Here is a 57,671-nt window from a genome sequence, read left to right on the forward strand (position 1 = left end):
TCAAAAAATTATCTTCAACGGCGATTGGACCGAAAAAACACCTTTAGGAAAAGCCGAATGGATTAAATTCTTTGGTGCTCTGTATGATTTAGACGAAAAAGCAACTGAAATCTTCAACTCAATTGAGAAAGAATACAATTCCGTATTAGCTTTAGCGAAAAATGCCAAAACCCAACCCACCATTTTTGCTGGCGCTATCTACGAAGACCAATGGTTTTTACCACAAGGCGATAGTTGGGCAGCCTATTTCTTAAAAGAAGCCAACGGAAATTATCTATGGAAAGATTCCAAAGGAACGGGAAGTTTAGCTTTATCCTTCGAAAGTGTTTTAGACAAAGCCAAAGACGCCGATTTTTGGATTGGTCCAGGACAATTTGGCTCTATCAAACAAATTTTAGAAAGCAACCCAAATTACATTCACTTTAAAGCGGTTGCAACTAAGAACGTGTATTCGTTTAGTACCAAAAAAGGAAAAACAGGTGGCGTGATTTATTACGAATTAGCACAAAATCGTCCTGATTTGGTTTTAAAAGACATCGTAAAAATTTTACATCCTGAAGTGTTGCCAAATTATGAGTTGTTCTTTTTTGAAAAGTTGAAATAGACACGAATTTCACGAATTAACAGGAATTACATTTCTTTAAATTTCTCACATTTCTTTAATCTGTGTTCCCAAAATAGATTCTAAAAATGTAATTTAGCCAAAAATTCAACGCATGCCATTAACAAAAAAACAAAACTTTCTTTTTATCATCTTACTTTTAGTAATGGTGTTTTTGTTTTTGGTGAATATCAGTCTAGGTTCGGTTTCTATTCCTTTGAAAGAAGTAGTTAACGGACTTTTATCGCAAGAAATGAGTAAGGAAAGTTGGGAAATTATTCTGTGGAATTTCCGCTTTCCAAAAGCTGTAACCGCAATTTTAGTAGGAATCGGACTTTCAATGAGCGGCTTGTTGATGCAAACATTATTTCGAAATCCATTAGCTGGACCTTATGTTTTGGGATTGAGTTCGGGTGCGAGTTTGGGAGTGGCGTTTGTCATTTTAGGAACAGGATTTTTACCCACCTTTATCTCATCCTTCTTTTTATCGAATTACGGATTAATTCTAGCTTCGAGTTTAGGAAGTTTATTGGTTTTTATGGCCGTTTTATTGGTATCAAAAAAACTAAAAGACACCATGGCAATTCTTATTGTTGGATTGATGTTTGGAAGTTTCACTAGTGCTATAGTTTCGGTTTTATCTTATTTTACTACTGCTGAAAAATTGCAGAAATTCACGTTTTGGTCAATGGGAAGCATTTCGAATTTATCTTGGAATGAAATTTCGCTTTTATCGGTTTTCACTTTTATTGGAATTGGAATTAGTTTTATGGTTATAAAACCTTTGAATGCTTTATTGTTGGGAGAAAAATACGCCCAAAGTATCGGAATCAATTATAAAAAAACGCGTTTCTTAATCATTATCGCTACCAGTATTTTAGCGGGAAGCATCACTGCATTTGCTGGACCAATTGCTTTTATCGGTTTGGCAGTTCCACATATGGCGAAATTATTGTTTCAAACGAGTAATCATTTTGTGTTGTTTTGGAGTACGCTGTTACTTGGCGCCATTGTCATGCTTTGTTGTGATACGATTGCTCAAGTTCCAGGAAATGATATAACCTTACCTATTAATGCAATAACCTCAGTAATTGGAGCGCCAGTCGTAATTTGGTTGTTAGTTAGAAAGAAACGTTTTTAATTATGAGCCAACAAAATTTCACCATACAAACCTCAGACCTTTCGATTGGCTACAAGTCAAAATCCGAAACAATTACTATTGCTCAAAACATTAATTTAAATTTAGAAAAAGGCAAATTAATCGCTTTAATTGGTGAAAACGGAATCGGGAAATCTACTTTATTAAAAACACTTACTGGAATCATTTCTCCTATACAAGGCGAAGTAACTTTACTCAATAAATCGCTTCAAAGTTATAAAGCACTTGATTTAGCGCAAGAATTAAGCATCGTATTAACTGAAAAATTACCTCCAAGTAATTTAACCGTTTACGAAATCATCGCTTTAGGAAGACAGCCTTACACCAATTGGTTAGGAACTTTATCAGAAGAAGATACAATCAAAATTGAAGAAGCGATTTCCTTAACCGAAATCCAACATTTGGTTCACAAAAAACACGATGAAATTAGTGATGGTCAGTTACAAATTGCTTTGATTGCTCGTGCTTTGGCGCAAGATACTTCGATTATTATTTTAGACGAACCTACAACTCATTTAGATTTGGTTCACAAAGCGACTTTATTAAAACTGTTGCAAAAACTTACACACGAAACTGGCAAAACCATCCTCTACTCTACTCATGATATCGATTTGGCAATTCAAATGACGGATGAAATGATTGTGTTTACTCCAAACCAAATTGTACAAGACCAACCTTGTAATTTAATTCAAACTGGGATTTTTAATACCTTATTTAATACAGAACATTTGACTTTTGATGCTTCGATTGGTAAGTTCAAAATCAAATAATTTATCTCAATTTTACCTTTTGTTTAACGCTTCTAATTTTCAATTTTCATAATTTTACTAAAAAAATTTATGAAGTACATTTATTTAACCTTAATCTTAGCTACTATCAATAGCTTCGGACAATTAGTAAAAGTAGATTACACCGATGGTAATCAAAAGTTAGAAGGATTTTTTGCCAAAGCACAAAAAGCTAATCCTAAAAAAGCAGGTGTTATCGTTCTTCCAGCATGGATGGGTGTTGATACTCATGCAAAAGAATCAGCTGAAGCTTTAGCAAAATTAGGCTATCATGCTTTTGTAGCGGATATTTATGGTGTTGGGAACAACCCAAAAAATACAGGTGAAGCTGGAAAAAATGCAGGTTACTACAAAAACAACCCTACTGAATATCAAAAAAGAATTCAATTAGCAATTGACCAATTAGTAAAAGCGGGTGCTGATAAAAATCAAATTGTAGTTATTGGTTATTGTTTTGGTGGAACTGGCGCAATCGAAGCGGCTCGAGGTAATTTAAATGTAAAAGGTGTGGTTTCTTTTCATGGCGGTTTAGGAAAAGCTGCGAATAGTCCAACTAACGAAATTAAAGCAAAAGTTTTGGTATTACATGGAGCTGATGATCCTTATGTGCCTGCAAAAGAAGTGGAAGCCTTCCAAAACGAAATGAGAACTTCTAAAGCCGATTGGCAAATGATTTATTATGCAAATTCAGTTCACGCCTTCACACACAAAGATGCCGGAAGCGACAACAGCAAAGGCGCTGCTTACAACGAATTGGCAGATAAAAGAAGTTGGGAAGCGATGAAAACGTTTTTTGTGGAGATTTTTAAATAATCATTATAGTATTTTTCAAAAATAGAAAACAGTTATTTCACTTGAAATAGCTGTTTTTTTTTATACATCAAAGCCACTCACTTCTAAAACTTCACCCGCTTTTAAATCATTCAAATGAATGTTTCCCACACGAACTCGAACCAATCGCAACGTAGGAAAACCAACCGCTGATGTCATTTTTCTTACTTGACGAAATTTGCCTTCGGTTAAAGTTATCGAAACCCAAGACGTTGGTCCGTGACGTTCATCTCGAATCTTTTTTCCGCGTTCACCTAAATTTGGTTCTAATTCTAATTTAAAGGCTTTACACTTTTTGGTTTTGTATTTTTTGCCGTGTAAGCCGATTTCGACTCCGTTTCTTAATTGTTCTACAGCTTCTTCGGTAATTAATCCATCGACTTGCGCATAATATTCTTTTTCTACTTTTTTGCTTCGGACAATTTCGCTCATCATGCCATCGGTAGTCAACAAAAGTAAGCCTTCTGAATCTTCATCTAAACGACCAATTGCCATAGTGTCTTCGGGAAAATCGTATAATTCGCCCAACAACTTTTTCTTGCGTTTTAATTGGTAAATAAACTGCGATAAATAACCGTAAGGCTTGTGAATAAGGAAATGATGATGCATTTAGAAAATTACGTTTAGGATGCAGCGAAGATAGTAAAAACTGTTGGAGTGATACAAAAAATAAGGAGGCCTTGTTTAAGACCTCCCTGTGTCGATTTTGATTTATTACGTTTTTCTGATCTGCTATAACTTGAGAGGAATAAACGACTGAATCTCTTTTTAGTTATGTAACTAACGATATATTCAATAACTAATCAAAATCACATTGTAAATGTACGATATATATTTAGTCAAACTACTTGTTTTTAATAGATTAACAAACAATTAGCTTTACAAATCGACGAATGAAATATTTAGTCGATAAAGTTACTTTTTATAAAATTTCAAAGAGTTTTAGTGGCTAACGTGTCTTAAAATTTTATTTTTTGCTACCTTTACCATATTAAAAAATCAACAACCATGTCACAAACACTTTTAGTACTTGCCGCATTTATTATTGCCTTAGGAATTGGAATTTTCATTGGAAAAATAATTTTCGCATCTCAATCACAATCCGAAAAATCAGGCTTAGAAGAACGCATTAACGGACTTTTAGGTCAAATGGAACAACTAAAAATCCAATTTCAAACGGAACGCAATCAGTTTGAAAAATCGCTTGCCCAACTTTCATCCGAAAAAGAAAATCTTCAAAAAGAAAAAGAAAGCTTAGCGATTCATTTAGCTAAAAAAGAAAATGATTTCGATAATTTATTAGAACGCAATAAAGAGCAAAAGCAAGAAGTAGAGCAACTTCAAGAAAAATTCACCAAAGAATTTGAAAATTTAGCTAATAAAATTCTAGAAGAGAAAACCGTAAAATTTACGGAGCAAAACAAGGAGAATTTAAAAAATATTTTGTCGCCTCTGCAAGATAAAATCCAACTTTTTGAAAAGAAAGTCGAAGATACGCATAAAGAAAGTATCGATTATCATGCCGCATTACGCCAACAAATTTTGGGACTTCGCGAAATGAACGAACAAATGAGCAAGGAAACCATCAATCTAACCAAAGCTTTAAAAGGTGATAGCAAAATGCAAGGAAATTGGGGCGAATTGGTGTTGGAACGCGTGTTAGAAAAATCAGGATTAGAAAAAGACAGAGAATATTTTGTACAACAAAGTCACGTTACAGAAGACGGTAATCGTGTATTCCCTGATGTTATCATTAATCTTCCTGATGGCAAGAAAATGATTATCGATTCGAAAGTAACGTTAACGGCTTACGAACGTTACATTAACGAAGAAGATTCGGATATAAAAAATCAACATTTAAAAGAACACATTGTTTCAATTAATCGTCATGTGGAGCAATTGGGCAGTAAAAATTACCACGATTTGTATCACATGGAAAGTCCAGATTTTGTGTTGTTATTTATTCCGATAGAATCCGCTTTTGCAGTGGCTTTAAATGAAGATACGAGTTTATACAACAAAGCTTTCGAGAAAAATATTGTGATTGTAACGCCTTCTACGCTTTTGGCAACATTACGCACAATTGACAGTATGTGGACGAACCAAAAACAACAAGAAAACGCGATTGAAATTGCTCGTCAAGCTGGTGCTTTGTATGATAAATTTGAAGGTTTTGTTTCCGATTTGATTAAAATTGGGAAGAAAATGGACGAAGCTAAAATCGAATATGGTAACGCTATGAACAAGCTGGTTGACGGAAAAGGGAATTTAATCACAAGTGTTGAAAAATTAAAAAAAATGGGAGCTAAAGCCAAAAAAGCACTTCCAGAGGCTGTTCTAAAAAGAGCGAATGAAACGGATGAAATTTCAACACTTACTGAAAACAACAAAGACTAAAAAAGAAAATTATGGTACGAAAAATAATTCTTTACATTGCTTTATCACTCACTTTAATAACAGTGGGTTACTTCAGTTTTATTTATTATGTCCCTTATAGCGAAGGTGTTCGTTCAGGTGAATTGATTAAAATTAGCCATAAAGGTTTTGTCGTAAAAACATGGGAAGGCGAATTGAGCCAAGGAATTTCTGGAGCTCAAATTTTTGCTTTTTCAGTAATGGATAATCAGGAAGTGATTATTGAAGATTTAAAAAAATGGCAAGGTAAAAAAGTAACTTTGGAATACGAAGAGCGCTACAAAACTTTCTTTTGGTGGGGCGATACCCACTATTTTGTTACTAAAGTTACTCTAGAAAAATAATTTTTATGGAAATTGCCAATACCGTTGAAGCTTCAAAAATTACCTTGTCAGAATTAATGTTGCCATCTCATTCAAATTTTAGTGGAAAAATTCATGGTGGTTATTTATTAAAACTAATGGATCAAATCGCTTTTGCCTGTGCCTCGAAATACTCAGGTTGCTATTGCGTTACGGCTTCAGTGGATACGGTTGATTTTTTGAATCCTGTAGATGTGGGCGAATTGGTTACTTTAAAAGCTTCTGTAAATTACGTTGGAAAAACTTCGATGGTGGTGGGAATTCGAGTTACATCGGAACACATTCAAACTGGAATAAAAAAACATTGCAATTCGAGTTATTTTACCATGGTGGCAAAAGATGAAAACGGACAAAATGTTCAAGTTCCCAAACTTATTTTATCCAATTTAGAAGAAGTTCGCCGCTTTTACGATAGTATTAATCGGATTGAAAACAAAAAAAGAGCTAAAGAAATTGAGACCAATTTTGATCACAAATCAAAAGAAGCTATTGATAATCTAAAAAATTATAATGTTGTAATTTCTGATAAAATGTTTTAAATTTTAATTACAAAATCATCGGTGTTTTGAAAAAAAAGTTATATTTGTTTCAAACAATACAAACAAACTTTAACTAAATGATAAAAAAATACTCGATTTACGCTTTTATTATCAGTATTTCTCTTCATATTTATGCTTGTTCAAGTGATAATGATGATGAATATACTCCAATTTCTCCAGTCACAGTTGACTTAACACAAGTCCCTTATCCGAAACTATCTGATTACAAATTCTTTGAAGGTGAAATGAAAAATCAAATTCCTTCTTTGGATGTTATTCCTTACGAACCTATTTCTTCCCTTTTCACAGATTACGCTCACAAAAAAAGATTTGTGTGGATGCCAAATGGTACAAAAGCGTCATATACAGGTGATGATGAAATTCTGGATTTACCTGTTGGATCTGCTATAATAAAAACTTTTTATTATGATAATGTACAACCTTCAAATAGTACAAAAATAATCGAAACTAGAGTGATGATTAGAAAATCAGACGGATGGATTTTTGCTGATTACGTTTGGAATGAAGATCAAACTGAAGCCATTCTTGATTTGAATGGAAGCACTAAAAACATCACTTTTAGAGATGACAACAATGTAACGAGAACTATTGATTATAGAATTCCAAATGAAGCCCAATGCATCGTTTGTCATAAAACAAAAAGTTATGAAGGCGGAAATTATGTTCAAAGAAATATTCCAATTGGGATTAAACCACAAAACCTAAACAAAACATACAATTATGGTAGCGAAACTAAAAATCAATTAACCAAATGGATTGAATTAGGCAAGCTAGATAATTTTGCGTTACCTACGGAGGCAAACACCATTGTAAATTACAATGATAACACACAACCACTTGAAAAGAGAGTTCGATCTTATTTCGATATTAATTGTGCTCATTGCCATAAAGAACATGGACATTGTGATTACAGACCTATGAGATTTGCTTTTTCTGAAACTTACAACAACCAAACCAATATGGGAGTATGTGTAGACACTCAAGACATGCAAAATTTTGAACCTGCATTATCAAAAATCGTAACTCCAGGAAATATTTACAGATCTATGCTTTATCATAGATTAAATACCGTTGATGAAACCTACAGAATGCCTTTACATGGAAGAACAATAATCCACGAAGAAGGAATTCAACTCGTAGAAGAATGGATTAATTCATTAAATCCTTGTAACTAAACACCAAACTATAAAACAACTTAACTATGACAAAAACTCTACTTTTTACTATATCAACATTTCTCTTTTCTTTAACAAATTTTGCTCAAGACAATTGTGCTAGTCCTTTTGTACTATCAGGTCCAGGAATTTATAGCGTTGGGGTTATAAACGGAACACAACCAACAACTTTTTGTGCTCCAAATGGAACGATTCCTGTTGCGAACATTCCTGCTGGAGAATGGTATTCTTATACCCCAACACAAAATTTTTCGGTGAGTATCTCATCTGATATTGCGGCAAACACTCCAAGAAAAGATACACGTCTACATATTTACACAGGAAATTGTGCTTCTCTAACTTGTGTTGCTGGAGACGACGATACAGGTTCTGGATATTCTTCTGTTGTTAATTTTAATGTAACTGCTGGAACTACTTACTATATTGTTTGGGATAACAGATGGTTAAACACTACTAACAATACTGGTTTTAATTTTCAACTTACAGAGAGTACAATATTAATTCCTACTGCACCAATTACTTACACAACACAAACAGTTGCAACTATTAACAGTGGTTACAACATCTGTGTAGTTGACATGAATGGAGATTATAAAGATGACATTGTTGGTATAAGCGCGGCTAATATGAGAATTCATTATCAAACTTCTACTCCAGGAACTTATACAGTTACAGATTATCCATTATCTGGAACCGTTTTACAACCAAATTGGAGTATGGCAGCGGGTGATTATAACAGAGATGGATTTAACGATCTTGTATTAGGAAACGGAAGCGGTGCTACAATATTAACATCAAATAGTACTGGAACAGCTTATACAACATATACTCCTGGACAATATATTTTTTCTCAAAGAACAAATTTTTCAGATTTAAATAATGATGGAAATTTAGATATATTCGTTTGTCATGATATTGCTCCTAGTTGTTATTATTTGAATAATGGCAGTGGTGGTCTAACTTTTTATCAATCAACCGTTACTCCTGGAGCTATGAATATTGCCACAACAACAGGAAATTACGCTACTCTTTTTACTGATTTTGATAATGATGGTGATTCTGATGTTTTTGTTTCAAAATGTTCTGGACCTCCATGTGAATTATATCGTAATGACGGAAGTGGCGTTTATACAAATATTTCTGCATTAGCTGGAATTAATATTACTCCGATTCAAACTTGGTCAACTGCTATTGCTGATTTTGACAACGATGGAGATATGGACATCATTATTACAGCAAGTTCTGGAGCGCATAATTTTTTCAGAAATAATTTAGACACTTCAAATAGTGTGGAAGAAGCTTATTCTAACATTACTGGAGGCTCTGGATGGGATACTAATGCATCAACAAATACAGATAATATAGCTTATGATTTTGATAATGATGGGAAAGTAGATGTTTTAGGTGGTGGAAATAAAATAATGTTTAATCAAGGTAATAACATCTTCGCTCCTGTAACATATAGCGGATTAGCTGTATCTGCAGTAGGTGATTTAAATAATGATGGATTTATAGACTTTCAAAATGGAACTACTATTCGATATGCAGTTCCAAATGGAAATAATTGGATAAAATTCAATTTACAAGGGGTTCAAAGCAATAGAAATGGTATAGGTGCGCGAATTGAAATTTATGGTGCGTTTGGAAAACAAATTAGAGATGTTAGAAGTGGTGAAGGATTTAGACACATGAGTACATTGAATGCTCATTTTGGAATTGGTACTGCAACAACAATTACTCAAGTTGTTGTTATCTGGCCATCAGGAGTAGTTGATGTGATTAATAATCCAAATATCAATCAAGCGTTAACGGTAGTGGAAGGTTCAAGCCCATTGAGTGTTGCTGATAACAACTTAAATTCTATTAAATTGTACCCAAATCCTTCAAGCGATATAATTACACTTTCAAATACTGAAATGCTGAATATTAAGCGTATTTCAATTATTTCAACACTTGGAAAAGTTATAAAAGAAGTTACATTGTCAAATTCTAGTTTTTCTGTTTCAGAATTAACACAAGGTGTTTACATTTTATCAATTGAAACTACAGACGGAGAAAAATACTCTAAAAATTTTATAAAAAAATAATTCAACTAAACTCAATAAAAAAAGCTGATTCAAGTTTAAGAATCAGCTTTTTTTATTGCTTTATTTAAAACACTCTCACTAAATTAAATCCGAAACCAAATTCGCCTTTAGTCCAATCGCCTACGGTTTGCCCTAAATATCCGGTTTCATGCATTGCAGTCGAGTTAGTAAAATGCATTTGAAAAACATGGCCTCCTGTTTCCAAATCGAAACCTACTGATAATGGATTCTTGTAAATAGATTCATTAGCTCTGTTTAAATGAGCGGCATAATCTACATTGAACGACCAACGTTTGGTTAATTTATAACGTCCTCCTATTCCAATGGCATATTGTGTATTGTCTTGAGGATTTGGAGAAATAACCATATTATTTTCATCTAAAATATCACGTAATGTATTTTCATGGAAAACTGTTGGAGCTAATTCTAAGGATAACTTTTCTGAAAATTTACGCGAAATTAAAAGTTGAGTGACATATCCTAAACGATTTTCGAATTTTAAATTAGGATAATTTTCCTTTTTTAATTCCGAATTAACGGCAATACTATTAAATCCAACTATTGTTACCGGAAAATTATTCTCACCTTGAGCAAATAAACGATATTTAACTGCAGCATCATACGTTTTCTGAAAACCACTTCTCGAAACATGAACGGTTAACCAATCGTTTACTCCGTACAAAAACTTCAACTGGGTATTGGCATTGTCCAATCCAAAAAAATCATCAAACCCATTATTCACAAATCCAAAACGATGTGCTACAATGAAGTAAAAATCGCCTTTAGCTGCTAATTTTGTTGATTCTAAATTCACAATTTTTAACGATTTAAATGCCGATTCAACTTTCTGATTTTGCGGAATAGAATCAATTTCGTTTAACAAATCATCTTGAGCAAATCCTAAAAAGGGAAACAAAAAGGAAAATAAGATTAGTTTTTTCATAAAATTAATTTTAATCAACGATTAGTACTTTTGTTGCGAATTCATTCTCAGAAGCAACTTTTACTATATACGTTCCTTTTTGTAAATTGGATGTTACAATTTTTGAACTTGTGACATCTATGCTTTCCTTTATTACAACTCTACCTAAATAATCATGAATAAAAACTTCTGCAGATGAAATTCTGTTAGGTAATTCGATTGTAATGAAATCATTTGAGGGATTAGGATACATCTTAAATTGAGCTAATAAAACATCTTCAGAACCTAACGTAAAATTAGCCGATGCAACACCTCTACCTCCATGATACGTCAAAGAATAACTATTAGCAGTACTTCCATAAGCCCAAATTAAGTTAATACTATTTGGTGTAGAAGAAAACACATAATCATTAGCATCTCCCGTATTTAAAGCTCTAGTTGCAACAATTGTTCTCACTGTTCCACTAACAGTATTTGAAGTAATAGTCCAATGTTGAGTTCCATCGTTTACGGGAGCTGAAAACCCAGTTAAATATCTATCAAATGAAGATAATGTTGTTGTATTAGCATGACAAACCACCACATCGGTACCAGCAGTCATAGAAACAGCACCAAAACCTAATGCAAACCAACGATCTGAAGGTCCGGTTAAACGTAAAGTGACATTAGTTGCAACATCGATTTTCGCGGTCATTGCTACTCCCGCTGTAGAGTTTAGATTTATAGTTCCTGTTGAATAGCCTTGAGCGGCAATGTAGCAACTAGATAACAAATAAAATAATAGTGTAATTTTTTTCATAATTTATAAATTTAATAGTTGTTGAATTTGTTCATCTTTTAGTTTTAAAGCATAATCAATTGCTGACATACCTGAATTATCTTTTATGTTTGAATTAGCATGAAACTGCATTAAAAGAGCAATCATTTCATAATTTCTAAATTGAATAGCATAATGCAATGCTGTAAATCCGTTTTTGTCTTGCAAATCGACGTTAGCTTTAGCTTCTAACAATAACAAGGTAAGTGTTTTATCATTTTTTACAACAGCTGCCATTAGAGCTGTTCCATTGGAGCTATTAAAATTTACATCGGCCTTATGTTGAATTAAAAAAGAAGCTACTGCTACATTTCCGTTATAACAAGCTAATATCAATGGCGTAAAACCTTGAGGAGTGATGGTTTCCATTAATTCTGGCGCATTGGATAAAATCGCATTCATTTGCGCAACTGTTCCTTTTCTAGCTACATCAAAAATAGACACTTGCGCAAAATTTGAAATTGAAGTAATCAAAAGGGTTATTAAAAAATATTTTTTCATCTTATAAGTATTAATCTTCTACAATACATTGATCCATTCTTAATTCTTCGAAAAGTTCATCATATCCAATAAATCTACCTTTCAATTTTACCAAATCACCATTTTTCAACTTTTCAATTTCTTCTTTAGTTAATGAAGCTATTAGCTTATCATCAAGGGTAATGCTGTTTTGTTTTAAATCCAATGCAGTAACATTTCCGTATATAGAAATTGTTTGGTCAGCATAAGTAACTGTAGAAGAATCAGGATTATTAATGAATCGTTGCGATAATTCGCTTACACTTGTTTCAAAAGCCACATTCTCTGATGCTATATCGCGATGAGACTGATACATATAAAAATATAAAGTGATTATAGATAAAAATAATCCAAATACAGAACCAATAAGTAATTTAAATTTTCTAGTCATAACTAATATATTTAAAATGAAAAAAATGATACAAAAATTCACCATGTTCGTCTTGTTATTTACAACGATAAGTTGTACCGAAGACAGTATTTCAGATTTAACTGAAACTGAAATTCCAACAACCGTAAGCTACCAAAACAATGTAAGACCCATTATTGAAAACAATTGTTTGAATTGCCATGGTAACCCTACCAACTTTGGAGCACCAAATTCTCTTACTACATACGAGAATGTAAAGGCTTCGGTTTTAAATAATTTAATTGACCGAATTTCAAGAACTGAAGGAACTTCTGGAGCCATGCCGTTAGGAGGGCCAAGGTTATCGCAAAACGACATCAACATAATTATAGAATGGCAAAATGCCAATTTTCCTCAATAACTAAATCTTATACTTATGAAAACAAAACTATTTTGGATTTTACTTTTAATAACCCAATTCTCAATTGCTCAAGACAAATTAATCACCAAAAGCGGAACTATCACTTTTGAGGCATCTGTTCCTTCATTTGAAGAAGTAAAAGCAAAAAATTCAGGTGTTTCTTGTGTGATTAATACCAAAACTGGCGAAATTGCTTCACTTGCCTTATTAAAAGGGTTCCGATTTAAGGTGGCGCTAATGGAAGAACATTTTAACGAGAATTATGTGGAAAGCGATAAATTCCCTAAAGCGACTTTTAAAGGGAAAATAGAAAATTTCGACCTTTCTAAGATTACTACAATAGCAACCAATTATACCATAAAAGGAAAATTAGAACTGCACGGAAAAGCAAAAGACATTTCAATAATCGCAAAAATTAAAAAAGGAAAAGATGGCATAGAAATTGTATCTGACTTTATCGTCAATACAGATGATTTTGACATTGAAATTCCAAGTGTGGTGAGTAAAAAAGTTACCAAGAAAGTAAATGTCCGATTTGAATTTGTATTGAAATAGTATTTTATTATATTTACATTATTATACAAACAAAAAACTCACATGAAAAAAATCACACAAATTGCATTAACAGCGTTGTTATTTGTAGGAATTACAGCTAATGCACAAACACAATTAAAAAAAGGTTCTGTAACTTATAACATGACAATGCCAGGCGCAAGCGAAGAAATGGCAGCTATGGGAGAAAGCACTATAACTGTTCATTTTGATGAAAAAACACAAGCAACCGACATGAGTATGATGGGCGGAATGATGTTGATGAAAACCATTGTACCTACTGCAAATAAAAAAGATGCTAAAATGACTATGGAAGTAATGGGAATGAAATACGAAATTACCGATGTAGGAGAAGAAGCTGTAAAAAACTCTAACAGTCTTAGTAATTTAGATGATGCTAAAGAAATCGTTTACGACAAGAAAGATACTAAGGAAATTGTAGGTTTTAAATGCTACAAAGCAACTATCACAATGAACGATGGTACAAAAAGTACGTTCTATGTTACTGAAGCAATTGCTCCACAAGCTCCTGCATCTCCAGAAGCTAAAGTTAAATTAGTAGGTTATCCTTTAGAAATGACGGTTCAAACAGCACAAGGTGACATGATTATGACCGCTACAAAATTTTCAAAAGAAATTCCTGCAGATGCATTTAAAGTTGGCGAAGGCTTTACAAAAGTAACAATGGAAGAATTCCAAAAACAAATGGGCGGTATGTAATACAAACTCTTTTATAATGTAAGAAAGCACTGAGAAATCGGTGTTTTTTTTGTTTGTTACCATCTGATGATGTAGAAAATCTTTTGATTTTTTGTAAGATTTTTTTATTATTTTTGAAACAAGACTACACTGAAGCTTGTCAGACATATAAACAAGTTGTACACTATTAAACCAAAACTTATGAAAAAAATCTCCGTAATAATATTATTTAGTACAATTAATATTTATTCTCAAAATAATTTTCAAAAGAATATTGATGGTAAATGGAAATTAGAAAAAGTATATGACAAAAGTACTTTTTTGAATTTTGGTAAATACTTAAAAATTTTAGGTAATGAAATTCATTTTTATAATTTGGTCAATGGAATAGAAACAAAAGAAACTGTAATAAAATTTTATTACATAGATTACACAGATGGATATTATCATAATAAAGATTCTCAACAATTAATAAAATTAGAAAATGGAGAAGTTTGGGAATTAAGATTAGGAATCATAAATAATGAGACAAGATTAATTTTCGATTTGAAAATCACCGAAGAAGGATATTATTTAGTTACAGCAGATGATAGAGGAATTATTAGAGACCCAAAAGAAAGGAAAGAAGCATTAGAAGGAGAAATCAACACTTATTATATAAAATATAACTAACAGGGTACAAAATGATTTTACGAAATTTGGGCTTGAGGATTTAACGAAAGGATCTTTTTGTATATTTGGCTTTAGTCATAATGGAATTGTTCGGGAATGAATCTCCCAAACTTAGCTAAGCCACGGGACGCTAAAAACTGTTTATGGCTACTCGCCATTTTTAAAGTATAAAAAAATCCCAATCTTTCGATTGGGATTTTTAGTATTATTTCGTTAAGTACATTTTTCTTCTTGAATACAAGTCGTAGAATTGATCGTCTTTTAAATCATCGATAAACAAGATGCTTTCTCCAGTTGATTTCATTTCTGGTCCTAATGCTTTGTTTACATTTGGAAACTTACTGAAAGAGAAAACCGGTTGCTTAATCGCATATCCTTTTAACTGTGGTTTGAAAGTAAAATCAGTTACTTTATTGTGACCCAACATTACTTTTGTTGCGTAATTCACATACGGTTCACCATACGCTTTTGCAATAAACGGAACAGTACGAGAAGCTCTTGGATTGGCTTCGATAATATAAACCGTGTCATCTTTAATCGCAAATTGGATATTGATTAACCCAACCGTTTTTAAAGCCGTGGCAATTTTTTTGGTGTGATCTTTGATTTGTTGCATTACAAATTCACCCAAGTTAAACGGAGGCAATGTTGCATTACTATCTCCCGAGTGCACTCCACAAGGTTCGATATGCTCCATAATTCCTATGATGTACACATTCCCATCGGCATCACAAATTGCATCTGCTTCTGCTTCGATAGCGCCATCTAAATAATGATCTAACAATAATTTATTTCCAGGAATCGATTTTAATAAATCAATTACATGTTCTTCTAATTCTTGTTTGTTGATGACGATTTTCATTCCTTGTCCACCCAATACATACGAAGGACGCACTAATAATGGAAAGTCTAACGAATCCGCTAATTTTGATGCTTCTTCAGCACTTTCAGCAATTCCAAACTTAGGAAATGGAATGTTTAATTCGGTTAATAAATCCGAGAAACGCCCTCTGTCTTCGGCTAAATCTAAAGCATCGAATGAAGTTCCTAAAATTTTGATTCCGTATTTTGCTAATTTTTCAGCTAATTTTAATGCTGTTTGACCACCTAACTGAACGATTACGCCTTCTGGTTTTTCGTGTTGGATGATATCGTAAATATGTTCCCAAAAAACAGGCTCGAAATACAATTTATCTGCCGTATCAAAATCGGTAGAAACCGTTTCCGGATTACAGTTAATCATGATGGTTTCGTAACCACATTCTTTCGCTGCTAAAACTCCGTGAACACAAGAATAATCGAACTCAATTCCTTGACCAATTCTATTTGGTCCCGAACCTAAAACCACTACTTTTTTCTTATCGGTGACAATACTTTCGTTGTGAACATATTTAGTTCCGTCTGATTTTTCAATTTCGGCTTCAAAAGTCGAGTAGAAATAAGGTGTAACTGCTTTAAATTCTGCAGCACAAGTATCTACTAGTTTGTAAACACGTTTAATATTTTGTTCGTCACGCAATTTGTGTACTTGGCTTTCCAAACAACCCATCATGTGCGCAATTTGGCGGTCGCCGTACCCCTTTTGTTTTGCTTCTAACAGCAATTCTCTTGGTAACGTATCTACTTTGTAATTCGAAATTTCTCTTTCTAAATGGAATAATTCTTCATATTGTTTCAAGAACCACATGTCGATTTTTGTAATCTCGTGAATTCTGCTCAACGGAATTCCCATCGCAATAGCATCATAAATTACGAAAACTCTGTCCCAACTCGCGAAAGTTAATTTTTCGATGATTTGTTCGTAGTTCTTATAACCTTTCCCGTCTGCTCCTAACCCGTTACGCTTGATTTCTAACGACTGAGTAGCTTTATGAAGCGCTTCTTGGAACGAACGTCCAATTCCCATTACTTCTCCTACCGATTTCATTTGAAGCCCTAATGTTCTATCAGAACCTTCAAACTTATCGAAGTTCCATCTTGGTATTTTCACGATTACATAATCTAATGTTGGCTCAAATAAAGCCGAAGTTGATTTTGTAATTTGGTTTTGTAATTCGTCTAAGTTATATCCTAAAGCTAATTTCGTTGCGATTTTTGCAATTGGATATCCCGTTGCTTTTGAAGCTAATGCCGAAGAACGTGATACACGAGGATTGATTTCAATTGCTACAATATCTTCTTTATCATCAGGCGAAACCGCAAATTGTACGTTACAACCTCCAGCAAAATTTCCGATAGAGCGCATCATTAAAATCGCCATATCACGCATTTTTTGGAACGTTGTATCTGATAATGTCATCGCTGGTGCTACTGTAATCGAATCTCCAGTATGAATTCCCATTGGATCCATATTTTCGATAGTACAGATGATTACCACATTGTCGTTGCTATCGCGTAATAATTCTAATTCGTATTCTTTCCAACCCATTAAAGCTTTATCAATCAAGACTTCGTGAATTGGAGAAGCTTCTAAACCGTAAGTTAAAGCGCCATCAAAATCTTCTTTTTTGTAAACAATTGCTGCTCCAGTTCCTCCTAAAGTAAACGAAGGACGGATTACCAATGGAAACCCAAATTCCTGAGCAATTTCTTTTCCTTGTAAGAAAGAATTAGCCGTTTTTGCAGGCGCTTGCGGAATTCCGATTTTGTTTAGTAAGTTTTTGAATTGCTCTCTATCTTCTGTAATGTTGATGGCATTGATATCTACACCAATTAATCTTACGTTGAAATCTTTCCAAATCCCTTTTTCATCTGCTTCAATTGCTAAATTAAGCGCGGTTTGTCCACCCATTGTTGGTAAAACTGCATCAATTTGCGGATGCGCTTTTAAGATTTCGATGATTGATTTTGTGGTAAGTGGTTTTAAATAAACATGATCCGCCATCGATGGGTCGGTCATAATGGTTGCTGGATTAGAGTTAATTAAGATAACTTCAATCCCTTCTTCTTTTAATGAACGAGCTGATTGTGAACCTGCGTAGTCAAATTCGCAAGCTTGACCAATAACAATAGGTCCAGATCCAATAATTAAAACCGATTTGATTGTGGTGTCTTTAGGCATTGTGTTGTTGTTTTGTTGTTGTGGGTTGTAGTTATATTGCGATTATAAAATTACTAATTTTCAAAGGGTTGCACTAAAAAGCACTTTAAAACTTATTCAAATTTTATAAACAGTTTAAAAAAAAGCCGCTACTAATAAAAGTAACGGCTGATATATTGTTTTAAGCTAAAACATTATTTCTTGTGTCTTGGTTCGCAAGAAACAGTTAACTTATGTCTTCCTTTAGCTCTTCTACGAGCAAGCACTTTTCTTCCATTTGCAGAAGCCATTCTATCCATGAAACCGTGCTTATTTCTTCTTTTTCTTTTTGATGGTTGAAACGTTCTCTTACTCATTGTAGTATCTTTTAAAATCTATAAATAAAAATCTTTTTTAAAACTCATAGGTTTCCTATCCTGAAAACCGAGTGCAAATATACAAAGACTTTTTTCATTCGCAAATACTTTTTTAAAAATATTTTTAATTGATTTTATTACCTTTGCACACAACAAATAAATACGACATGTTTCACAAAAATATCAAATTAGTTTTAGCAGCTTTAGTTATTGCTTTCGGAATCTATCAATTCACAGAAAATAACATTGGTAATGGTATCTTTTTAATCTTATTTTCTACCATTTTTATTTTCCTATATTTCAAAAATGAATTCATTTTATTAGCTTTTTTAAAATTAAGAAAGCAAGATTTTCCAGGAGCTCAAAAATGGTTATCCTATATAAAGAATCCTGAAGCGGCTTTAGTTCAAAAACAACAAGGGTATTTTAACTACTTACACGGCTTAATGGTTTCTCAAACTAATTTAATCGAAGCTGAAAAATATTTCAAAAAAGCAATTGCTTTAGGGCTATCGATGGACCAAGATTTAGCTTTAGCCAAATTACAATTAGCAGGTATTGCCATGACAAGAAGAAGAAAAATGGAAGCTACCAACTTATTGAATGAAGCTAAGAAATTAGACAAACAAAATATGTTGAAAGATCAGATTAAAATGATGAAAGAACAAATGAAAAAAATGTAACTATTTCATTTTCAATATTCAAAAGCACCTTTTTAGGTGCTTTTTTGTTTTTTTATCGAGTTATCTTTTCGTTTGACGAGTTTTTTAGCTTTGAATATCTCTTTTTAATAGTTTAGCTAAGTAAAAATAAAAATCCCCCTAAAATTAAATATCCACTATAATTTTTATGAGAAGATTTATTATAAAAGATGGAAAAGGGGAAATTCCAACTTTTAAAAAATCTACTAAATAAACATGAAAAGATTAAAAGTTATAGTGGTTTTTTAGTCCGTAAAAAATGTTCATACTCTTAGAAATTTAGTTTCCAGAAGAAAACACAAAGCGTAATGTTAAAAATTCATACAGAAAAATAAACTTTTGAGTCTCAAAAAAATTCTACTCTACCACTAACTCAAAATTTATTTTCTGTGTGGTTTTTATTTACCAAGTAGCATTTTACCAGCAATTAACAAAAGAATAAAACCAAATACTTTTTTTAGCATTTTTTGATCTAAACTAACAGCTATTTTACTTCCAAAATAACCTCCAATGACAAAGAACAAAGCTATTATTCCCACATATCTCCAATCGATAAAACCTTCTTTATGATACGTGTAAACAGCAACTGCTGTAACTGGAACAACTAAAACCGCCAAACTAGTTCCTTGAGCTTGATGTTGATTGAACCCTAAAAGCAAAACCAACAATGGTACCATAATTACACCACCTCCTACTCCAACTAATCCACTCAGGATTCCAGCTAAAACACCGATTAAAACTAAAGATAAAACAATTTGAATATCCATCGGGCGCTTATTCTTTATGATATCCTGAAGTTGGGATTTCGATTTCATATTTTTTTCTTGAATTGTTAGTAAGTTTTTTATCGCGTAACCAAGGATTGTGGATTTTTAAAATCTTGTAATTCACACCTTGCGTTTTGGCAAACTTTGCTAAATCGGTAATCGAAGAATCAATTACTATTTTTTTGGTTGGAATAGTATAATACAAAGCTTCTTTTGGTATTGAAAAACCATACTTGTCTGAATTTTTCATGATTTCTTTCAAAGCTAAAATTCTAAAAACATAACGTGATGTTTCTTCGGTTAACAACAAATCGTAATAATTATCAACTTGTTGCTCTTCCATTTTTTTAAAAATTCCATTCATTCCACCATTATATGAAGCTGCGGCTAATGTCCAAGAACCAAATTTTTCTTTGGCGCCTAATAAATATTTACAAGCTGCTTCCGTAGATTTTTCTAAATGATAACGTTCATCGACCTCATCACTTACTTCCATTCCTTTTTCTTTAGCAGTTGCTGGCATAAATTGCCAAACACCTCTAGCTCCTGCTGGAGAAACCGCATTCACCAAACTACTTTCAATTACCGCTAAATATTTAAAATCATCTGGAACTCCGTATTTTGCAAGAATCGGTTCAATTATTGGAAATACTTTATTCGCACGTTTAATAACCAAAGTCGTATTCGTATGATAATTCATATTGGTAATCATTTCTTTATCCAAACGTTCTTGAACATCTGCCATAAATGTTGGCACTTCTTCACCTGAAAAGTCCATTTTCAAACTATAACCTACAGGTGAATATTTCGTATCATCTGAAACTACTCCATAAATTAGGAAACTTGCCAATACAGCAACCGCTCCTAAAATCATTATCTTCTTCATATGCTTTTTCATTTTTATTCGTTTAAAATTAATTTAGGTAAATTTTCATTCAACCACTTGAATTTATTAACTATCATAATGTGAGTTCCGCCTTTTAGCACAATACATTTTTCGATGTTTTTGATTGGAAAAACCTCATCCGCATCACCGTGAATATGAATTACGGATTCGTTAATTTCTTTTTGTTTCCAACACAAAATGGTTTCAATAGCCCAATCCAAATAGTGCTTATCACGAACCGATAAATACTTTTCATACAACTTCAATCGTTTCGCTACAATGTTATCTCCAAATGCATATTTAACCAATTTTTCAATATCAGCCAAAAGTTGGGTTGGAATTAACTTATATGCTTTTGTCGCTTTCGCTACTTTAAAACGCGGAGGAAATTCGGTATTGGATTTTACACTTGAAATGATAATTACTTTACGAACTTTCATTTGCTTCGCCATTTCCTGAACCAAAACGCCACCAAAAGAAACTCCAACTAAAACCGGATTTTCATGCTGAATTTTCTCGATCATTCGAAGTGCATAACTTTCGATACTTTCTTTTTCATGAGGCAAAAACCATTCCAAAAAATGCATTTCAAACTGGTCTTCTGGTAATTTTATATTTTCGAAAATTGTAGGACTTGCAGCCAAGCCAGGCATAAAATAAACTGGAATCTTACTCATTACCATTATTTTAAAAAAGTTTCGTAAATTTGCACCTTAATTGAAAGGCATCATGGAAATCAAAGATAATGAACTTTTAAGACAATTTGAAATTATTACCGAAACTGGATTGGTTTCAATCGAATATTCTATTCAAGAACGCAAGTTGTTTTTGACTAAATTTTGCAGCAATAATAACGAAGATGAAGAGTTGCACAACGAATTTATAAAAACAGTTTTAGAATTGGCACAAGAACGAAAATTAAAAGTCGTTCCAACGCATGCAAAATTTATCAGTTTCTTTAGAAAGAATCGAAAATTTCAAGAAATGTTGCCTCCTGGAATTAAGATTTAATTCTAAGAAAAATCCCAAGTTTAATAGACTTGGGATTTTTTTATGCTTCTACGTTTAGGAATTCCATTCTTACACTTCCGTCTTCATCAATCTTGGTTAGATTAATTTCGTGCAACGTATTGACTAATTCTGGATTCCAAGGTGTTTTTACTTTTACGTAATTTTCTGTAAAACCGTGAATGTAACCTTCCTTGTTTTCACTTTCGAATAAAACCGTTCTGTTGGTTCCAATTTGACTTTCATAAAACGCTCTTCTTTTCTTAACTGAAAGTCCGCGTAACATTTTACTTCTTTTCGAACGTACGTTCATTGGCACTACTCCATCCATATCAACAGCTTCAGTGTTATCTCTTTCCGAATAAGTAAACACGTGTAAATACGAAATATCTAAATCATTTAAGAAATGATACGTTTCTAAAAAATGCTCATCCGTTTCTCCTGGAAATCCAACAATAACATCGACACCAATGCAAGCATGAGGCATTACTTCACGAATTTTAGCAACACGTTCGGTGTAGACTTCGCGCAAATAACGACGTTTCATTTTCTTCAAAATATCATTAGAACCCGATTGCAATGGAATATGAAAATGCGGAACGAATGTTCGACTTTGTGATACGAATTCAATCGTTTCGTTTTTCAATAGATTAGGTTCGATAGAAGAAATTCGCAAACGCTCGATGCCTTCTACTTCATCTAAGGCTTTTACTAAATCTAAGAAAGTGTGTTCATGCTTTTTATTTCCGAATTCTCCTTTTCCGTAATCGCCAATATTTACACCAGTTAAAACAATCTCTTTGATTCCTTGTTCTGAAATTTCTTTAGCGTTTTTCAATACATTTTCCAATGCATCACTTCTAGAAATTCCTCGAGCTAATGGAATCGTACAATAGGTACATTTATAATCGCAACCGTCTTGCACTTTTAAAAACGCACGAGTTCTATCACCAATTGAATAACTTCCTACATAAAAATCGGCTTCTTCGATTTCGCATGAATGGACTTCACCCATGTCGTTTTTCGACAAGTCATTAATATAATCGGTGATTTTGAATTTTTCTGTGGCACCTAGAACCAAATCTACTCCATCAATCGCAGCTAATTCTTCTGGTTTTAATTGGGCATAACAACCAACCGCTGCTACAAATGCTTTATCATTCAGCTTCATTGCTTTTTTAACAATTTGCTTGAATTGTTTATCGGCATTATCGGTAACCGAACAGGTATTAATTACATAAATATCAGCAATTTCCTCGAAATCAACACGTTCAAAACCTTCATTTTGAAAATCACGTGCAATAGTAGACGTTTCTGAGAAGTTTAATTTGCATCCTAAAGTGTAGAACGCGACTTTTTTCTTGTTTTCCATAAGTAAAACTCAATTAATGAAATCGTTGTCAAAAAATTGAGAGTGCAAAGATAGTGTTAATGTTGAAAATTACAATTTCATTGATATCTATTTCTCTTTTACAAAAAACTTTTAAAACTAATGAATTTGTTTACTTTTAAAATGTTTAACAAGAATTAATAATTGAAATGGCTTTATATTGTAAAATTCCAAATCTAAATTTGTCTGTTTATTATTATAATCAAAATTCAAACAAATACTTTTTGATAAAATTTTAAGTTTTTCATTCGAAATTTTAGCCCATAAATATTTAACTTCTCCATCAACCATAATTCCATCATTATCTAATATTAGCTTGAGATTTTTATTTGTTTTTAGGTTTAAGAAAAAGAAACCAAAAAAAAGAAAGAAAACACCAAGAAAAATTAATAGATTCTTTTTTTCATGTATTCCAAAATAAATTCCTGTAATTGAAATTGATAAAAAAATTAATACCAAAAAATATATAAGTTTTAAATTTGGATAAATTACAACTCTATCTCCTACTTCTAAATTTTTATAATATTCTTTCGGTTGATTTTGAAGATTTTTTTCAACCAATTCCCACTTATCTCTTAACTCATTTGTTAGAAATAACAAGTTTAATTGATCACTTTTATAAACCTTTATAATCACTCCATAAAACAAACCATGTTCGATTAATTCATGTCCATTAACTACTTTTTCAATACTATTAACAATCCAATAAGTAGAGGATAATAGATAATATATAATCGCTCCAAAGAATGAAATTAATATTGAAATTACCCAGTTATCTAACATTAAATTAATCAATATAGAAAGTGAAATAAACAAAAAAATCGAACCATAAAAAACCATGATTCTACCCACAAGTATTAACTTTTCGATTTTTTTTAATTTAAACATTTTTTAAAATAAAATTATTCTTTTCTATACTTCTTTGTCTCTTCAAAAACATGCTCTAAAATTTTTGCGTCTTGTTCTGTGAATTCTACATGACGGCGACTCATTACAATTTTAGCGGTTTCGAAAGCTTTTTTAGTGATGTAAGTGGTGAATCCTGAAGCGCCACCCCATGAGAAACTTGGTACAAAATTTCTTGGAAATCCAGATCCAAAAATATTCGTTGAAACTCCAACAACCGTTCCTGTATTAAACATTGTGTTGATACCACATTTACTGTGATCTCCCATCATTAATCCGCAGAATTGTAAACCTGTACGAGCAAAACCTTCGGTTTCATAACTCCACAAGCGCACTTCTTCGTAGTTGTTTTTTAAATTAGAATTATTCGAATCGGCACCAATGTTACACCATTCTCCTAAAACGGAATTTCCTAAAAATCCATCATGACCTTTATTTGAATAACCGAATAAAACCGAGTTATTCACTTCGCCACCAATACGACAATGTGGTCCAACAGTTGTTGCACCGTACACTTTTGTCGCTAATTTTACTTGCGCTTCTTCACACAACGCAAATGGTCCACGAATAACCGAACCTTCCATGATTTCGGCATTTTTACCAATGTAAATTGGGCCTGTAGAGGCGTTTAAGGTTACGAATTCTAGCTTTGCTCCTTCTTCAATAAAGATATTTTCTGGTGCTATTACGTTGACGCTTTTTGGAATTGGTTGAGAAAATCTATCTTCTGTAAGTAATTCAAAATCTTCACGAATAGCCGCATCATTCTTTGCAAAAATATCCCAAGTATTTTCAATTCGCAAAACGTCACCTTCGTATTCAATTAATTCATATTCATCAAAATCAATATCTTCTTGCGTATTATGCGTATGAAAAGCGATAATTTCTTCTCCAAAAAGAATCGCTTCTTTTGGATTAAGATTTTGAACCATATCAATTAATATCGGATTGGGTAAAAACGAAGCGTTAATCATGATGTTTTGTTCCATTTCTACCATTGGATATTTCTCCATCAAATATTCTTCGGTAAGCGTTGTAGTGGTGTAACCTAAATATTTTTCCCACTTTTCACGAATGGTTAAAATTCCAATACGAATATCTGCTACTGGACGTGTAAAAGTAAACGGAAGTAACGCATTGCGAACCGTTCCATCAAAAAGTATATAGTTCATTGTGTTGAATTGTTAAAGTGATAAATTGTTTAAAACAATACTCAAAAGTAGGAAGATTTAGGCAATAAAAAAAGCCTCACCTAAGTGAAGCTTTCTTCTATTTTGAAAAAGCAAAAAATTATTTAACTTTTTTAGCGTATTTGCTGTTGAATTTATCAATACGACCTGCAGTATCAATAAGTTTAGATTTACCTGTGTAAAAAGGGTGAGACGTTCTAGAAATCTCCATTTTGAAAACTGGATACTCAACACCTTCGTGAGTAATAGTTTCTTTAGTTTCTACTGTAGATTTAGTGATAAAAACATCTTCATTTGACATGTCTTTAAATGCAACTAATCTGTAATTTTCTGGGTGAATACCTTTTTTCATTTTGTAAATCTTTTTATTAAGCGATTATAATTTGTTTCGCGGCTTTATTCCTATAAAGGTGTAAACAATTTATAACCTTTTGGTTTATAAACTTTTTTATTTGAGAGTGCAAAATTACATTTAATTTTTAATTTACCAATGTTTCTGTAACTTTTTTTTATTTTTTAACTCTTATCCTACAACGATTAGAATTCTTATATTTGTAAATTAATTAAACCAAAACAAACTATGAACGAAATTATCAAAAAAAACGGAATTACCTTTGGTATCATTACTGGAGTATTAAGTGTATTGATTACAACTTCTATTTACATTGTTGATTTATCTTTAATGACAAAATGGTGGTTAGGTCTCTCAATTTTGGCACTATACATAATTATAGGTTGTGTTTTATTAGTTAAAACTAAAAAAGATTTAGGTGGCTACATGAGTTTCAAAGAAGGCTTTACCACTTATTTTATTTCAGCACTAATTGGTATTGCAATTTCCGTTATTTATAATATTTTACTTTTCAATGTAATTGATCCAGAAGCGGCAATTCGTTTAAAAGAACTAACACTTGAGTCAACTGTTCAAATGCTGGAGAAATTTGGAACACCAACCTCTGCTATAAAAGAAACTGTTGATAAAATGAAAGATTATAATCAATTTTCAACTATTGAACAACTAAAAGGAAGTATATGGAGTATTGTTGGCTCTGCCATATTTGGTGCCATTTTAGCTGCTATCTTCAAAAAAGACAAACCTGTATTCTAAATAAATGAATTTATCCATAGTTATCCCATTATTAAACGAACAAGAATCGTTACCCGAATTACACAATTGGATTGTGAAAGTGATGCAAGCGCATAACTATTCCTACGAAATCCTATTTATTGATGATGGTAGTACCGATGCTTCTTGGAATGTTATCGAAAAATTATCGCACGAAAATCCGAATGTAAAAGGAATCCGTTTTCTTAGAAATTATGGGAAATCGCAAGCTTTACATGCTGGTTTTGCCAAAGCACAAGGTGATGTCGTTATTACCATGGATGCCGATTTACAAGATAGTCCAGATGAAATTCCAGAATTATTTCGTTTAATTAAAGAAGATAATTATGATTTAATTTCGGGATGGAAGAAAAAACGTTATGATTCGGTTGTAGCGAAAAACATTCCTTCTAAATTATTCAATTGGGCCGCTCGAAAAACTTCAGGCGTTAAATTGAATGATTTCAATTGTGGATTAAAAGCCTATAAAAATATTGTTATCAAAAACATTGAAGTTTCAGGTGAAATGCACCGTTATATTCCAGTTTTAGCAAAAAATGCTGGATTTGGAAAAATCGGTGAAAAAGTCGTGATTCATCAAGCTAGAAAATACGGAAGTTCTAAATTTGGAATGAGCCGTTTTATTAATGGCTTCTTAGATTTGATTACGATTTGGTTTCTTTCAACCTTTGGTAAGCGACCAATGCACCTTTTTGGATTATTAGGTTCTATAATGTTTATCATTGGATTTTTATTCGCTTTCTATTTAGGAATCGACAAATTATTCATCAACACTACAGGAAGATTAATTACCGAAAGACCACAATTTTATTTATCATTAACTGCGATGTTAATTGGAACACAATTATTTTTAGCTGGATTTTTAGGTGAAATCATCCTAAGAACCAAAAACAACGAAGAACGTTATAAGATTTCAGAAGTACTATAATATTGTGAGAAAACAATAGTTCTCTCAAAACATACAGAATATGCATATCGAACAAAGTATTTTAAACAAAGTAAACGAGTGGTTAACCCCAACATTTGACGAAGCAACTCGAAACGCTATCGAAGAAATGATGACTTCGGCTCCAAAAGAGTTAGAAGAAAGTTTCTATAAAAATCTAGAGTTTGGAACGGGAGGAATGCGCGGTGTTATGGGTGTTGGAACGAATCGTATCAACAAATATACATTAGGTAAAAACACGCAAGGATTATCGGATTATTTACACAAATCGTTTCCAAACGAACAATTAAAAGTAGCGATTGCTTACGATTGTCGCCATAACAGCAATACTTTAGCTAAAGTAGTTGCAGATGTTTTTTCGGCAAACGGAATTAAAGTGTATTTGTTTTCAGATATGCGCCCAACTCCTGAATTATCATTTGCAGTTCGTCATTTGAATTGCCATGCAGGAATTGTATTAACTGCATCTCACAATCCACCAGAATATAACGGATACAAAGTATATTGGCAAGATGGCGGACAATTGGTACCTCCTCAAGATGCTGAAATCATAAAAGTAATCGAAGATTTAAAATACAGCGATATTAAATTCGAAGCAAATAACGATTTAATTGAATATATCGATACTGAAGTTGACGAAGCTTTCGCAAAATCAACCGTTGAAAATGCAAGTTTTAACACGCCAGCCGATGCTAAAGCTAATTTAAAAATCGTTTATACTTCTTTGCACGGAACTTCGATTAAAGCAATTCCAAACGTTTTAGCAAAAGCGGGTTATACCGATGTAAATATTGTTCCAGAACAAGCAGAACCTAATGGAGATTTCCCAACGGTAGTTTCTCCAAATCCTGAAGAACCAGAAGCATTGTCGATGGCAATTGCTTTGGCAGAGAAAATTGGTGCCGATATGGTTGTTGGAACTGATCCAGATTCTGACCGTTTAGGCGTTGCAGTTCGTGATTTAGATGGGAAAATCAAATTATTGAATGGAAACCAAACGATGGTTATCATGACCGCTTTCTTATTAGAACAATGGAAACGCGCTGATAAATTCAAAGGAAATGAATTCATTGGTTCGACTATTGTTTCTACTCCAATGATGTTGGAATTAGCAGCAGCTTATGACGTAGAATGTAAAGTAGGATTAACAGGTTTTAAATGGATTGCAAAATTCATTAAAGATTTCCCAAATCAGAAATTTATTGGTGGTGGTGAAGAAAGTTTTGGTTTCATGGTCGGAGATGCTGTTCGTGATAAAGATGCAGTTGCCGCTATTTTATTAGTAAGTGAAATTGCTGCACAAGCTAAAGCTTCAGGAAGTTCATTATATCAAGAATTATTGAATTTATATATTGATTTTGGCTTCTACAAAGAACATTTGATTTCGATTACCAAAAAAGGAATTGAAGGTGCAAACGAAATTAAACAAATGATGATCGATTTACGCGAAAATCCAATGAAGGAAATCAACGGACAACGTGTAATTTGCATAGAAGATTATCAAGCATCAAAAGGAAAAGATTTTATGAACAATGAAGAATTTGAAATTCATGTTCCAAAATCAAACGTATTAATTTACTATTTGGAAGACGGAAGTAAAATCTGTGCAAGACCAAGTGGAACCGAACCAAAAATCAAATTCTATTTCAGCGTAAATGGAGTTTTAGATACGATTGAAAACGCTGAATCAGTAGAAAAAGAATTAGATAACAAAATTGCAGGAATTATTTCGGCAATGAAATTAAACTAAATGGACGAAAATTTAAAGAAAATAATTCCGTTTGCCCTGAAGTACAAGAAAGATGTTGTAATGAATATTATCTATAATATCCTGTACGCTCTTTTTAGTACACTATCTTTTATTGCGTTAATTCCGATGTTGGACGTTTTGTTTAAAGACGCTGAAAAAATAGTTGAAGAGCCAAAACTGACTTCTATTTGGGATATCACTAGCTTCGGAAATGATTACTTATATTATTATATTACCAAATTAACTAATGAAAGTGGTGCTCAATACGCCTTATTGCTAGTAGTTTCTATTATTATTACAACATTTTTGTTAAAAAACATTTTCAACTATCTTGCACTCAATCACTTAATGCTTTTAAAAAATGGTGTTTTAAGAGATTTGAGAAATAAGATGTTTGATAAAATAATTAGTCTTCCCATTTCTTATTATTCCGAAAAAAGAAAAGGTGACATGATGGCTAGAATGTTAGGTGATGTTAATGAAGTGAAAAACTCTTTTTTTAACATATTAGAATTGGTAATCAAAGAACCAATGACAATAGTATTTACTATTGGTGCCATGATTGCCATAAGTGTTAAACTTACGTTATTTGTATTTGTTTTCATTCCTATTTCTGGATTTATTATTTCAAAAATCGGTAAAAGTTTAAAAGCAAAATCAAAAAAAGCGCAAGATGAGAATGGTTATTTAATTTCAGTTGTAGAGGAAACTTTAGGCGGATTAAAAGTCGTAAAAAGTTACAATGCTGAGGGCACTTTTACCAACAAATTCAATAGCTCAATACAAAGGCTTTACAGACTAACCAACAGTATTGGAAGAAAAAACAACCTCTCTTCACCTATGAGTGAATTCATGGGTATCGTTGTAATTGCTATTTTACTTTGGTATGGAGGAAATATGGTTTTGGTAGAAACATTTGCCGATGGTTCTCCCCTACTTGAAGGTTCTAAATTTATTGCTTACATGGGATTAGCCTACAATATTCTAACCCCAGCAAAAGCAATTTCTAAAGCTTCCTATCAAGTAAAAAGCGGATTGGCTGCTGCCGAACGCGTTTTTGACGTTTTAGAAGTTGAAAATACCATTACTGATAAAGAAAATGCAGTTGTAAAAAATTCTTTCGATTCTTCAATTACAATTGAAAACATCAACTTTAAATATGAAGAAGAAAACGTATTAAATAACTTCTCATTAGAAGTTCCAAAAGGAAAAACAGTCGCTTTAGTAGGACAATCGGGTTCTGGTAAAAGTACGATTGCGAATTTATTAACTCGTTTTTATGATGTTCAAGAAGGAAGTGTAAAAATAGACGGTATCGACATTAAAGATATGACGTTAGAATCGTTACGTCATTTAATGGGATTGGTTACTCAGGATTCGATTTTATTTAACGATACGATTAAAAATAATATTCTATTAGGAAAACAAGACGCAACGGATGAAGAAATCATTGCCGCTTTAAAAGTAGCTAATGCTTACGAATTCGTAAAAGATTTACCTAACGGAATTGAAACCAATATTGGAGATGCTGGAGGAAAACTTTCAGGTGGACAAAAACAACGCTTATCGATTGCGAGAGCCGTTTTGAAAAATCCACCAATTATGATTTTAGATGAAGCAACTTCTGCTTTAGATACCGAAAGTGAAAAATTCGTTCAAGTGGCATTAGAAAACATGATGCAAAATAGAACGTCAATTGTTATTGCCCACCGTTTATCTACGATTCAAAAAGCAGATAAGATTGTCGTAATGCAAAAAGGTGAAATCGTAGAGCAAGGAACACATGACGAATTATTAGCTTTAAACGGAACGTATTCGAAGTTAGTGATGATGCAGAGTTTCGAGTAAAAGTTGGGTGTTGGAAGTTGGGTGTCTGAAAAATGAATCGCATTTAAGATTTTTTAGATTATGTAAATTTCTTAAATCTGTGTTCCTAAATTTATAATTGAATTTGTTTTTTGAACTTGTAATTGCACTTGAAAAATGTACGTAAACCATCCAAATATCACATTACCTGACGACAATGATACCATTGTTTGGAAATATTTGGACTTGTCTAAGTTTTTAGACATGTTGTTGTCGCAACAGTTGTTTATGTCGCGTTCGGATAAGTTTGAAGACCAATATGAAGGCACATTTTCGGAACCCACTTTTGAAGAAATCAAGAAAATTGCTGCTAACAATCCGAAGTTTTTGGATTACTACAAATCACATCGTGAAAAAGTAGTGGTTAGTAGTTGGCACATTAACGAGTACGAATCGTTTGCAATGTGGCAAATTTTCACTCAAAATACAGAAGGTTTAGCCATTCAAACTACGATTGGTAGACTTAAAGAAGCTTTACAACCAGAAAGACAAACCGAACAATATATCGGTGCAGTAAATTACATCGATTACAAAAAAGAATTTATTCCGTTTGAAGATACGTTTTTCCCGTTCTTGTTCAAACGAAAAAGTTTTCAGTACGAAAGAGAAATTCGTATTATTTCGGACGTTTCGGCTAATGGAATGAAAATCGATAATGGCTTAAAAGTCGATATAAACTTGAATCAATTAATCGAAAAAATCTACATTCATCCTAAAAGTGAAAACTGGTATAAAAAACTGGTAATAGAATTGGTTTCTAAACTAGGATTTGATTTCGAAATTGAAAAATCGGATTTAGAGAGTGATATTTTAATTTAGAAAATCTTCTGGAACACTGATTTATAAAATTTGAGAAATCTCATAAATTAATTCGGAATATACATTTCCACTTTCCACTCGTCAGCTAACAAGTTCACGAAATGGTAATGTACTTTATCGTTTTTATCAAAAGCACCATTTTTGTTGATGTCTTCAATACATCTGAAGTATAAACGATTTTGCGCTTCAATAATATTCCAATCGATTAATTCTAAAAGATTTTCCGATAATTTAGTGAAGTTTTCGCCACTTGCTGAACTCAAATACAACGAACGAATGTCATTCTGATTGATTTTTCCATCTTTGTTAGTATCAGAATCCACTAAGGTATAAACGATGATTTGCTTCTTGGTTTTAGCAGCAATTCCATCCAAAAAAGTAGCGGTTTGAATTTGGATTTTCTTATCCGTTAAAGGTTTTACAGATGTAGAATCAATATGTTGAAAATTCAAATTATCAAAGTAACCTGTAATTTCAAATCGGTTATAATTAGAAATCGCGTAACTAACTTGATTGGTTTTACTACTTCCATACACTTTGCTATTCGAATCATAAACGCGAACACCGCCAACAGGATGAATCAAATATTTGGTTCCTTCCATCAAAATCGGCAAATCAGCCACTTTGATAGATGACGTATCTCTTGCTTCCACCTCTACTTTAGTTTTTCCTTCTTCGTAGATAACCTTTGGAGTTTCCGAATCTTTTTTACAACCTACTAAAGTTGCAACCAAGCTAAAAGTGAAAAGAATACGCTTCATCTGTTTGAATTTTATAGTCAAATATACTAAAATAATTGTTGGGTTACAATCGGGCAACCAATTTGATATTGAAAACACGAGTGGTCATGTAATTAGGAATTCCGTATTGCGATTTCGTGTACACATCGCGAACCCAAGTATTCGTAATTGAATTTTGGTTGTTAAACAAATTGAAAATCTCTAAACCTAACGAAAACTCATTAAACGGTTTCAACCACATTTTTCTTGATTGAATTCCTGCATCTTTAAACACATAAGAAAACCCAACATCAGCTCTTCGGTAATCATTCAAACGCAATTGGTAAGCATATGGGTCAGCATATGAAGGCGAACCGCCTGGCAAACCCGTATTATAAACTAAATTCAGATATAATTTTAAGTTCGGAATATTAGGCATATAATCTTGAAACAACATTCCAAATTTCAAACGTTGGTCCGTTGGACGAGCGATAAAACCTCTACCATCTTGATTCTCTTCTGTTTTTAAATATCCAAAACTAAACCAAGATTCAGTTCCTGGAACAAACTCACCGTTTAAACGTGCATCAAATCCGTAAGCGTAAGCTTCTGCATTATTGTTAGCTCTATAGCGAATACGAACGTTATCAATCGTATAGGTATTTACATCGGTAATATTTTTATAGTAGGCTTCCGAAACTAATTTAAATGGTCGCGACCACATTTTAAAACTGTAATCATTACTTAAAACCACGTGTATCGATTGTTGGGCTTTTACATTGGTTTGCACTACACCATCATAATCTCGGAGTTCTCTATAAAATGGTGGTTGGTGATACAAACCTCCTGATAATCGGAACATCATATCTTTATTCCAATTGGGTTTAAAGGCAAATTGAGCTCTTGGTGAAAAAGTTATTTGAACATCACCATCAGGTCTACCATCAGCAGTCACTTGCCATTCATGTGCACGAATTCCTGTGTTTAACCAGTAATCATGACTACCTATTTTCCCTCTGTAATTCCATTGTAGATAACCCGAAAGACGATTAATTCTAGTGTAATTTGTCGCTCTAATGTTTTGATAAGGAGCTAATGGTCCAATATACGGATTATAAGGTTGATTATTGACATAATCTAAAATAGGATTAGGAAGAGAAAAACCCGCAGAATCAATAACTTCCCACTCTACTAAACGATCTCTGATATCTTCTAGAGTAAATTTAGCTCCCCATTCAATTTGGGATTTCTCGTTTAATTCATGAAATCCTTTTACTTCGGCATTTACGATTAAAGCATCTAAATCGTTACGAGCATGATTTAATTGCGAACCAATTCCGCGAGAAAAAACAACATCTCCAAACGTTTCTGAACCAATATTAGAATCCACTTCTCCCAAACGATATTCCGCTAAAATATCATAGTATTCTTGTTCTTGGGTATGATAAGCCGAAGCAATAAACTTCAACTTATTTTTTTCATTGTATTGATACACTGCTTTTCCTGCGCCAAAAAAAGTAAGGTATTTATCTTTTTCTTGTCCTTCATAAAACACTAATAAAGCAATTGGTTCATCGATTGTTCCAAAATTAGTTTGTCGTGTCAAAGGCTGATAATTGTATCTATTTTGTGAGATGTTGCCTAAAAAACTAAAATTCCACTTAGTTGAAGCGTTGAAATTCAACAAAGATTGTACATCAAAAAATGTAGGTCTAAAATTGGTTTGTGTTTCTTGACTGTTCACTAAAAGGCTATTATCACGATAACGAATTCCTGTAATATTACTCCATTTTTGATTTTTAGAAACGCCTTCAACTGTTAAACTTCCTCCAAGCAAACTAGCTTCTAAACTAGCTCCAAAACGTTTTGGATTGCGATACGTAATATCTAAAACTGATGATAATTTATCGCCATATTTTGATTGGAATCCACCCGCTGAAAAGTCTACATTTTGAACCATATCCGTATTGGTAAAACTCAACCCTTCTTGTTGGCCTGAACGAATTAAAAAAGGACGATAAACTTCAATTTCGTTTACATAAACTAAGTTTTCATCGTAATTTCCTCCACGAACTGCGTAAGAGGTACTCAATTCGTTGTTAGAATAAACTCCTGGCAATGTTTTGATTATATTTTCAATTCCGGGATTTGCCCCAGGAATTTTACGAATTACTACAGGATCAATTGTAGTAACTCCTTCAATACGTTTTTTACTACTTCCTACAACAAAAACTTCACCGAACTCTTCTACTTTTGAATTCATTCTGGGATTTAATTCGAAGTCTTCATTGGACTTCAAGGTTAAAACCAATACATATTTTTTTAGAGAAACATGCGAGAAAGTTACGGTAACTTTTTTATTCGCTTCGACTTCTAAAATGTAAAATCCATTTTCATTGGTAACGGTACCTTGGTCTTTATCTTCGACTTTTACCGATACATTTTCAACTGGATTATTGAATTCATCTAAGATAACACCTTTAACTCGGGCCTTTTGTGCCGAAACAGTCAGGGAAAATAAAGCAACAAAGAATACAAAAAATATATTTTTCAAAAGAATGTGTTTTAATTATCTAAAAAAGTAAGATTCAAAGGTAGTAGAATTTTGTAAATTATCCGTCACAACAATCTTTAAATCGTTTCTACCTGGAACGCAAATATTATCATCTAAATTGTGTACCAACTTTTTTGTTTTGTAATCATATTCAAGCAAAATCCATTTTCCGTTCAAATAACCATTATAAGTATCAATATCGGAATGCAAGTCAGTAACCGAAACACTGATTGTTTTTTGCTCTTTAAGCGTTTTACCTTCAACAAAATTTACATTATAAATTCTGGGTGGCGTTACATCTTGAGCCAATTTAAATTTACCTAATGATTTTGTTTTGATTGTAAATGAATTCCCTTTTCGGTATGTTTTATTGTACTCTAATTTATACCCATCTAATGTTGCAATATAGGTTTTTGCAAGTTGCTCTTCTGTTAAACCTTGAACATCATTAAAAGTAACCGTAATATTTTTATGAACCGGAACACTATCATCATGTAAAGTTAAAATATCATTAGAAACATCAAAATTCAAATAAAAATTATTGTAAAATGCATTTTCAGGAATTTGTACAGAAACATTGCTTTTTTCAAAAATAGATTCATTTTTAGCTTTAACAAAATACGGTGTTTTTTGAATCGTATTTTTTACAGTAGCTTGCGTATTATAAAATTCGATTGGAATAACTAAATCTACCTTATTTCCATGAAAATCATACACTTCTACTCGATAGGTGTAATTTGTTGTAGGTTGTACTTTTATTGTACCATCTTTTTTATTTCCAGCCACAATAGACAAGGGATAATCAGACAATTGAAACAATTTTTGAACGCGTTGTCCCATCAAATGAAAACGTTCATAATCAATAAAATTATTAATATAGCGCGACTCATCAAACGAAAAACCATCAAAACCATATTGGAATTGCAAAACTCCATTTAAATACGCTTTTACTTTGTACAATCCATTTTTATTGTAAGCATTGGTACAAAAATCATATGCGTTAATTCCAAAAGCTACTTTTCCATTAGCTTTTACTTTTACACCTAAATAAGAACCATCAGCTTGTTTAGAAAATGAAATATTTATTGGTTTTTGAGAATTATTTATTACTGTTGAATCTAAGGGATAAGCAACGATACCTTGAATTACAGGTTTTCTATCGTCGTTAATTATTTTTTTAAAACCAAAATGCATTGGATTTAAAATTTCTTCCGATTTGGTGTCTCGGAATTCAAAATGTAAATGAGGTGCTCCACTTCCACCAGTATTTCCACTAAAAGCAATGACATCTCCTTTTTTAACAGGTAATTCTGTTGGGTACAAATACATTTCTACTTCATACGATTGCTCTTTATATTGTCTTGATTTGATATAACTTTCAATGGCTCCATTGGCTTTTTGCAAATGACCATAAACCGAAGTATACCCATTAGGATGCGTTATATAAATGGCTTTTCCATAACCAAAAGTTGAAATTTTTATACGCGAAATATAACCATCACCAGTCGCATACACAGGTAAGCCTTCTACACCTTTAGTTTTAAAATCTAAACCAGAATGAAAATGATTACTTCGCAACTCACCAAACGAACCTGATATATCAAGAGGAACATCTAAAGGTGATTGGAAATAATCTTGAGGATAATCCTGACTAAAAATTAAGAATGGGGCGAATAAAATAGCTAATACGAACTTCATAGTGCTTGTGTTTAATGCTAAAATACTAAAATAATTTTATATAAAGTAAACAAAAACCATACCTCGTATAATTTATTAGTTATCAGATAGTTATAAATAATAAAAAATTATTCACAAAATTTAATAAAAAGTATTGCTATTTTTGAATACTAATGCTAACTTTGTGAAATATTGAAATGAATTCTATCATTAATGAATGGATTATCTGAATTAATTGATTCTCTCGAAGTTAAATTTTTTAAGCTCAATCAGAAATTGTTGCAGCTTGAAAAGAAAAACCAAGAGTTGCAAGACGAATTGTTGCTTTCTAAAAAAAATCAACAACAGCAATCTGGTGAAATTGAAGACCTGAAGAAGCAACTAGATACTCTAAAAATGGTAAACTCATTACTAGGCAGTGAAGAAAATAAACGAGAAACAAAACTCAAAATAAATTCATTAATCAGAGAAATCGATTATTGTATAGCCCAACTTTCAGATTAGAAAGCTCATGAGTGAAAAGCTGAAAATTAAAATATCAATAGCAGACCGCGTGTATCCCTTAACCGTGGAGCCATCACAAGAAGAAGGACTAAGAAGTGCTTCAAAAAAAATAGATGCTATGATTAAACAGTTTGAACAAAGCTATGCTGTAAGAGACAAACAAGATGTTTTAGCCATGTGTGCCTTGCAATTTGCTGCACAAGTGGAGCAAAAACAAATTAGTAAATCTCAAGATGATGAAACTTCTTTAACCAGATTGCAAAATTTGGATAAAAAATTGAGTGAGTTACTCTCAAAATAAATACGTTCTTACATAAACAAACAAAAATACTGCCTACATTAGTATATATTTGATAAACTCAACACTAACAATTTAAACGAGTGAATCTTTGCAACTATAACAGGCCCTTAAGTGGGAAGTTTGAACTGCAGGTTAGCTCAAATCTTGTATAACAGAGTTTATACAAACATCTAATGTAGGCTTTTTTTATATAATTTTTTAACACACATATGGACATACTAGGTATAATAATTGGAATTGTTGTTGGTCTTGCAGGAGGTTTTGGAATCGCTAAATTTTTAGAGAAAAGCAATGTTTCTAACCTAATTAAAAATGCAAAAAAAGAAGCAGCTTCGATTTTAAAAGACGCTAAAACAGAAGCTGAAGCAGCAAAAAAAGATAAAATTCTACAAGCTAAAGAGAAGTTTTTAGAATTAAAAGCGGAACACGAACAAGTAATTTTAGCTCGCGACAAAAAAATGGCCGAAGCTGAAAAAAGAACGCGCGATAAAGAATCTCAAGTATCAAATGAATTAGCAAAAGCTAAAAAAATTAATGATGAAGTTGAAGCTAAAATTACAGATTACAATAATAAAATCGAATATTTAGACAAGAAACAACAAGAAATTGATAAACTTCACAGAAGTCAAGTAGAGCAATTAGAAGCTATTTCTGGTTTATCTGCTGAAGATGCTAAAAATCAATTGGTAGAAAGCTTGAAAGCGGAAGCCAAAACAAACGCCATGTCATTCATCCAAGACACCGTGGAAGAAGCAAAAATGACAGCGCAACAAGAAGCGAAGAAAATCATCATCAACACTATTCAACGTGTAGGAACTGAAGAAGCGGTTGAAAACTGTGTTTCTGTATTTAACATTGAATCGGATGATGTAAAAGGTAGAATTATTGGTCGTGAAGGGCGTAACATTAGAGCTTTAGAAGCCGCAACTGGAGTTGAAATCATTGTTGACGATACACCAGAAGCAATTATCTTATCATGTTTCGATCCAGTAAGAAGAGAAATCGCTCGTTTAGCATTACACAAATTAGTAACTGACGGACGTATTCACCCAGCGCGTATTGAAGAAGTTGTGGCTAAAACAGCAAAACAAATCGACGAAGAAATCATCGAAACTGGAAAACGTACCGTAATTGATTTAGGAATCCACGGATTACACCCTGAATTAATTAAAGTGGTAGGTAGAATGAAATACCGTTCATCATACGGACAAAACTTATTACAACACTCAAGAGAAGTGGCTAAGCTATGTGGTATCATGGCAGCTGAATTAGGATTAAACGTTAAATTAGCTAAAAGAGCTGGTTTATTACACGATATAGGAAAAGTACCTGATACCGAAAGTGAATTACCTCACGCAATCTTAGGTATGCAATGGGCTGAGAAATACGGTGAAAAAGAAGAAGTTTGCAACGCTATTGGAGCACACCACGACGAAATTGAAATGAAATCATTGATCTCTCCAATTATCCAAGTATGTGATGCTATTTCTGGAGCTCGTCCTGGAGCAAGAAGACAAGTATTAGATTCTTACATCCAACGTTTAAAAGATTTAGAAGATATCGCTTTCGGATTTAATGGTGTGAAAAACGCTTATGCAATTCAAGCAGGTAGAGAACTACGTGTGATTGTAGAAAGTGAAAAAGTTTCTGATGATGCAGCAGTAAATTTATCTTTTGATATTTCTCAAAAAATTCAAACTGAAATGACATATCCTGGTCAAGTGAAAATCACAGTTATCCGTGAAACTAGAGCAGTGAATATTGCTAAATAGGCATTAGTCATTAGGCAAAAGTAAAAAATCGTATTAACTTAATTAATACGATTTTTTTGTGCTCAATTTTGTCATTCCGTTAGGAATCTCTTTAGTGAGTGATTATTGTTGTTTGTTTTAAACATAAAAGTCATATAAGTTTAATCTTGAACTAAATTCCAATTTGAAGTTCATAAAAGAGATGCTTTCAGCATGAGAAACAAAACGTAAAACCAATGTGGATTATGATGAGTGAAACATCTCTGTGTAGCTCTCTCAACACAAAACCTTTCAAAAAAACTCCGTGTAGCTCTGTGTTAAAACTACTTCCTCGGATGATAATTATTCATAACTTCTGAAAGAAATTTTCTATCCAAATGCACATACACTTCGGTTGTTGTAATGGATTCGTGTCCGAGCATTAATTGTATCGAACGTAAATCAGCTCCATTTTCTAATAAATGCGTTGCAAAAGAATGTCGGAATGTGTGCGGACTAATGGTTTTATTTAAATTGATTTTTACGGCTAAATCTTTAATAATAGTAAAAACCATTGCACGTGTTAATTGCCTTCCTCTCCTATTTAAAAACAAGGTATCTTCATGTCCTTTTTGCACCGGATAATGCACTCGTATTAAATTAACATAGGAAGTTATATATTTAATTGTAGAACTTCCTACAGGCACAAAACGCTGTTTGTTTCCTTTTCCGGTGATTTTGATAAAACCTTCTTCAAAAAATAAGTCGGAAATCTTTAATCCAACTAATTCTGAAACACGCAAACCACAACTATATAAGGTTTCTAGCATGGCTCTATTGCGTTCTCCTTCTGGAGTAGATAAATCAATAGCTGATATTAATGCATCGATTTCTTCTGTCGCTAAAGTATCGGGCAATTTACGACCTGTTTTTGGCACTTCTATTAATTCTAAAGGCGTATTATTTCTATAATCTTCAAAAACTAAATAATTAAAAAAACTTTTTAAACCTGAAATTATTCTCGATTGACTTCGAGCATTAACTTTTGATGAAATTTCATAAATGAATTGTTGAAGTGTTTCTTCCGTAATTTGAATGGGAGAAACCTTGATATCATGTTGATGCAAGAAAAGAACTAACTTTTCAATATCAAACGTATAATTTTCAATGGTATTTTTAGAAAGACCACGTTCTAATCGTAGATAGTTTTGATATTCTTTAATATAGGATTGCCAAGTGCTCATATATCAAAAATAAGTAAATTATAGGAATAAAAAAATCCCGCCGAAGCGGGATCAAAACTTATATAAAACAATTATAATTTAAAAACGCCACCAACATTAATTGAACTATAAGCATTTTTAATTGTGAAATCGCTATCTTTTGGTACATCTGTAAGACCAGAAATTCCTTGCAAATCTATTAAAATACTAAATTTGTCATTTACTTCAATTTTATATCCAATACCATAAGCCAATCCTAATTGGAAAGTATTAGCTTGATCTTTAATATCTCCAAAATTGTTTTCTGCTTTCATTAAGAAACTAAAACTTGGTCCAAAATTTAAATTCCATTTTCTTGTAGAACCAAAATGCCAATTTGCATTAGCTGGCAGGGTAATATAATTTAATTTTTCTTCATAACCTCCAGAACCTTTAGCTCCCATTGTTTGATAATGTAAACCCGAACGCAAACTCCATCTATCATTAAAAAAATAATCTGCACCCACACCAAAAGAAACTCCAGAAAGCGTATTAGAATCTAAACTCTCTTCACCATAGTAGTTAGCACTTGAATAACCAATTTGAGGAATTAACTCAATTGCACCTTTTTCTCTAGACTGTGCATTTGCAAAACTGAAAGCTAAAATAGCTACAATAGATAATAAAATTTTTTTCATTTTTATAGATTAAATAATTTAAAGTTCAAATATATTTAAAAAAGAAAGAAATTTAATACGTAAATACTCTTGGTTATTAAATTATTTTTAATTATTATACAAAAAAAATCCCGCCGAAGCGGGATTTCTTATTATTGTAATTACAAATTAGAATTTGTAGTTAACTCCTAAAGAAATGTTAGTTAAGTTAGCACCTAAACCGAAAGAAGTTTCGTTTTCAGCACCATCAAAATCAAATTTCATTGAAGAGAAATTTAATAATCCTAAACCAGCTTCTAAAGAGAAGTTAGAAGATACGAAATAGTTCATACCTAAACCTAAACCTGCATTGATTCCATTTCTTTTTACATCAAATGTATCATAGTTAGTTGACATATAATCAACTCCTAAATCACCAAATAATGAAAATTGACTACCAGGTGTAAAATAGTAACGTCCAAAAGCACCAACAGTTAAATCATTAACTTTGTTCTCTCCAGATACTCCATCTACTTCAACTTTAGATGAACCAAAACCTAATTTACCTCCAATAGCGATGTTCTCAGTTACGAAGAAACCAACTTTAGGAGCGATTGAAAATCCATTAGTTTTTAATAAATCTCCTGAATTCATATCATAAGCTTTGTCAGAAGTAATTCCGAAAGAACCAGATACAAAAACATCTCCTTTAGAAAAACCACCATTTGATTTTTCTTCTTGTGCGTTAGCAAAACCAAAAGCTAATAATGCTACAGCAGATAATAAAACTTTTTTCATGTTTAGTTTAAATTTAAAGTTAATAGGGCAAATTTATAGCATTTTTCTATACAAAATAACAAAATTTGTTATGTTATTAACAATTTTATTAACAAGTAAAACTAAAAACACTCATATTCAGATACTTAAAAAAAATAAAAACTAAAAAATTAAAGTTTTTTTAATAAAAAATAAAGACAAAAAAAAGTGTAAACAAAATTTAAATAACTGTAAATCAAATAGTTCCAAAAATCGTTAAAAACTGCATTTCATCGATAAAAACAATAAAAAGCGCCCGTAAGCGTTACCTAATAAAACATTTTAATATGAAGAGAACAATTGCAACATTGATTTTACTGGTTCTAGGAACTGGTTTATCTCAGGCTCAAATGCTAAAATTTGGAGTAAAAGGTGGTGTTAACTTTGCTAACTACACGGGAGGAGAAATATCAGGTGTAGATTTTAAGACTATTACTAGTTACCATGCCGGATTAGTTGTAGAATTAAAAGTATTTGAAAACTTTGCCATTCAACCCGAATTACTTTATTCTACACAAGGTTCCGAATTAAAAGGTTTTGGCGACCAAATTAAAAATGAGTTGGGTTATTTATCAGTACCTGTACTTGCTAAATTTTATTTAACTTCCAACAAATTGAGTTTAGAACTAGGACCACAAGCTTCTGTTTTAGTTAGCGAACGTAATGAAGTGGATACAAACGACACCAATTCTTTTGACTTTGGACTTGCCGGCGGCTTGAGTTATAAAATAACTGATGGTTTATTTGTTTCAGGACGATACGTAGCTGGTTTAACAGAAGCCAAAAAAGATGCAGACGTAAAGAACTCGGTTATTCAGTTTTCAGTGGGTTACATGTTTTAATGCTAAAATTCACAATATTTTACTAAAACCATTCTCAAAAGGAATGGTTTTTTTATTTTTACAAAAACAATTCACATGAAAATTATCATTATAAACGGCCCTAATCTTAATTTATTAGGAAAAAGAGAACCTGAAGTTTATGGCAATGAAACTTTTGAAACGTACTTAAAAAAATTACAAATTCAATTTCCAAATGTAACGCTAGAGTATTTTCAGAGTAATATTGAAGGGGAAATTATTTCTAAAATTCAAGAAGTAGGTTTTACATATGATGGTATTGTGTTAAATGCGGGAGCTTACACGCATACTTCTATTGGAATAGGTGATGCTGTTAAAGCTATTACCACTCCAGTTATTGAAGTTCATATTTCCAATACATTTTCTAGAGAGTCTTTCCGCCATCAATCGTATATTTCAGCAAATGCTAAAGGAGTTATAATTGGCTTTGGATTGCAAAGTTATGATTTAGCTATAAAGTCTTTTATATAATACAACCTTTTTAAACGAATATTCGTCTATAAAAATAAAACTCCATGAATAAAATTTTATTTGCTTTATTGTTTGTAAGCTTATTTACGTTTTCTCAAATAAAAGGAACCGTCAAAGATAAAGATGGGAATCCGCTACCGTTTGTAAATATTTATATTGAAAATACTTATATAGGTACCACTTCTAATGAATTAGGGAAATATGAACTGAATACTACTGAGCAAAAGAATGTCCATTTAATATTTCAGTATTTGGGATTTAAAACTCAAAAGCATGTCTTAAACATTACCAGCTTTCCGTATGAGTTTGATGTTACTTTATATGAAGAAGATTTTCAATTGAAGGAAGTTGTTGTTATGAATGGTGAAAATCCAGCAAATGAAATCATTCGTAATGCGATTAAATCCAAAAAGAAAAATGCTGCTAAAACAGATAAATTTGAAGCTGATTTTTATTCGAGAGGTATTTTTAAAGCAAAAGATATTCCTAAAAAATTCATGGGTGTTGAAATTGGTGATTTAGAAGGTAATTTAGATTCTACTCGAAGTGGTATTATATACCAATCAGAAACGGTTTCTAAAATTAAGTTTCAAAAACCTAATGATTTGAAAGAGGAAATTATTGCTTCTAAAATTGCTGGAAACGACAACGGCTTTAGCTACAATACCGCTTTAAATACCAATTATGATTTTTATGAAAATTATGTTGATTTTGGAATTAACATGGTCTCTCCTATTGCTGACAATGCTTTCAACTATTATAAATACAAACTAGAAAGCACCTTTTACGATGATAAAAACCAGTTAATCAATAAAATTTTAGTTTCTCCTAAACGCGATAAAGAACCGGTATTTGAAGGATATATTTATATTGTTGAAGATACTTGGGCTATTTACGGAATTAATTTAGATATCAAAGGTTATCGCATGCAACAGCCTATTTTAGAAACTATGAAGCTGACACAAAATTTCAGTTATAATAGTGAGAATAAGATTTGGGCTAAGAATATTCAGACTTTGGATTTTCTAGCGGGTATTTTTGGAATGAAGTTTACGGGGAAATTTACTCATGTTTTCACAAATTATAATTTTAAGGATGCTTTCGAGAAGAAAACTTTTGGAAAAGAAATTGTAACGTTTGCTGAAAATGCCAATAAAAAGGAAATTACTTTTTGGGAAGAAAATCGTCCGGTTCCTTTAACAGAAGAAGAAACGAAGAATTATGTTAAAAAAGATAGTATCCAAACGATTAGAAAATCGCAAGTTTATTTAGATTCTATTGATGCTAAAAGTAATAAGTTTAAACTATTAAAAATATTTACAGGTTATAATTATAAAAGCACATACAAAAAATGGAATTTTAACTACCAAGGACTTACCAATATAGGTTCATTGAGTTTTAATACAGTACAAGGTTATAATTTAGACAGCGGTTTTTCTTTTAGAAAATGGAATGAAGAAACAGGAAAAGTAACCTCTATTTCGTCTACTTTCAATTATGGTTTTGCTGAAGATAGACTTCGTGTAAACGGTCGTTTTTATCATCGATTTAATAATCGAAATAACGCTTACATTAGTTTGACTGGTGGTAGCGCTATTAGTCAATTTAACCCAAACGAGCCGATTAGTAATATAGTGAACTCGGTGGCGACTTTATTCTTTAAGAACAACTATATGAAATTGTATAATAAAGAATTTGCCGAAATTAATTATGGACAAGAAGTTACCAATGGCCTTTTTGTTAATGGAAAATTACTATACGAAAACCGTCATGCGTTATTCAATAACACAGATTACACTTTGATTAAAAATGACGATTTGTACTTTTCAAATGATCCGTTGCAACCTTATAATTATACTTCGATTCCGTTTGAACAACATCATATTATGAAAGCGAGTTTAGGTACACGCATTCGTTTTGGACAAAAATACATTTCGCGTCCTGATGGAAAGATTAACATCCAAAACGATGATTATCCTGTAATAAGTCTTTACTATGAAAAAGCGTTTGGAGCTTCAAATAGCAACTATCATTATGATTTTGTTACAGCTACAATTGATTACAACAAAACAATAGGCAACAAAGGTGATTTTGGTTTACGATTTAAAGCAGGTAAATTCTTTAATGCCGATAATATTTCGTTTGTAGACTATAAACACTTCAACGGAAATCAAACGCATGTGAACTTATTGAATAATTCTTTGAATGCATTTAACTTGTTACCTTATTATAGTCATTCAACGAATGATGCGTATTTGGAAACGCATATCGAACACAATTTCAAAGGATACATTATGAATAAGATTCCGTTGTTGAACAAATTGCAATGGAATTTAATTGGAGGATTTCACCAATTAAACATTCCAAACATGAAACCGTATCAAGAATTTACTGTTGGATTTGATAATATCGGTTGGGGTAAATTTAGATTCTTACGTGTTGATTATGTTAGAAGTTATCAAAACGGTTTTCAGGGTGATGGTGTGATGTTTGGATTGAAATTCTAAGAAAATAATAAGAAGCACTTCGATAAAAGGAGTGCTTTTTTATTTCAAAAACACATCATAACCAAAACGAAGTAATGCTAATCCTACCACAATCAAAAAGAAAACGCGAATAAATCCGTTGCCTTTTGAAATGGCTAATCGGGCACCTAACCAAGAACCTGTAACGTTACAAATTGCCATTGGAATTGCAATTGTCCAAATGATTTTTCCTTTTAAAACGAATAAAGTTATGGAGCCAATATTGGTCGCCAAATTGACTAATTTCGCATAGATATTCGCTTTTAAAAAATCGAACCCCAGAATAGCAATAAACGCCATGATTAACAAACTTCCTGTTCCTGGACCTATGAATCCATCATAAAAACCTAAAAAAATTGAAATTATAATTCCGTAAATATAGGTTTGCTTTTGAGTCAGTTTATTAATTTGAAATTGTCCAAAATCTTTTTTGAAATAGGTATAAAGTAAGAGCAAAATCAATACCACAAAAAGCAAGGGTTTCATGAAATCGTTTTGCATTACGTTGAGTAAACTAGAACCCAAATAAGCAAAAGAAAAAGAAACAACAGCCATTACAAGAAATAACTTCCAATTGACTTTTGCTGATTTCAAATAGTGATACGTTGCCATGCTTGTTCCACTAAACCCTGGTATTTTTAGCGTTCCAATAATGGAAGCAACAGGTACATTAGGCAATAAAATTAAAGCGGCTGGAGTTTGAATTAAACCACCGCCACCCACAATAGCATCAATAAAACCAGCTACGAAGGAAGCAATGCAGAGAAAAATAATGATGTAGGTTTCCATTTTTAGTAATCAGTGGTCAGTTTTTAGTGTTCAGTAATACAACAGGCTAACTGCTAACTTATTACTGAACACTGAGCACTGAACTATACTCTTACAATATTAGCACCAATCGCACGAAGTCTTTCATCAATGCGTTCGTAACCTCTATCGATTTGTTCTATATTTTGGATAGTTGAAGTTCCTTTTGCTGTTAAAGCGGCGATTAATAATGAAATTCCGGCTCTAATGTCTGGCGAACTCATAGTAGTTGCTTTTAATTGTGATTGGAAATTATGTCCCATAACCACTGCTCTGTGCGGGTCACATAACATAATTTTTGCTCCCATATCAATTAATTTATCAACGAAGAACAAACGGCTTTCAAACATTTTTTGGTGAATTAACACATCGCCTTTAGCTTGTGTACAAACCACTAAAACGATACTTAACAAGTCAGGTGTAAATCCTGGCCATGGTGCATCGGAAACTGTTAAGATAGAACCATCGATATCGGTTTTGATTTCGTAGCCATCTTTATGAGCAGGAATGTAAATATCATCACCTTTTCTTTCTAACGTAATTCCTAATTTTCTAAATACATTTGGAATTTGTCCTAAGTTCTCCCAACTTACATTTTTAATTGTAATTTCACTTCTTGTCATAGCCGCAAGACCAATCCAAGAACCGATTTCTACCATGTCAGGTAAAATTCTGTGTTCGCAACCTCCTAAACTTTCTACACCTTCAATCGTTAATAAATTTGATCCAACACCGGTGATTTTTGCACCCATAGAGTTCAACATTTTACACAATTGTTGTAAGTATGGCTCACAAGCTGCGTTATAAATCGTTGTTGTACCTTCCGCTAAAACCGCAGCCATTACAATATTAGCTGTTCCAGTTACTGAAGCTTCATCTAACAACATGTAAGAACCTTGTAATCTTCCGTCGATTTCCACTCCGTAGAAATGGTCTTCTCTTTCGTATCTAAATTTTGCTCCAAGATTAATAAAACCTTCAAAGTGCGTATCTAAACGACGACGCCCAATTTTATCTCCTCCAGGCTTTGGAATATATCCGCAACCAAAACGCGCTAATAAAGGTCCAACAATCATAATAGAACCTCTTAAACTTCCACCTTCTTTTTTGAAAGCTTCTGTTTTTAAGTAGTTTACATTTACCTCATCGGCTTGAAATGTGTAATCGCCAGGACCATTTTTTTGAATTTTAACTCCTAAATTACCTAATAGCGTAATCAATTTGTTAACGTCAATGATATCTGGAATATTTGTTACTCTAACTTTTTCAGAAGTTAACAAAACAGGACATAACACTTGTAACGCCTCATTTTTTGCTCCTTGAGGTGTAATTTCTCCTTTTAATGCTTTTCCTCCTTCAATTTTAAATGTTCCCATGCAACTACCTATTTTTTAAATGTATTTTTATTTTGATTGTTTTTATTCATATGCCCTTTGTTGTTGTTATTTTTCTTTACAATTCCAGGCTTGCTAGTACCAAATTGGGTTTTATTCGAAACTTTCTTGTTCACTTTCATTAAATCGTGTGTATTCGAAAGTTCTTCATTGGATTTCGAAAGATTTAATTTTCCTCCCGAAAGTTCTAATAAATGTTCGAAAATTACTTCATCAGTAACAGTATCTTTATTCCAACTCAAGTAACATTTTTTCATGTGATTGGCGATAACTAAAACTAAAGCGTTTTTCAATTCGCTTTCTTCCCAGCTATTTGCCACGTCAATCATGTATTTGATGTTATTTCCATAAAAACGATATTTAGGAAAATTTTGCGGATATTTTAAACGATCTGGTTTCTGAGTTAAAATATCTTTTGAAGGAATAGGATAAGGCGAATCGACATCCAATTTAAAATCAGACATGATAAACAACTGATCCCACAATTTATGTTGGAAATCTAAAACGTCTCTCAAATGCGGATTCAACGAACCCATAACAGAAATAATGTATTTTGCTGCTTTGTTTCGTTCTTCTCGATCTTCAATTTCAGTAGCTTGATCTATTAATTTCTGCAAATGTCTTCCGTATTCTGGAATAATCAAATGCGGACGTGCTGAATTATATTCTAAGTAACTTACTTCTTCTTGCATGTTTAATTTATAATGAAATGATGCCTTCAATGTCCGAAACCTCAATGTATTTATCAATTACACTTTGAGGATTTGGCATATTTACACTTACAGAAACACTCGTAAACTTTCCGGTTTTTGATTGTTGTGTAGTGATAACTGCCCCCATATTATTAAAAGCAGCTTCTACTTTTGCAATACTATGTACATCGGAAGGCATAATAAATTTATATAAATACTCTGAAGGCCAAAGCGTTGAGTTTGTTAATTCTTCTTTTAATCTTGCGTAAAAATCTTCTGTTTTCTTATCCATCATCATTTCGTATTGGAAAAGCAAATATACTTTATTCTCTTTAGAATTGTATTGTAGTAACTTATAATTTTTAAAGTTGATTAGATTTTGAAAAAAACTTACTTTTGCGCCTTAGTATTTCCAATATGAATAAAGAAATTGTGGTTTTAATTGGTGGACCAAGCTCTGGAAAAACCACCTTAATAGATGCATTAAAAGAAAAAGGACACACTTGTTATCCTGAGATTTCGCGTGAAGTTATTCGTGAAGCGCAAGAACAAGGAATAGAACAATTATTCTTAGAAAAACCACTTTTATTCAGTGAATTACTGCTTGAAGGTAGAAAAAGACAATACAATGAAGCTCTAAAAGAAGAAGCAAATATCGTTTTTTTAGATCGTGGCATTCCAGATGTTTTGGCGTATATGCATTACATAGGCGATTCGTATCCTGCTTTTTTTGATAAAGCCTGTCAAGACCACAAATATTCAGCGATTTTTGTTTTACCACCTTGGAAAGAAATTTATGTTAGTGATGCTGAGCGTTATGAAAATTACGAACAAGCCGTTTTAATTCACGAACATTTGATGGAAACTTATAAAAAATACGGTTACTCTATAACAGAAGTCCCAAAAGATACGGTTGAAAATCGTGTGGATTTTATTATGAAACATCTTGTTAAATAATTTTTTTCGTAATTTAGTGTTTCTAAAAGCCAATTCACATGTCGGAAGCCTTACAAATTCTTCAAAAATACTGGAAACACGATAGTTTTAGAGCACCTCAAGAAGAAATCATTCAATCGGTTTTAAGTGGCAATGATACGTTTGCACTTTTGCCAACTGGAGGAGGGAAATCGGTTTGTTTTCAGATTCCGGCGATGATGTTGAATGGGATTTGCTTGGTGATTTCGCCTTTGATTGCTTTGATGAAAGACCAAGTTCAGAATTTACAAAGTAAAAACATCAAAGCGATTGCCTTAACTGGTGGTGTTTCTCAAGATGATGTAATTGATATTTTAGACAATTGCCAATTCGGAAATTACAAATTCTTATATCTTTCTCCCGAACGTTTGCAACACGATTGGATTGTGGAACGCTTGAAACAATTACCTATTAATCTTATCGCCATTGACGAAGCGCATTGTGTGAGCCAATGGGGTCATGATTTTAGACCAGCTTACTTAAAGATTTCGGCTTTAAAAACGCACTTCCCTACTACTCCATTTTTAGCCTTAACTGCAACAGCCAACAATCGAGTTCAGGAAGATATTTGCACGCATTTAGCATTGGTAAATCCTAAAGTTTTCACGAAGTCATTTACTAGAGAAAATTTAGCATATCATGTGATTAAAACTGAAGATAAGCTTTTCAAAATACAGCAGATTTTAACTAAAAATCCGCAATCTTCTATTATATATGTTCGTAATCGTAAATCGTGCGTTGAAACTTCGCAACAGTTAAATCAATTGGGATTTACTTCAACAATTTACCACGGTGGTTTGCCTTCAAAAGATAAAGAAAAGAATATGCAATCGTGGTTAGAGAATAAATCACAAGTCATGGTAGCCACCAATGCTTTTGGAATGGGAATTGATAAGCCCGATGTAAAAACGGTAATTCACATCCAACTTCCAGAAAACATTGAAAATTACTATCAAGAAGCTGGAAGAGCGGGACGAAATGACGAAAAAGCATTCGGAATCATCGTTACGAATCCTTCGGATATCGCTTACACTAAATCTCAATTTATTGATGTTTTACCCGATAAAAAATTCGTAAAAGACGTTTACATCAAATTGAATAATTACTTCCAAATTGCTTATGGTGAAGGTTACAACGAAAGTTTTGCTTTCAATTTGAATCAATTTTGTGCGCATTACCATTTTCCGGTAATTAAAGCTTTTAATAGTTTGCAATTTTTGGACCGACAAGGAATCATTACTTTCCAAAGTGAATCCACCGAGAAAATTAGTTTACAATTTATTATTCCAAGTAAGGAAGTTATTCGCTATATCAGTCTTCATCCGCATGACGAACCTGTTATTACCACGATTTTAAGAACCTATTCTGGAATTTTTGATGTAGAAACTACGATTAATCCGCATTTGGTTGCCAAAAAAGCAAACACAACAGAAAAGCATGTTGAAGAAGTAATTGATAAACTAGCCGAAAGTCAGTGTATTATTTTGCACGCCAAAAACAATGATAGTTCCATCACTTTTAACGAAGCTCGAGAAGACGATTTAACAATTAATCGTGTAGCGAAGTTTTTAGAACATCAAAACAAATTGAAGGAAGAGCAATTTCAGAGCGTAGTAAACTACATTACAAAGGAAGATACTTGTAAAAACAGAATGCTTTTGGCTTATTTTGATGAAATTACGAAGGAAGACTGCGGCATTTGTTCGTATTGTATTGCTAAAAAAAAAGTCAATCCAGTTGAAATAACAGAATCGGTCCTACAATTATTAGAGAAAAGTTCTTTATCTTCAAGAGAAATTGAAAACCAACTGCACATTTCTTCAGAAGCGACTATCTTTGCCATTCAATTATTATTAGAGAATAATCGAATCAAAATTAATTCAAACAATCAATATTATCTTATATAATGGAAAAATTACGAATTGTATTCATGGGAACGCCCGATTTTGCTGTTGGAATTTTGGATACTATTTACAAAAACAACTATGATATTGTTGGCGTTATCACCGCTCCCGACAAACCAGCAGGTCGTGGACAAAAAGTAAGCATGAGTGCGGTTAAAGAATATGCGTTAGAAAAAAACTTGCGTTTATTACAACCAACCAATTTAAAATCGGAAGAATTTTTATCTGAATTAAGAAGTTTAGAAGCGAATTTACAAGTAGTCGTAGCCTTTAGAATGTTGCCTGAAGTAGTTTGGAAAATGCCAAAACTAGGAACGTTTAACTTACACGCTTCATTGTTACCAGAATACCGTGGAGCTGCTCCTATTAATTGGGCTATCATTAATGGTGAAACTAAAACAGGTGTTACCACTTTCTTTATTGATGATAAAATTGATACAGGTGCGATGATTTTAAGTAAGGAAACAAAAATAGGGGCAAATGAAACTGCTGGTGAATTACATGATCGATTGATGCATTTAGGGAGCGAGACGGTTTTAGAAACTTTACAATTGATAGAATCAGGAAAAGCGACTACTACTTTACAAGAAAACCATCCTGATGTAAAAACGGCTTACAAACTAAACAAGGATAATTGTAAAATTGATTGGTCGCAGTCAGGAAAGACGATTTTTAATTTAATCAGAGGTTTATCGCCTTATCCTGCCGCTTGGACCTATATTAAAGATGGCGAAAACGAATGGAATGTAAAAATCTATTTGGCTAGTTTTGAAGAAAAAGCACATACTGATGGTGTTGGAAAAATTACGACTACTAAGAAAGAGATTTTCGTGATGGTAAAAGATGGTGTTTTAAAAATTGAAAGTTTACAATTTCCTGGAAAGAAAAGAATGTTAGCTCACGAATTATTAAACGGGATTAAGTTATCTGAAAATGCGATAGCGCTCTAAGCCTTGAAAACACTATATTTGAGCATGAAATTCAAAAAAACAAACAATGTTATTAACATTTAGTCTAATTTATCAACATTTTAGTCGAAAAATAGCATGAATACTTGCACAGCTCAATAATACCGCTAAATTTGTGATAAATAATTAAGTTTAACCAATTATAAATAACTTTAATCATGAACAAATCAGAATTAATCGATGCAATGGCAGCTTCTGCTGGTATTACAAAAGCAGCTGCTAAATTAGCTTTAGAATCATTTTTAAGCAATGTTGAAGGAACTTTAAACAAAGGTGGAAGAGTATCTTTAGTAGGTTTTGGTTCTTGGTCAGTATCTAAAAGAGCTGCAAGAGATGGAAGAAACCCACAAACTGGTAAAACTATCAAAATTGCTGCTAAAAACGTAGTAAAATTCAAAGCTGGTGCTGAATTAGAAGGAGCAGTAAACAAATAATATTTTGTTTATATCAAAATAAGAGAGTCCCGATGTATTTCGGGACTTTTTTTTGCACTTTATCGATATTTTTTTGATTCTTTGCTTTTTTTTTGATAACTTTATTTAATAAACTACAGAAATTATGATATCAACTTTACCCAAAAAAGGTCATTTGCTAATTGCAGAGCCTTCGATTTTAGGAGATGTTTCTTTTAATCGCTCTGTGGTTTTATTAGCGGAGCATAACGATGAAGGCTCTGTTGGTTTTATTTTAAACAAGCCACTTTCTTACACCATTAATGATTTGATTCCTGAGATTGATGCTTCTTTTAAAATATATAATGGAGGGCCGGTAGAACAAGACAATCTGTATTTTATTCACAATATACCAGAGATTATACCAAATAGTGTAGAAATTTCAAATGGAATTTATTGGGGTGGCGACTTTGAAACCACCAAACAACTAATTAACGAAGGTAAAATTACCAAAAATCATATTCGTTTTTTCCTAGGTTATAGCGGCTGGAGTGTTAATCAACTAGAAATGGAAATGCAAGAAAACTCATGGATTGTTGCAGAAAACACACTTAAAAACAAATTGCTATCAAAAGCAAGCACCCTTTTTTGGAAAGAAAAAATTATTGAGCAAGGTGGCGAGTACGTTTTGTTTTCAAACGCGCCCGAAAACCCAATGCTTAACTAAGTCGGATTTTAGCATTCAATCTTTTTAATACATCTGAAGCAAATTCAGTTGTATACTCTTTTTTGCGGTATTTTGTGATTGGTTGAATTCCAGAAATTACGTTGGTTAAAAATAACTCATCTGCCTTCTGTAAATCGAAAGGAGAAATTGAAGTTTCTTTCACTTCGATTCCTTCTATTTTTTTCAAAATTTCAAGTATTTGTTTGCGCATGATTCCGTTTAAGCAACCATCAGAAACAGGTGGTGTAATAACCACGTTACCTGTTTTCATAAAGATATTGCTTTGTAAAGCTTCCACCACATTTTTTTCATCATTTAAAACCAGGCAATTAGCATAGCCATTCTCTTCAGCAAAAATACTTCCTGTAATTTGAAGCATTTTATTATTGGTTTTTAAGGTTGAAAGTAATTGTTTAGTTATATAAAAGTCCTTATACAACTCGACTTCATAATATTCTTTTCCAAAAACATATAAATCTGAATTTAAAGGAAAAGCGGTAACTAAAAATTGAACACTTCTAGTTTTTGGTAAATAAAAACCCTCAGAATCTCTATAAACCGTAAAACGAACGCGAAAAGAATTTGAATTTTTTAAGGATTGAATGAGATTTAAAATTTGAGATTCGAAATATTCCATCGTAAAATTCATAGGAATCTCCATTCGACAAATACGCATAGATGCCATCAATCTAAAGTAATGATCTTCAAGAAATAAGACTTTGTTGTCGAATACTTTTATTGTCTCGAAAACGCAATCTCCAAATAAAAATCCTCTATTGTTTTCAATTAAAATTGAACTGTTTTCCTGAATATTTCCGTTAAAATTTACCATAAAAAAATCCCGACTTTTAAATCGGGACAAATATAGTTGATATTATTGAGTTTTTAAACGGAACCCAATACATGTTTTAAATCGGAAATTTGATTTTCCCACAACAATTTTGATTCTTCTAATTCATCAGAATGAGCAAAATCTGAAATTACAATAGAAACATCTTTAGTAATTTCATCTTCCATAATTTTCATTTCAAAAAAGTAGTCTGTTTCAGTTCCATCTTCCTCTAACCATTTAAATTTAATACGTTCTCCTGATTTTTTAGAGGCTAATTTTGCCTTCTCTTCAGAATCATCCCAAATAAAAGTAAAAAATTCACCTCTAGAATTCACATTATCAGCAAACCATTCAGATAATCCAGAAGGCGTAGAAATATATTGATATAGCAGTTGTGGTGAAGATTGAATAGGAAATTCTAATTCATATTTTACTTTAACACTCATAGTTTGTTTTTATTTTCAGTTTGGAAATATATATAGAATTAATCGAATAAACAAAAAAAATATTTTAATTTATTTTAGCTAAAAAATATTTGCAAACAAAAGAATTAGTTTTATATTTGCACCCGCATTCAACAAGGATGTGACACCAACATTTGGCGAGGTAGCTCAGTTGGTTAGAGCGCAGGATTCATAACCCTGAGGTCACGGGTTCAACTCCCGTCTTCGCTACAAGTTTTTTAAAAATCAAAAAGTTAGATTTTAAGCAGGATTAGAGCAATTTAATCCTGCTTTTTTTATGTCAAAAATTTTACGATATTTGAAAAATGAACACGGTTTTGAACACGATTTTGAACACGCTTTGAAAGAAAAGAAAAAATACTCCGAACCAAAAATCTATGATGCTAATGGTGATTTAGCTAAGCGCTGGTATGTTTATTTTTCTTTTCGAAAGAAAGCTGATGCTCCTCTTGAGAGGTTTCCAAACAACATTTACGCTCCTCAACACTTAGAAAAGAGAGAACGCTTGTTGTGGTTAAAAACCATGCAACGAAATTTATCTCTTCTTTTAAAAGATGGATTCAATCCATACAATCCTGAAAATAAATTTAATTTTGAAGCTGAATCTGAAAGTAAATCAATAAAAGAAGCTTTTGAATTTGCTTTGAATATCAAAAAAAGCACCTTAGCTGAAACCTCTTACAAAGGTCTAGAAGGAAGAATTTTACGTTTTGAAAAGTGGTTAAACGAAAATGGATTTAAAAACAGATTGATTTCTTCAGTCAATAAAAAAGTTATTACAATTTATCTGAATGAAGTTTTAACTGCTACCTCAGCGAAAAATAGAAATAATACTCGTACCGATATTAGTACTATTTTTACAGTTTTAGCAGATAATGAAATTATTTCGGAAAACTTTATTCATAAGATTCCTGTTTTAAAAAGCAATCCTGAAAAGAATAAATCATATACTAGCACCGAAGAAACTAAAATATTTGAGTATTTAGACAAGAATAATAAGTTACTTTCTTTATACGTTAAATTTATTTCTTACAATTTTTTAAGGCCAGTAGAGGTAAATCGTATTAAAGTTGGAGACATCGATCTAAATGACAAAATTTTAAAAATTAAAACCAAGACAGGATTCAAATTAAAGCGAATTCCACAAGTTTTAATTGATGAAATGCCAAATATTACCCATTATCCAAAAGATGCTTATTTGTTCGGAAGAAAAAATTTTGGACAATACTGGGAAGCTACAGAAACTAGCAGAAGAAACGATTATTCTGATTATTTCCTGGAAGTTAAAAAGAAATTCAAATTAGGCAAAGATTACGGTTTGTACAGTTTTAGACATACCTTCATAACTAAGCTCTACAATACCTTTATCAAAGAAATGACACCAGAGGAAGCCGAATCCAATATCATGGCTATAACGGGACATACGAGCAAAACTGCGTTAAGGAAATACTTAAGGGAAATTAATGCTTACATTCCTGAGGATTATTCGAGGTATTTGTAGAAAATAAAGTAATGAAACATGCTTTTTTTATTATATTTGGAGAGTAAACAACCACAATGATTGACAGAGAAGCATCAGGATTAATAGAAGCTCTTAGGCTACAGAAACTTAGGGCAATAGAGTATTTATTAATAAACATAAATAATAATCAGGAAAAAAATGTTGCTGTAGCTATTGAGCTATATGAAGATGTTTATCAAAAAAATGAGGATGGTGAGATTTTTGAACAAAACAAAAACTACAACCCTAATAGTAAATTTACTCTTAACAGTGAGGAAATTTTAAAATCTTTTTGCAGTTTTATTGATATTTGGACTTACAATGAGTTCTCTTCAGATATTAAATTTTGTTTTTTAAGTACTAATTCAATTGGTAAAGAAGGTTTAAGTTCAAGAACAAAAAAACTTGGAGTAACTTTACCTAAGGAATCATTATTAGAAGAATTGGCTTCTTTAGACGATACAAGAATTAAGAAAATTGCCCAATTAGTTAAAGATTTAGTATTTGATTATTATGAGGTTAATTATCCAGATGAAAAGTCAACAATAGAATTTTTAAGAAAATTAACATTAGATGAATGGACTAAATTTTTAAAGCAAATTTCTTGGCTATTTGGTTTTCCAGAAATTAATGAGGTTGAAAATTCAGTAATAAAACTAATTAAAGATTGTACATATTATAGTAGTGTTGATAATGAAAATCAAGAAGAAACAATTAAAGCTAAGTTACTAGAATTAATCGAAAAAAAATCGATACAAAAGGATAGACTATTTAAACTTGTTCAAAAGGCTGATGTTCAGCTAAGTTTTCAAAACGCTATATATAACATTATAAAACCTCTTAAATTAGATGATGTCCATACATTATGGGATACAATAGAAAAGCCGACAGATTTTAGAAATCTAAATGATAAAATTTTACAAGTTTGTCCAGATTTTAGTCATGATAAGTTAAAACAATTAAATCGTCAAGCTGCAATAGCAAAGGTTTTTGAAAGCAATCATAAATCTTCATCACAATATCTTGCATTAAAATATAGGGTTTTCAATTTTTGTGAAACAGAATTATTTTCTAAAACAGAAAATAAATCAAAGACTATTTTTAGTCAAGATGAGATAGAAACTATTATCAGAGAAATAACTATTAATTGTATAAAAGAATTTGAGGATTTGAAAAAAGATTTTACATATGGCATCGAAAGAAACAGTGTGATTACGGAACTTTTTATTGAATTTATTGATAGCTGTTATTTGGCATTTGATTAAGATGGAAGAAAACGATTTAACTAAAAAAAGAATGATGTTTATTAAAAGTGAAGAT

The 57,671-nt window shown here is 32.2% G+C and carries 60 protein-coding genes and 1 tRNA gene (2 of these 61 cut by a window edge); 35 read left to right on the forward strand and 26 right to left on the reverse strand.

Annotated features, from left to right (window positions below):
- The 4 genes from IM755_RS12055 to IM755_RS12070 form a co-directional block, all read left to right on the forward strand.
- Window positions 1-604: the 3' portion of an ABC transporter substrate-binding protein gene (locus IM755_RS12055; RefSeq protein WP_194097208.1), read on the forward strand. 527 nt of this gene lie to the left of the window's left edge; only the last 604 of its 1,131 coding nucleotides appear in the window; its start codon lies beyond the left edge, outside the window; it ends in the stop codon at window positions 602-604.
- Between the two features lie 112 nt (window positions 605-716).
- Entirely contained in the window at window positions 717-1,742 is a 1,026-nt protein-coding gene (locus IM755_RS12060) for a FecCD family ABC transporter permease (RefSeq protein WP_194097210.1), read from the forward strand.
- A gap of 2 nt (window positions 1,743-1,744) precedes the next feature.
- Complete coding sequence (locus IM755_RS12065) at window positions 1,745-2,530, forward strand: ABC transporter ATP-binding protein (RefSeq protein ID WP_194097212.1); 786 nt, start codon at window positions 1,745-1,747, stop codon at window positions 2,528-2,530.
- A gap of 69 nt (window positions 2,531-2,599) precedes the next feature.
- Window positions 2,600-3,361 carry a dienelactone hydrolase family protein gene (locus IM755_RS12070; RefSeq protein WP_194097214.1) on the forward strand — a complete coding sequence of 254 codons (762 nt, stop codon included), beginning with the start codon at window positions 2,600-2,602 and terminating at the stop codon, window positions 3,359-3,361.
- A gap of 60 nt (window positions 3,362-3,421) precedes the next feature.
- On the opposite strand, the gene IM755_RS12075 is transcribed toward IM755_RS12070, so the two are convergent.
- Complete coding sequence (locus tag IM755_RS12075; RefSeq protein ID WP_194097216.1) at window positions 3,422-3,988, reverse strand: pseudouridine synthase; 567 nt, start codon at window positions 3,986-3,988, stop codon at window positions 3,422-3,424.
- 399 nt (window positions 3,989-4,387) lie between these two features.
- Between IM755_RS12075 and rmuC the strand changes: the two genes are divergently transcribed.
- The 5 genes from rmuC to IM755_RS12100 all read left to right on the forward strand — a co-directional run bounded on the left by rmuC (window position 4,388) and on the right by IM755_RS12100 (window position 9,978).
- Complete coding sequence (rmuC, locus tag IM755_RS12080) at window positions 4,388-5,776, forward strand: DNA recombination protein RmuC (RefSeq protein ID WP_194097218.1); 1,389 nt, start codon at window positions 4,388-4,390, stop codon at window positions 5,774-5,776.
- 11 nt (window positions 5,777-5,787) lie between these two features.
- Window positions 5,788-6,138 (forward strand): 6-phosphogluconate dehydrogenase, encoded by a 351-nt coding sequence (locus IM755_RS12085; RefSeq protein ID WP_194097220.1) that lies wholly within the window; start codon window positions 5,788-5,790, stop codon window positions 6,136-6,138.
- 5 nt (window positions 6,139-6,143) lie between these two features.
- Window positions 6,144-6,695, forward strand: a complete 552-nt coding sequence (locus tag IM755_RS12090; protein WP_194097222.1) for an acyl-CoA thioesterase — start codon at window positions 6,144-6,146, stop codon at window positions 6,693-6,695.
- Between the two features lie 77 nt (window positions 6,696-6,772).
- Entirely contained in the window at window positions 6,773-7,891 is a 1,119-nt protein-coding gene (locus IM755_RS12095) for a hypothetical protein (RefSeq protein ID WP_194097224.1), read from the forward strand.
- 26 nt (window positions 7,892-7,917) lie between these two features.
- Window positions 7,918-9,978: an FG-GAP-like repeat-containing protein gene (locus IM755_RS12100; RefSeq protein ID WP_194097226.1), complete on the forward strand. Its 2,061-nt coding sequence runs from the start codon at window positions 7,918-7,920 to the stop codon at window positions 9,976-9,978.
- 64 nt (window positions 9,979-10,042) lie between these two features.
- Here IM755_RS12100 and IM755_RS12105 read toward each other — a convergent pair whose 3' ends face one another.
- The 4 genes from IM755_RS12105 to IM755_RS12120 are packed head-to-tail and all read right to left on the reverse strand — an operon-like array spanning window position 10,043 to window position 12,552.
- The gene (locus IM755_RS12105; protein ID WP_194097227.1) at window positions 10,043-10,921 is read right to left on the reverse strand and encodes a DUF5777 family beta-barrel protein; all 879 of its coding nucleotides are present in this window, start codon (window positions 10,919-10,921) and stop codon (window positions 10,043-10,045) included.
- Between the two features lie 10 nt (window positions 10,922-10,931).
- Complete coding sequence (locus tag IM755_RS12110) at window positions 10,932-11,699, reverse strand: DOMON domain-containing protein (protein ID WP_194097229.1); 768 nt, start codon at window positions 11,697-11,699, stop codon at window positions 10,932-10,934.
- Between the two features lie 3 nt (window positions 11,700-11,702).
- Window positions 11,703-12,218 carry an ankyrin repeat domain-containing protein gene (locus IM755_RS12115; RefSeq protein ID WP_194097231.1) on the reverse strand — a complete coding sequence of 172 codons (516 nt, stop codon included), beginning with the start codon at window positions 12,216-12,218 and terminating at the stop codon, window positions 11,703-11,705.
- A 10-nt stretch (window positions 12,219-12,228) separates the two neighbouring features.
- On the reverse strand, window positions 12,229-12,552 hold the full coding sequence (locus tag IM755_RS12120; RefSeq protein WP_194097233.1) for a hypothetical protein: 324 nt from the start codon (window positions 12,550-12,552) through the stop codon (window positions 12,229-12,231).
- 100 nt (window positions 12,553-12,652) lie between these two features.
- Here IM755_RS12120 and IM755_RS12125 point away from each other — a divergent pair, with 100 nt between their 5' ends.
- From IM755_RS12125 to IM755_RS12140, 4 genes are all read left to right on the forward strand, one after another.
- The gene (locus IM755_RS12125) at window positions 12,653-13,006 is read left to right on the forward strand and encodes a cytochrome c (RefSeq protein WP_228063944.1); all 354 of its coding nucleotides are present in this window, start codon (window positions 12,653-12,655) and stop codon (window positions 13,004-13,006) included.
- A gap of 15 nt (window positions 13,007-13,021) precedes the next feature.
- A complete protein-coding gene (locus tag IM755_RS12130; protein WP_194097237.1) occupies window positions 13,022-13,561 on the forward strand; it encodes a YceI family protein in 540 nt (179 codons plus the stop codon).
- A gap of 42 nt (window positions 13,562-13,603) precedes the next feature.
- Window positions 13,604-14,278, forward strand: coding sequence for a hypothetical protein (locus tag IM755_RS12135; RefSeq protein WP_194097239.1), 675 nt, complete (start codon window positions 13,604-13,606; stop codon window positions 14,276-14,278).
- A gap of 180 nt (window positions 14,279-14,458) precedes the next feature.
- The gene (locus IM755_RS12140; protein ID WP_194097241.1) at window positions 14,459-14,929 is read left to right on the forward strand and encodes a hypothetical protein; all 471 of its coding nucleotides are present in this window, start codon (window positions 14,459-14,461) and stop codon (window positions 14,927-14,929) included.
- A gap of 205 nt (window positions 14,930-15,134) precedes the next feature.
- On the opposite strand, the gene carB is transcribed toward IM755_RS12140, so the two are convergent.
- A complete protein-coding gene (gene carB, locus IM755_RS12145; protein WP_194097250.1) occupies window positions 15,135-17,990 on the reverse strand; it encodes a carbamoyl-phosphate synthase large subunit in 2,856 nt (951 codons plus the stop codon).
- A gap of 173 nt (window positions 17,991-18,163) precedes the next feature.
- Window positions 18,164-18,325 (reverse strand): 50S ribosomal protein L34, encoded by a 162-nt coding sequence (gene rpmH / locus IM755_RS12150; RefSeq protein WP_007136275.1) that lies wholly within the window; start codon window positions 18,323-18,325, stop codon window positions 18,164-18,166.
- Window positions 18,326-18,492: 167 nt separating this feature from the next.
- On the opposite strand from rpmH, the gene IM755_RS12155 reads away from it, so the two are divergent.
- Window positions 18,493-19,008, forward strand: coding sequence for a DUF2892 domain-containing protein (locus tag IM755_RS12155; protein WP_194097252.1), 516 nt, complete (start codon window positions 18,493-18,495; stop codon window positions 19,006-19,008).
- 416 nt (window positions 19,009-19,424) lie between these two features.
- Here the strand turns inward: IM755_RS12155 and IM755_RS12160 are convergent, their stop codons facing one another.
- The 3 genes from IM755_RS12160 to IM755_RS12170 are packed head-to-tail and all read right to left on the reverse strand — an operon-like array spanning window position 19,425 to window position 21,356.
- Window positions 19,425-19,793, reverse strand: a complete 369-nt coding sequence (locus tag IM755_RS12160; RefSeq protein ID WP_194097362.1) for a sulfite exporter TauE/SafE family protein — start codon at window positions 19,791-19,793, stop codon at window positions 19,425-19,427.
- A gap of 7 nt (window positions 19,794-19,800) precedes the next feature.
- Window positions 19,801-20,691 carry a lytic transglycosylase domain-containing protein gene (locus IM755_RS12165; protein WP_194097254.1) on the reverse strand — a complete coding sequence of 297 codons (891 nt, stop codon included), beginning with the start codon at window positions 20,689-20,691 and terminating at the stop codon, window positions 19,801-19,803.
- A gap of 2 nt (window positions 20,692-20,693) precedes the next feature.
- Window positions 20,694-21,356: a YqiA/YcfP family alpha/beta fold hydrolase gene (locus IM755_RS12170; RefSeq protein ID WP_194097256.1), complete on the reverse strand. Its 663-nt coding sequence runs from the start codon at window positions 21,354-21,356 to the stop codon at window positions 20,694-20,696.
- Between the two features lie 52 nt (window positions 21,357-21,408).
- On the opposite strand from IM755_RS12170, the gene IM755_RS12175 reads away from it, so the two are divergent.
- Window positions 21,409-21,690: an N-acetyltransferase gene (locus tag IM755_RS12175; RefSeq protein ID WP_194097258.1), complete on the forward strand. Its 282-nt coding sequence runs from the start codon at window positions 21,409-21,411 to the stop codon at window positions 21,688-21,690.
- Window positions 21,691-21,730: 40 nt separating this feature from the next.
- Here IM755_RS12175 and mtaB read toward each other — a convergent pair whose 3' ends face one another.
- The 4 genes from mtaB to IM755_RS12195 all read right to left on the reverse strand — a co-directional run bounded on the left by mtaB (window position 21,731) and on the right by IM755_RS12195 (window position 25,525).
- On the reverse strand, window positions 21,731-23,059 hold the full coding sequence (mtaB, locus tag IM755_RS12180; protein WP_194097260.1) for a tRNA (N(6)-L-threonylcarbamoyladenosine(37)-C(2))-methylthiotransferase MtaB: 1,329 nt from the start codon (window positions 23,057-23,059) through the stop codon (window positions 21,731-21,733).
- A gap of 117 nt (window positions 23,060-23,176) precedes the next feature.
- Window positions 23,177-23,965, reverse strand: coding sequence for a hypothetical protein (locus tag IM755_RS12185; RefSeq protein WP_194097262.1), 789 nt, complete (start codon window positions 23,963-23,965; stop codon window positions 23,177-23,179).
- Between the two features lie 14 nt (window positions 23,966-23,979).
- Entirely contained in the window at window positions 23,980-25,155 is a 1,176-nt protein-coding gene (locus tag IM755_RS12190; protein ID WP_194097264.1) for a GlmU family protein, read from the reverse strand.
- Window positions 25,156-25,273: 118 nt separating this feature from the next.
- On the reverse strand, window positions 25,274-25,525 hold the full coding sequence (locus tag IM755_RS12195; RefSeq protein WP_194097266.1) for a type B 50S ribosomal protein L31: 252 nt from the start codon (window positions 25,523-25,525) through the stop codon (window positions 25,274-25,276).
- A 228-nt stretch (window positions 25,526-25,753) separates the two neighbouring features.
- Between IM755_RS12195 and IM755_RS12200 the strand changes: the two genes are divergently transcribed.
- The 5 genes from IM755_RS12200 to IM755_RS12220 all read left to right on the forward strand — a co-directional run bounded on the left by IM755_RS12200 (window position 25,754) and on the right by IM755_RS12220 (window position 31,680).
- Window positions 25,754-26,281 (forward strand): DUF4199 domain-containing protein, encoded by a 528-nt coding sequence (locus IM755_RS12200; protein ID WP_194097268.1) that lies wholly within the window; start codon window positions 25,754-25,756, stop codon window positions 26,279-26,281.
- Window positions 26,282-26,285: 4 nt separating this feature from the next.
- Entirely contained in the window at window positions 26,286-27,227 is a 942-nt protein-coding gene (locus IM755_RS12205; RefSeq protein WP_194097270.1) for a glycosyltransferase family 2 protein, read from the forward strand.
- 40 nt (window positions 27,228-27,267) lie between these two features.
- Entirely contained in the window at window positions 27,268-28,995 is a 1,728-nt protein-coding gene (locus IM755_RS12210) for a phospho-sugar mutase (protein ID WP_194097272.1), read from the forward strand.
- On the forward strand, window positions 28,996-30,843 hold the full coding sequence (locus tag IM755_RS12215) for an ABC transporter ATP-binding protein (protein ID WP_194097274.1): 1,848 nt from the start codon (window positions 28,996-28,998) through the stop codon (window positions 30,841-30,843). It abuts the gene before it with no gap.
- 135 nt (window positions 30,844-30,978) lie between these two features.
- Window positions 30,979-31,680 (forward strand): hypothetical protein, encoded by a 702-nt coding sequence (locus IM755_RS12220; protein ID WP_194097276.1) that lies wholly within the window; start codon window positions 30,979-30,981, stop codon window positions 31,678-31,680.
- 47 nt (window positions 31,681-31,727) lie between these two features.
- On the opposite strand, the gene IM755_RS12225 is transcribed toward IM755_RS12220, so the two are convergent.
- The 3 genes from IM755_RS12225 to IM755_RS12235 are packed head-to-tail and all read right to left on the reverse strand — an operon-like array spanning window position 31,728 to window position 36,651.
- Entirely contained in the window at window positions 31,728-32,441 is a 714-nt protein-coding gene (locus IM755_RS12225) for a hypothetical protein (protein WP_194097278.1), read from the reverse strand.
- Window positions 32,442-32,484: 43 nt separating this feature from the next.
- Complete coding sequence (locus tag IM755_RS12230; protein ID WP_194097287.1) at window positions 32,485-34,953, reverse strand: TonB-dependent receptor; 2,469 nt, start codon at window positions 34,951-34,953, stop codon at window positions 32,485-32,487.
- Between the two features lie 15 nt (window positions 34,954-34,968).
- The gene (locus IM755_RS12235) at window positions 34,969-36,651 is read right to left on the reverse strand and encodes a M23 family metallopeptidase (protein WP_194097289.1); all 1,683 of its coding nucleotides are present in this window, start codon (window positions 36,649-36,651) and stop codon (window positions 34,969-34,971) included.
- A gap of 192 nt (window positions 36,652-36,843) precedes the next feature.
- Between IM755_RS12235 and IM755_RS12240 the strand changes: the two genes are divergently transcribed.
- The 3 genes from IM755_RS12240 (at window position 36,844) to rny (ending at window position 39,207) form a co-directional block, all read left to right on the forward strand.
- A complete protein-coding gene (locus IM755_RS12240; RefSeq protein WP_194097291.1) occupies window positions 36,844-37,134 on the forward strand; it encodes a hypothetical protein in 291 nt (96 codons plus the stop codon).
- A gap of 7 nt (window positions 37,135-37,141) precedes the next feature.
- Window positions 37,142-37,435: a cell division protein ZapA gene (locus IM755_RS12245; RefSeq protein WP_026724773.1), complete on the forward strand. Its 294-nt coding sequence runs from the start codon at window positions 37,142-37,144 to the stop codon at window positions 37,433-37,435.
- A gap of 209 nt (window positions 37,436-37,644) precedes the next feature.
- Window positions 37,645-39,207 carry a ribonuclease Y gene (gene rny, locus IM755_RS12250; protein ID WP_194097293.1) on the forward strand — a complete coding sequence of 521 codons (1,563 nt, stop codon included), beginning with the start codon at window positions 37,645-37,647 and terminating at the stop codon, window positions 39,205-39,207.
- Between the two features lie 302 nt (window positions 39,208-39,509).
- Here the strand turns inward: rny and xerD are convergent, their stop codons facing one another.
- The 3 genes from xerD to IM755_RS12265 all read right to left on the reverse strand — a co-directional run bounded on the left by xerD (window position 39,510) and on the right by IM755_RS12265 (window position 41,821).
- Window positions 39,510-40,409: a site-specific tyrosine recombinase XerD gene (gene xerD / locus IM755_RS12255; protein WP_194097295.1), complete on the reverse strand. Its 900-nt coding sequence runs from the start codon at window positions 40,407-40,409 to the stop codon at window positions 39,510-39,512.
- 71 nt (window positions 40,410-40,480) lie between these two features.
- Window positions 40,481-41,065 (reverse strand): porin family protein, encoded by a 585-nt coding sequence (locus IM755_RS12260; RefSeq protein WP_194097297.1) that lies wholly within the window; start codon window positions 41,063-41,065, stop codon window positions 40,481-40,483.
- 147 nt (window positions 41,066-41,212) lie between these two features.
- Window positions 41,213-41,821 carry an outer membrane beta-barrel protein gene (locus IM755_RS12265; protein ID WP_194097299.1) on the reverse strand — a complete coding sequence of 203 codons (609 nt, stop codon included), beginning with the start codon at window positions 41,819-41,821 and terminating at the stop codon, window positions 41,213-41,215.
- Between the two features lie 305 nt (window positions 41,822-42,126).
- On the opposite strand from IM755_RS12265, the gene IM755_RS12270 reads away from it, so the two are divergent.
- From IM755_RS12270 to IM755_RS12280, 3 genes are all read left to right on the forward strand, one after another.
- Window positions 42,127-42,681, forward strand: a complete 555-nt coding sequence (locus tag IM755_RS12270) for a porin family protein (RefSeq protein WP_194097301.1) — start codon at window positions 42,127-42,129, stop codon at window positions 42,679-42,681.
- Window positions 42,682-42,756: 75 nt separating this feature from the next.
- Window positions 42,757-43,170, forward strand: a complete 414-nt coding sequence (gene aroQ / locus IM755_RS12275; RefSeq protein ID WP_194097304.1) for a type II 3-dehydroquinate dehydratase — start codon at window positions 42,757-42,759, stop codon at window positions 43,168-43,170.
- A gap of 44 nt (window positions 43,171-43,214) precedes the next feature.
- Window positions 43,215-45,677 carry a DUF5686 and carboxypeptidase regulatory-like domain-containing protein gene (locus IM755_RS12280; RefSeq protein WP_194097306.1) on the forward strand — a complete coding sequence of 821 codons (2,463 nt, stop codon included), beginning with the start codon at window positions 43,215-43,217 and terminating at the stop codon, window positions 45,675-45,677.
- Window positions 45,678-45,716: 39 nt separating this feature from the next.
- Here the strand turns inward: IM755_RS12280 and IM755_RS12285 are convergent, their stop codons facing one another.
- From IM755_RS12285 to IM755_RS12300, 4 genes are all read right to left on the reverse strand, one after another.
- Window positions 45,717-46,484, reverse strand: a complete 768-nt coding sequence (locus IM755_RS12285) for a sulfite exporter TauE/SafE family protein (RefSeq protein WP_194097308.1) — start codon at window positions 46,482-46,484, stop codon at window positions 45,717-45,719.
- 83 nt (window positions 46,485-46,567) lie between these two features.
- The gene (murA, locus tag IM755_RS12290) at window positions 46,568-47,878 is read right to left on the reverse strand and encodes a UDP-N-acetylglucosamine 1-carboxyvinyltransferase (RefSeq protein WP_194097310.1); all 1,311 of its coding nucleotides are present in this window, start codon (window positions 47,876-47,878) and stop codon (window positions 46,568-46,570) included.
- Between the two features lie 8 nt (window positions 47,879-47,886).
- A complete protein-coding gene (locus IM755_RS12295; protein WP_194097312.1) occupies window positions 47,887-48,588 on the reverse strand; it encodes a DUF4290 domain-containing protein in 702 nt (233 codons plus the stop codon).
- Window positions 48,589-48,595: 7 nt separating this feature from the next.
- Entirely contained in the window at window positions 48,596-48,880 is a 285-nt protein-coding gene (locus IM755_RS12300; protein WP_194097364.1) for a DUF493 family protein, read from the reverse strand.
- 125 nt (window positions 48,881-49,005) lie between these two features.
- Here IM755_RS12300 and IM755_RS12305 point away from each other — a divergent pair, with 125 nt between their 5' ends.
- The 5 genes from IM755_RS12305 (at window position 49,006) to IM755_RS12325 (ending at window position 53,554) form a co-directional block, all read left to right on the forward strand.
- A complete protein-coding gene (locus IM755_RS12305; RefSeq protein WP_194097314.1) occupies window positions 49,006-49,545 on the forward strand; it encodes an AAA family ATPase in 540 nt (179 codons plus the stop codon).
- 38 nt (window positions 49,546-49,583) lie between these two features.
- On the forward strand, window positions 49,584-51,470 hold the full coding sequence (locus tag IM755_RS12310; RefSeq protein WP_194097316.1) for a RecQ family ATP-dependent DNA helicase: 1,887 nt from the start codon (window positions 49,584-49,586) through the stop codon (window positions 51,468-51,470).
- Window positions 51,470-52,417 carry a methionyl-tRNA formyltransferase gene (fmt, locus tag IM755_RS12315; protein WP_194097318.1) on the forward strand — a complete coding sequence of 316 codons (948 nt, stop codon included), beginning with the start codon at window positions 51,470-51,472 and terminating at the stop codon, window positions 52,415-52,417. Before IM755_RS12310 ends, fmt begins: the two co-directional genes overlap by 1 nt.
- Before the next feature lie 176 nt (window positions 52,418-52,593).
- Window positions 52,594-52,869, forward strand: coding sequence for an HU family DNA-binding protein (locus IM755_RS12320; RefSeq protein ID WP_008256752.1), 276 nt, complete (start codon window positions 52,594-52,596; stop codon window positions 52,867-52,869).
- Window positions 52,870-52,993: 124 nt separating this feature from the next.
- The gene (locus tag IM755_RS12325) at window positions 52,994-53,554 is read left to right on the forward strand and encodes a YqgE/AlgH family protein (protein WP_194097320.1); all 561 of its coding nucleotides are present in this window, start codon (window positions 52,994-52,996) and stop codon (window positions 53,552-53,554) included.
- Here IM755_RS12325 and IM755_RS12330 read toward each other — a convergent pair.
- Entirely contained in the window at window positions 53,547-54,386 is an 840-nt protein-coding gene (locus tag IM755_RS12330) for an aminotransferase class IV (protein WP_194097323.1), read from the reverse strand. The genes IM755_RS12325 and IM755_RS12330 overlap by 8 nt on opposite strands.
- A gap of 53 nt (window positions 54,387-54,439) precedes the next feature.
- Window positions 54,440-54,832 carry an START-like domain-containing protein gene (locus tag IM755_RS12335; RefSeq protein ID WP_194097325.1) on the reverse strand — a complete coding sequence of 131 codons (393 nt, stop codon included), beginning with the start codon at window positions 54,830-54,832 and terminating at the stop codon, window positions 54,440-54,442.
- 154 nt (window positions 54,833-54,986) lie between these two features.
- On the opposite strand from IM755_RS12335, the gene IM755_RS12340 reads away from it, so the two are divergent.
- From IM755_RS12340 to IM755_RS12355, 4 genes are all read left to right on the forward strand, one after another.
- Window positions 54,987-55,060: transfer RNA gene (locus IM755_RS12340), tRNA-Met, on the forward strand.
- 67 nt (window positions 55,061-55,127) lie between these two features.
- Window positions 55,128-56,351, forward strand: a complete 1,224-nt coding sequence (locus tag IM755_RS12345; RefSeq protein ID WP_194097327.1) for a tyrosine-type recombinase/integrase — start codon at window positions 55,128-55,130, stop codon at window positions 56,349-56,351.
- A gap of 56 nt (window positions 56,352-56,407) precedes the next feature.
- Window positions 56,408-57,616 carry a hypothetical protein gene (locus IM755_RS12350; protein ID WP_194097329.1) on the forward strand — a complete coding sequence of 403 codons (1,209 nt, stop codon included), beginning with the start codon at window positions 56,408-56,410 and terminating at the stop codon, window positions 57,614-57,616.
- Window position 57,617: 1 nt separating this feature from the next.
- Window positions 57,618-57,671 carry the start of a hypothetical protein gene (locus IM755_RS12355; protein ID WP_194097331.1) on the forward strand. 492 nt of this gene lie beyond the right edge of the window, so 54 of the gene's 546 nt are visible here — the first part of the coding sequence; its start codon is at window positions 57,618-57,620; its stop codon lies off the right edge, out of view.

The sequence above is a fragment of the Flavobacterium proteolyticum genome (assembly GCF_015223105.1).
Taxonomy (GTDB): Bacteria; Bacteroidota; Bacteroidia; order Flavobacteriales; family Flavobacteriaceae; genus Flavobacterium; species Flavobacterium proteolyticum.

Bases quoted from the DNA above. Each gene is read 5' to 3' on its own strand.
- IM755_RS12075 (WP_194097216.1), bottom strand. From the start codon at position 3,988: ATGCATCATCATTTCCTTATTCACAAGCCTTACGGTTATTTATCGCAG.
- IM755_RS12305 (WP_194097314.1), top strand. From the start codon at position 49,006: ATGAATAAAGAAATTGTGGTTTTAATTGGTGGACCAAGCTCTGGAAAA.
- IM755_RS12335 (WP_194097325.1), bottom strand. From the start codon at position 54,832: ATGAGTGTTAAAGTAAAATATGAATTAGAATTTCCTATTCAATCTTCA.
- IM755_RS12260 (WP_194097297.1), bottom strand. From the start codon at position 41,065: ATGAAAAAAATTTTATTATCTATTGTAGCTATTTTAGCTTTCAGTTTT.
- IM755_RS12115 (WP_194097231.1), bottom strand. From the start codon at position 12,218: ATGAAAAAATATTTTTTAATAACCCTTTTGATTACTTCAATTTCAAAT.
- IM755_RS12300 (WP_194097364.1), bottom strand. From the start codon at position 48,880: ATGGATAAGAAAACAGAAGATTTTTACGCAAGATTAAAAGAAGAATTA.
- IM755_RS12350 (WP_194097329.1), top strand. From the start codon at position 56,408: ATGATTGACAGAGAAGCATCAGGATTAATAGAAGCTCTTAGGCTACAG.
- IM755_RS12285 (WP_194097308.1), bottom strand. From the start codon at position 46,484: ATGGAAACCTACATCATTATTTTTCTCTGCATTGCTTCCTTCGTAGCT.
- IM755_RS12155 (WP_194097252.1), top strand. From the start codon at position 18,493: ATGTTTCACAAAAATATCAAATTAGTTTTAGCAGCTTTAGTTATTGCT.
- IM755_RS12130 (WP_194097237.1), top strand. From the start codon at position 13,022: ATGAAAACAAAACTATTTTGGATTTTACTTTTAATAACCCAATTCTCA.
- IM755_RS12235 (WP_194097289.1), bottom strand. From the start codon at position 36,651: ATGAAGTTCGTATTAGCTATTTTATTCGCCCCATTCTTAATTTTTAGT.
- rpmH (WP_007136275.1), bottom strand. From the start codon at position 18,325: ATGAGTAAGAGAACGTTTCAACCATCAAAAAGAAAAAGAAGAAATAAG.
- IM755_RS12165 (WP_194097254.1), bottom strand. From the start codon at position 20,691: ATGAAAAAGCATATGAAGAAGATAATGATTTTAGGAGCGGTTGCTGTA.
- IM755_RS12205 (WP_194097270.1), top strand. From the start codon at position 26,286: ATGAATTTATCCATAGTTATCCCATTATTAAACGAACAAGAATCGTTA.
- IM755_RS12345 (WP_194097327.1), top strand. From the start codon at position 55,128: ATGTCAAAAATTTTACGATATTTGAAAAATGAACACGGTTTTGAACAC.
- IM755_RS12160 (WP_194097362.1), bottom strand. From the start codon at position 19,793: ATGGATATTCAAATTGTTTTATCTTTAGTTTTAATCGGTGTTTTAGCT.
- IM755_RS12140 (WP_194097241.1), top strand. From the start codon at position 14,459: ATGAAAAAAATCTCCGTAATAATATTATTTAGTACAATTAATATTTAT.
- IM755_RS12330 (WP_194097323.1), bottom strand. From the start codon at position 54,386: ATGGTAAATTTTAACGGAAATATTCAGGAAAACAGTTCAATTTTAATT.
- IM755_RS12120 (WP_194097233.1), bottom strand. From the start codon at position 12,552: ATGTATCAGTCTCATCGCGATATAGCATCAGAGAATGTGGCTTTTGAA.
- IM755_RS12210 (WP_194097272.1), top strand. From the start codon at position 27,268: ATGCATATCGAACAAAGTATTTTAAACAAAGTAAACGAGTGGTTAACC.
- rny (WP_194097293.1), top strand. From the start codon at position 37,645: ATGGACATACTAGGTATAATAATTGGAATTGTTGTTGGTCTTGCAGGA.
- IM755_RS12065 (WP_194097212.1), top strand. From the start codon at position 1,745: ATGAGCCAACAAAATTTCACCATACAAACCTCAGACCTTTCGATTGGC.
- fmt (WP_194097318.1), top strand. From the start codon at position 51,470: ATGGAAAAATTACGAATTGTATTCATGGGAACGCCCGATTTTGCTGTT.
- IM755_RS12170 (WP_194097256.1), bottom strand. From the start codon at position 21,356: ATGAGTAAGATTCCAGTTTATTTTATGCCTGGCTTGGCTGCAAGTCCT.
- IM755_RS12225 (WP_194097278.1), bottom strand. From the start codon at position 32,441: ATGAAGCGTATTCTTTTCACTTTTAGCTTGGTTGCAACTTTAGTAGGT.
- IM755_RS12215 (WP_194097274.1), top strand. From the start codon at position 28,996: ATGGACGAAAATTTAAAGAAAATAATTCCGTTTGCCCTGAAGTACAAG.
- IM755_RS12100 (WP_194097226.1), top strand. From the start codon at position 7,918: ATGACAAAAACTCTACTTTTTACTATATCAACATTTCTCTTTTCTTTA.
- rmuC (WP_194097218.1), top strand. From the start codon at position 4,388: ATGTCACAAACACTTTTAGTACTTGCCGCATTTATTATTGCCTTAGGA.
- IM755_RS12245 (WP_026724773.1), top strand. From the start codon at position 37,142: ATGAGTGAAAAGCTGAAAATTAAAATATCAATAGCAGACCGCGTGTAT.
- IM755_RS12060 (WP_194097210.1), top strand. From the start codon at position 717: ATGCCATTAACAAAAAAACAAAACTTTCTTTTTATCATCTTACTTTTA.
- IM755_RS12175 (WP_194097258.1), top strand. From the start codon at position 21,409: ATGGAAATCAAAGATAATGAACTTTTAAGACAATTTGAAATTATTACC.
- IM755_RS12190 (WP_194097264.1), bottom strand. From the start codon at position 25,155: ATGAACTATATACTTTTTGATGGAACGGTTCGCAATGCGTTACTTCCG.
- IM755_RS12265 (WP_194097299.1), bottom strand. From the start codon at position 41,821: ATGAAAAAAGTTTTATTATCTGCTGTAGCATTATTAGCTTTTGGTTTT.
- IM755_RS12220 (WP_194097276.1), top strand. From the start codon at position 30,979: ATGTACGTAAACCATCCAAATATCACATTACCTGACGACAATGATACC.
- IM755_RS12095 (WP_194097224.1), top strand. From the start codon at position 6,773: ATGATAAAAAAATACTCGATTTACGCTTTTATTATCAGTATTTCTCTT.
- IM755_RS12105 (WP_194097227.1), bottom strand. From the start codon at position 10,921: ATGAAAAAACTAATCTTATTTTCCTTTTTGTTTCCCTTTTTAGGATTT.
- xerD (WP_194097295.1), bottom strand. From the start codon at position 40,409: ATGAGCACTTGGCAATCCTATATTAAAGAATATCAAAACTATCTACGA.
- IM755_RS12310 (WP_194097316.1), top strand. From the start codon at position 49,584: ATGTCGGAAGCCTTACAAATTCTTCAAAAATACTGGAAACACGATAGT.
- carB (WP_194097250.1), bottom strand. From the start codon at position 17,990: ATGCCTAAAGACACCACAATCAAATCGGTTTTAATTATTGGATCTGGA.
- mtaB (WP_194097260.1), bottom strand. From the start codon at position 23,059: ATGGAAAACAAGAAAAAAGTCGCGTTCTACACTTTAGGATGCAAATTA.
- IM755_RS12125 (WP_228063944.1), top strand. From the start codon at position 12,653: ATGATACAAAAATTCACCATGTTCGTCTTGTTATTTACAACGATAAGT.
- IM755_RS12325 (WP_194097320.1), top strand. From the start codon at position 52,994: ATGATATCAACTTTACCCAAAAAAGGTCATTTGCTAATTGCAGAGCCT.
- IM755_RS12135 (WP_194097239.1), top strand. From the start codon at position 13,604: ATGAAAAAAATCACACAAATTGCATTAACAGCGTTGTTATTTGTAGGA.
- IM755_RS12295 (WP_194097312.1), bottom strand. From the start codon at position 48,588: ATGCAAGAAGAAGTAAGTTACTTAGAATATAATTCAGCACGTCCGCAT.
- IM755_RS12200 (WP_194097268.1), top strand. From the start codon at position 25,754: ATGAACGAAATTATCAAAAAAAACGGAATTACCTTTGGTATCATTACT.
- IM755_RS12270 (WP_194097301.1), top strand. From the start codon at position 42,127: ATGAAGAGAACAATTGCAACATTGATTTTACTGGTTCTAGGAACTGGT.
- IM755_RS12280 (WP_194097306.1), top strand. From the start codon at position 43,215: ATGAATAAAATTTTATTTGCTTTATTGTTTGTAAGCTTATTTACGTTT.
- IM755_RS12090 (WP_194097222.1), top strand. From the start codon at position 6,144: ATGGAAATTGCCAATACCGTTGAAGCTTCAAAAATTACCTTGTCAGAA.
- IM755_RS12195 (WP_194097266.1), bottom strand. From the start codon at position 25,525: ATGAAAAAAGGTATTCACCCAGAAAATTACAGATTAGTTGCATTTAAA.
- IM755_RS12085 (WP_194097220.1), top strand. From the start codon at position 5,788: ATGGTACGAAAAATAATTCTTTACATTGCTTTATCACTCACTTTAATA.
- aroQ (WP_194097304.1), top strand. From the start codon at position 42,757: ATGAAAATTATCATTATAAACGGCCCTAATCTTAATTTATTAGGAAAA.
- IM755_RS12320 (WP_008256752.1), top strand. From the start codon at position 52,594: ATGAACAAATCAGAATTAATCGATGCAATGGCAGCTTCTGCTGGTATT.
- IM755_RS12070 (WP_194097214.1), top strand. From the start codon at position 2,600: ATGAAGTACATTTATTTAACCTTAATCTTAGCTACTATCAATAGCTTC.
- IM755_RS12185 (WP_194097262.1), bottom strand. From the start codon at position 23,965: ATGTTTAAATTAAAAAAAATCGAAAAGTTAATACTTGTGGGTAGAATC.
- murA (WP_194097310.1), bottom strand. From the start codon at position 47,878: ATGGGAACATTTAAAATTGAAGGAGGAAAAGCATTAAAAGGAGAAATT.
- IM755_RS12240 (WP_194097291.1), top strand. From the start codon at position 36,844: ATGAATGGATTATCTGAATTAATTGATTCTCTCGAAGTTAAATTTTTT.
- IM755_RS12110 (WP_194097229.1), bottom strand. From the start codon at position 11,699: ATGAAAAAAATTACACTATTATTTTATTTGTTATCTAGTTGCTACATT.